Here is a 57,671-nt window from a genome sequence, read left to right as displayed (position 1 = left end):
CCCAGCGCGTCACGCAGGCCATGGTCCAGCTCGCGGCCAACGCCGTCGGACACACCGAGGACGGGAGCCGCATCCGGCTCGGATCGACCTTCCACGACGACGGGGACGCTCGACGGTTGTCGCTGTGGATCGCCGACGACGGGCCCGGCGTCCGCCCCGAGGACGCGCCCGTCATCTTCGACCGTTTCCAACGCGGATCGCCCGCCGACCGGACGTCACCGGCAGCGCGGTCGGGAGCCGGCCTCGGACTCGCCATCGTCCGTGCCATCGCCGACGCCCACGGCGGCTCCGCCTGGGTGCGCAGTGTGCACGGCGAGGGGGCGACGTTCGGCCTCGACCTCCCGGCTCCGGGCCACAGCCCGCGGTCCGAGACCGGCCCGGCGCCCACGACAGACGATGCACTCACGAAGGAGATCCGATGAGCCGAATCCTGATCGCGGAGGACGACATCCACATCGCCTCCTTCGTCGGCAAGGGTCTGCGGGCCGCCGGGTACACCACCGAGCACGTCGCCGACGGCGAGACCGCGCTCATGATGGCGCGTGGCGGTGGCTTCGACATGGTGGTGCTCGACATCGGCCTGCCGGCGATGGACGGGTTCACGGTGCTCCGACAGTTGCGCGGCGAGGGTGTGTCGACACCCGTGGTGGTCCTGACCGCTCGGGACAGCGTGCGCGACACCGTTGCCGGGCTCGAGGGCGGCGCCAACGACTACATGACCAAGCCCTTCCAGTTCGCCGAGCTCCTCGCACGGGTACGCCTGCGGTTGCAGGACGACACCGCAGGTTCGGCGGACAACTCGCTGACCTCGGGGGACCTTCGTCTCGATCTGCGGTCACGCCGTGTGCACGTGGGGGAGTCGGTCGTCGATCTGACGGCGCGCGAGTTCGCTCTGCTCGAGACGTTCCTGCGCCACCCCGACCAGGTGCTGTCCCGTGAGCAGATCCTCGGGCAGGTGTGGGGATACGACTTCGATCCGGCCTCGAACGTGGTCGACGTCTACGTGCGTGCGTTGCGCGCGAAGATCGGCGCCGAGCGTGTGGAGACCGTGCGCGGGATGGGATACCGCGTCCGATGACCGTCACCGAGTTCGCGACGACGCCGCCCGGGCGGCGTACTCCCACCAGTCCTGTCCCGACCCGGACGCCGCGGCGAGTTCCGACGCCGTCGCCGCGGACCCTCGTCAGTGCCGTCATTCTCGCGGTGCTCGCCGTCGGTGTCGTCCTGGCAGGAGTGGCCGGCGATCTGACCGCACACGGGACCATCACGGTGCTGGTCTTCCTCGTCGCGGTGTGGATGTGGATCTTCTCGCCCCTCGACGACACCCACGTCGCTCTGGGCGCCGCTCTGACGTTGGTGATCCTGGGTCCCGTGTCCACCGAGACCTTCACGCGCACACTGGGTGACACCGTGATCTGGCTGTTGGTCGGGTCGTTCGTCATCGCCGCGGCGGTGACGGCCAGCGGCCTGTCCGCTCGGGTTGCGGCACGCGTGCTGTCGGTCGCCCGGTCGCCGCGGCAGCTCGTCCATCTGGTCACCCTCGTGCTGCTCCTGACGACCTTCGCGATCCCGTCGACGTCGGGCCGGGCTGCGCTCGCGCTGCCGGTGTTCCTCGCTCTGGCGACCGTTCTGCGTGAACGGCCCCGAGTGGTGCTGACGCTGTCCCTGGTCTTCCCCGCGGTGATCCTCTGCTCCGCGGTCGGGTCGCTGCTGGGGGCCGGCGCGCACCTCATCACCAGCGAGATCGTGCGCACGACGACCGGATCGGGCATCGGGTTCCTGCAGTGGGCGATCCTCGGACTGCCGCTCGCGATCGTGTGGTCGCATCTCGCGGCGGAGATCGCGCTGTCCCTGTTCACCGATCGAGCGGAGCGACGCCGACCGCTCTCGGTGACACGCGACGCGTTCGGCGGGTCCGCCGGACCACTCACCGTCCCGCAGAAGCGTGTCCTGCTCGTCCTGGTCGCCGTCGTGACCCTGTGGTGCACCGAGCCGGTGCACGGTGTCGAACCGGCCATCGTCGCGATGATCGGCGCACTACTCGCGTCGGCACCGTTCGTCGGGGCCACCACGCTGCCTGCTGCCGTCCGCACCATCCCGTGGAGCCTGCTGCTCTTCATGGCCGGAACACTGTGTCTCGGAGTGGCGCTGACCACGACGGGTGCCGCCGAGTGGTTCGCCGACCTGGTCTTCGGGCCCATCAGCGCGCTCGGGTCGTCCGCCGCGACCGTGTTCGTGGTCGTACTGGTGCTGGTGTCGCTGCTGTCCCACCTCGTGGTCCAGTCACGGTCCGCCCGCTCCGCGGTGCTCGTCCCCGTCGTCGTCGCCACTGCGCCGGTGCTCGGCATCGATCCCGCCGCGGCGGCGTTCGCTTCCACCGCTGCCGCCGGCTTCTGCCTCACCCTCACCAGTTCGGCCAAACCGGTGGCGATGTTCGCCGCGAGCGACTCCGTCCCGGGGTTCTCGGCAGGCCACCTTCTCCGCCTGTCCGCCGCGGTCGCCCCGGTGTCCGTCGCTCTCGTTCTCGTCTGCTCGGTATGGGTGTGGCCTGCCCTCGGTCTTCCGCTGTACCTGCCCTGACTGCTCCCACCCCTATCTCAGGAGAACCATGTCCACACGAGTTCCCCAGCGCATCCTCGTCGCCCCCAGCGGTTTCAAGGAGAGCCTCTGCGCCGAGTCCGTCGCGTCCGCCATCGCATCGGGGGTGCGGCGCGCACTACCCGGAGTTCGGGTCGACACCGCGCCCATCGCCGACGGCGGTGAGGGAACGGCACGCACACTGGCGGCCGCGACGCGCGGCACCCTCCACGAGACGACGGTCGTCGGACCGGTGGGGGAGCCGGTGCCCTCGCACTGGGCCCGACTCGGTGGCTCCGAGCGCTCCGTCGCCGTGGTGGAGATGGCGGCTGCGGCGGGGCTCTCCCTCGTACCGCACGATCGGCGCGATCCCGGCGCGACCACCACCTACGGTGTCGGCCAGCTCATGGCCGCGGCGCTCGACGCGGGCGCGGACACGATCCTGGTGGGTTGCGGCGATTCCGGCACCTGCGACGGGGGAGCCGGGGCACTGCAGGCGCTCGGCGCCAGGATCCTCGACGTGCAGGGCCGTGAGATCGGCCGCGGCGGTCGAGAACTGATCCGGGCGCACCACCTCGATCTGACGGCGCTGCATCCCCGTCTCGCCGAGGTCGACGTCGTGCTCGCGTGCAATCCGCACAACGTACTGTGCGGACCCAGCGGTGTCGCCCGCGTGTTCGGACCGCAGAAGGGGGCGTCCCCGGATCAGGTGGACGAACTCGCCGCCGCCCTGGACAACTGGGCGCGCGTCCTCGAGCGGGACGGTGTGGCCACCGGCGATGTGGCGACCGGAGCGGGCACGGGAGCGTCGGGCGGACTGGGTGCAGGACTCGCGGCCGGGGTCGGGGCGCAGTTGCGGTCCCGCTTCGATGCGTTGCTGGACTCGGGCCTGTCGGGAATCGACCTCGACCGCCGAATCCGCAAGGCGGACCTCGTCATCACTGCCGAAGGGTCCATCGACTTCCAGACCCCGCGTGGCAAGGTCCCGGCGGAGGTGGCGCGGCGCTGCCAGCAGTTCGGCGTGCCGGTGATCGCGTTGGCGGGATCACTCGGTCGCGGAGCGCCGGCGGTGCACGACGTGGGCATCGCCGCCATCGCGTCCATCATCACGGTGCCGATGCCGTTGTCCGAGGCGGTCGCGAACGGCGAGCGGTTGCTCACCGACGCCGCCGAACGGACCATGCGCATGATCCTGCTCGGGGGTGCGGTCTCCGCTCGATCCGGTAATCGGAGTCGCAAGAAGTCGGCGTGAGGCCGGTCGATGTCGGCGTCAGCGAATGCCGAGGATGGCGTCCAGCAGCGACGGAACACTCGGCGCGGTCACGATCGTCGGGGTCGCCAGATCGAACGCCCCGAGCGCGGTGAGTACGTCGTCGCTCTGGGTCGCCGGGCCGCCGTAGGTGTTGGCAGCGACCGTGAAGTCGTCGCCGATGGAGGCCGAGGCGACGACGCTGGACCCGTCGTCCGCCCAGCCCCACTTCGTTCCGGTGGCGGCGGCGAGTCGACCGGTGCCCCAGTCCTGGACCGTGCCGTCGGCCGCGACCGGTAGCGCCGTGGTCATCCACGTGAGGACGGGGCTGCCGGGATCGGTGCGCTTCTTGGTGTCGAGGAAGCGCACGGTGTCGGCCGTGCTGGTGTAGGAGTCGCCCCAGAAGCTGCCTCGCGAGGTCGCGGTCAGTCCGTACTCGCGCGCCGCGGCGTCGATGGCGCCGGGGTACTTGCTGTCGAGCAGCGAGGCGGCCCAGTCGTCGCTCACCTGGATCATGCGAGCGGCGAGGTCGCGGTCCTCCGCGGACGAATCACCGTGTCGGAGCACGTGATCCGCCAGGTAGAGCTTGACCGTGGAGAGTCCCGGCCGTGCCTCGTTCTCGTTGGCAGTGCCGACGTGGACGCCCGTGGAGAGCGAGGTGTACGACAGGGAGGTCCGCTCCGGGACGCCGGAGAAGTCGCCCGGTGCGGGCGCGGCGCTCGCGGGGGCCGCGAGGGCGGTGACCAGTGCGACGCCCACTGCGGCGGTCGCGAACCAGGTGGCCGGTCGTCTGTGTCGAACGTTCATCGTGCTGCCCCTCCGGCGGTCGTGCCGCCGACGAACGACGAACACCGTCGAATCTATTGCCTCCGCTACCGGAACGGTGGACGACGCCGCGGTGGCGTGGTGGGGATCACATACCCGCGCGGCCCGGTGATCACGCTGTCCCGGAGTGAACAGCCGCTGAGAAATTGCTGTGACTCGTCGGCATGTTCACCGATCCGTCACCGCAGTGTCGGATCGATGGGCAATACTCGCGTCGTGACACGCACACCCTTCCCCGCAGCCTCCCGGTCGACGACGCCCGGCGCAGCACCCCTGTCCAACGATCCGACGGATCCGTCGGAGACCGACCTCGCGATGGTCGCCTTCCTGCGGCGGTGGTACGTCTACGGCGGCGGCCGCGCCGAGGACATCCTGGTGGAGTTCGGACTCACGCCCCACGAGTTCTTCGGTCGTGTGAAGGTGTTGCTGGAGAACGGCGTTCGGGTCACCGACCGCGCGCTGGTCGAGCCCATGCTCGCCGTCTGCCGGAAGCGGCTCTGGCTCGGTCAGTGACGACCGGCCTCACACCGACCGTGAAGTGACGTTCTCTCGCTCCGACGACCGCCGTGTGCGTGTCGAGGGACACGCACACGGCGCACGCGTCTGTCAGCGCAGGTGATGGACCTCCTGCAGCCCGTACACGGGGGTGTCCAGGCCTTCGTACCGAGCCTTCAGCTGTAGGCCGAGGTAGAGCGAGTAGTGCCGCGACTGGTGCAGGTTGCCGCCATGGAACCACAGGTTGTCCTGCTGCGTCGGCTTCCACATGTTGCGCTGTTCGCCCTCCCACGGGCCGGGGTCCTTGGTGGTGTCGGAACCGAGACCCCAGCACTTGCCCACCTTGTCGGCCGTCTCCTGGTCCACCAGGTCGGCCACCCAGCCGTTCATCGATCCGTAGCCCGTCGCGTACACGACGAGATCGGCCTCGAGTTCCGTCCCGTCGGACAGCACCACCGCGTTCTCCGTCAGGTGGTCGACCTGGCCGCCGACGAGGTGGATGCTGCCGTCCGCCACCAGCTCCGAGGCGCCGACATCGATGTAGTAGCCGGAGCCGCGCCGCAGGTACTTCATGAAGAGTCCGGAGCCGTCGTCTCCGAAGTCGTGCTGGAAGCCGGCCTTCTTAAGGCGGTCGTAGAAGTCCCTGTCCTTCTCGGCGATCTGCTGGTACACCGGGATCTGGAACTCGTGCATGATGCGGTACGGCAGTGAGGCGAAGGTGAGATCCGCTTTCTGCGTGGTCATTCCGGATTCGACGGCGCGCTCGGAGTACAGGTCGCCCAGCGCGATCTCGCACAGCGAGTCGGACTTGACGATGTGAGTGGACGATCGCTGGAGCATCGTGACGTCGGCGCCCGTCTCGAACAGCGCCTTGCAGATGTCGTGCGCCGAGTTGTTCGAGCCCACCACCACGACCTTCTTGCCGACGTAGGCGTCCGGACCGGGATGCTGACTCGAGTGATGCTGCTCGCCTCGGAAGACGTCCATTCCCGGGAAGTCGGGGATGGAGGCCTTGCCGGACATGCCCGTCGCCATCACCAGCTGCTTCGGTCGCAGCGTCACCTCCTCGCCGTCACGATCGACCACCACGGTCCATTCCCCGGCCGCCTCGTCGAAGGTCGCCGACAGGGCGGTCGTCTTCGTCCAGTACGGCACCTCCATGACCTTCGTGTACATCTCGAGCCAGTCGCCGATCTTGTCCTTCGGGGCGAACACCGGCCAGTTGTCCGGGAACGGCAGGTAGGGGAGGTGGTCGTACCAGACCGGATCGTGGAGGCACAGCGACTTGTAGCGTCCTCGCCACTGATCACCGGGGCGCTCGCCGCGATCGACGACGATGGCCGGGACGCCCATCTGACGCAGGCGAGCGCCCAGAGCGATGCCACCCTGACCGCCGCCGACGACGAGGGCGTAGGGCTGGATGCCGTATCCCAGTTCCTTCTCCTCCGCCTCGCGTCGCTCGGCCCAGGTCTTCGTCTCCTTGTTCGAGCCGTGCACAGCCCCCATCGGTCGCGCGTGCCCGCGCGGTTCCTCGTACCCCTTCAGTTCCTGCATCGTCGTCAGCAAGGTCCAGGCGAGCGACTCACCGGACTCCGCGTCGGTGCGTAGCCGCAGATGTCCCTTGCCGCGTGCCGTCGCGGTCTCGAACTCGATCCATGCGGAAGTGACACCGTCGGCCTCGTCGGGTGTCTCGGTCGTGCGAAAACCCTGCGGAGCGACGTCGGCGAGCCGTGCCGTCAGCATGTCGGCGATACCGTCGCGTCCCTCCACCGTCTTGAGGTTCCAGGTGAACGTCACCAGGTCGCGCCAGAAGCTGTCGACGGCGAACATCGCGACGACTCGATCGATGTCCCGCGCAGCGATCCCCGCTTCGAAATCGGCCAACCATGCGTCGACCCGCTGCTGCGGCGAGATGCTCTGCGTGGGTGGCTCGAGGGTCTGGGTCATGACAACTCCGTCTTCGTCGTTCCGTGGTCGTGCTCGTGTGATGCACAGCACACGCCGTGGACGCGGTCCGAGGAAGAGTTGCAGCGGGTTGCAGTCGCAGGTGCAACCGACTGCAACCCTGTCGTGCTGTGCCGCGTGTCACATAGAACGGTGATCACGGCCGTCGCTGGGACGGCCGGTGAGGAGTCGAACGATGCGCGCAGCGGTGTACCACGGGCCCGGCAAGGTCGAGATCGCCGATGTCCCGGAGCCCGACCCGGGACCGGATCAGGTGAAGATCGCCGTCGGTGCCAACGGCATCTGCGGTACCGACCTGCACGAGTACTACGCCGGTCCCATCTTCGTTCCCACCGAGCCGCACGCCCTGACCGGTCAGCAGATGCCGCTGATTCTCGGACACGAGTTCTCCGGCACCATCACCGAGCTCGGCGCGGGAGTGACGGGATGGTCGATCGGCGACCGTGTCGCCATCGAACCGCTGTACCGCTGCGGGCACTGTGGTCCGTGTCGAGCCGGCAACTACAACGTGTGCCAGTCGATCGGCTTCCACGGACTGATGTCCGACGGCGGTATGGCCGAGTACACGGTGGTGCCGACCGACATGCTGCACGCGCTGCCGGACTCGGTGTCCCTCGATCTGGGTGCGCTGGTGGAGCCGATGTCGGTGGCCTACCACGCGGCGACTCTGGGTGAGGTGCGCGAAGGCGACACCGCGATGGTGTTCGGGGCGGGACCGATCGGCATCGGACTCTGGTTCGCGCTGCGCGGCACGGGGCTCGACGACATCCTCGTGGTGGAGCCGTCCGCGACCCGGCGGGCAGCGATCGAGGCGCTCGGTGCACGCACTCTCGACCCCACGTCCGTCGACGTCCCCGCGCTGGTGGCCGACGAGACGGACGGGCGCGGCGCCGACGCCGTGTACGACGCGGCCGGTGTCGCGCCGGCGGTGGCGACCGCGCTGGCGTGCGTCGGGTCCCGCAAGCCGATGGTCAGCGTGGCGATCTACGAGAAGCCGCTCACCACGCCGCTTCTCGAACTGGTGATGAAGGAGGCCCGCATCCAGGGGTCGCTCTGCTACACCTCCGCCGACTACGACGCCGTCATCGCTCTGATGGCCGACGGCGTGTACGACCCCACCGGGTGGGTGTCGCGCATCGGGATGGACGCGGTGATCGACGACGGTTTCGAGGCACTGCATGCCGGCACGAAGATGAAGGTTCTCGTCGATCCGTCGCTCTGACCTCCGTCCCGGACATCCACCATCACATGAAGGAGACACGCATGAGCATCGACGGACAGGTCGCACTCGTCACCGGCGCAGGACAGGGAATCGGGAGGGGAATCGCCCTCCGACTCGCGCGGGACGGCGCGGACATCGCGCTCGTCGACGTGCACCCCGACGGCATCGGCCAGGTCGCCGACGAGGTGCGGGAGCTCGGTCGCGCAGCCACGACGATCGTCGCCGACGTCAGCGATCGCCGCCAGGTGTTCGACGCCGTGAACCGGGCCGCCGCCGAGCTGGGAGGTCTCGACATCATGGTCAACAATGCCGGGATCGCACTCGTCGGCCCGCTGTCCGAGGCCACGCCGGAGGAGGTCGGCCGCATCCTGTCGATCAACGTCGAAGGTGTGCTGTGGGGTATCCAGGCGGCCGCCGCGACGTTCATCGAACTCGGTCGGCCCGGCCGCATCATCAACGCGTCGTCCATCGCAGGGCACGACGGGTTCGAGATGCTCGGTGTGTACAGCGCCACCAAGTTCGCCGTGCGCGGTCTCACGCAGGCCGCCGCCAAGGAGTACGCCTCCGCCGGTATCACCGTGAACGCCTACTGCCCGGGTGTGGTCGGCACGGACATGTGGGTCACCATCGACAAGCGGTTCGCCGAACTGACCGGCGCGGAGGAGGGCGCGACCTACGAGAAGTTCGTGGGCGGTATCGCGTTGGGCCGAGCCGAGACTCCCGACGACGTCGCGGGATACGTGTCCTACCTCGCCGGGCCCGACGCGGCGTACATGACCGGTCAGGCCGGTCTCATCGACGGCGGACTCGTCTACCGATGACCGATCGGGACAGACCCGGGCATGACGCGCACTGTGATGTGGAGCACAATCGGTGTCGATGACTCGAACCTCCGAACCCGAGCCCGCCGTCGCGGCAGGTGAGGACCCACGTCGGTACGCACAGCTGCTGTCCGCCGTGTACGACGCGACCATGTCGGGTGCCCGCGCGCCCGCTCGCCCTCGCGACGTCATCGGTGACTCGTGGCAGCGCGTGATGAACCTGGGTGTCGATCCGGAGAACCGCGGACCCGCAGATGCTGTCGACGCCGCGGCACTCGAGCAGATGCGTCGAGACTCGGGGCTCGTGGAGATCCTGCCGGAGTTGACCGGGAGCCTGCGTTCGGTTCTGCAGGACTCCGACAACCTACTGGTGGTCGCGGACCGGCTCGGGCGGGTGCTGTGGCGCAGCGGGGCGCCCTCGGTGCTCGACCGCGCCGATCGGCTCGGCTTCGTCGAGGGGGCCGACTGGGCCGAGGACAGTGTGGGAACCAACGCCATCGGCACGGCACTGGTCTCGCGCTCGGCGGTGCAGATCTTCTCCGCCGAGCACTTCGTGCGCACTCACCACGCGTGGACCTGCGCGAGCAGTCCCATCAAGGATCCGCGTACCGGCCGGGTGCTGGGCCTCGTCGACGTCAGCGGACCCGCGAGTTCGGTGCACCCGACCACGCTGGCGCTGATCGATGCCGTGTCTCGACTCGCCGAAGCTCAACTGCGTGAACAGCATCGACGCACGCTCGACAACCTGCGCTCGGTGGCGGCGCCGATGCTGGCTCGGTCGGAGACGCCCGCGCTGGCCGTCGACGGGCACGGGTGGGTCGCGGCGGTGGCGTCGGTCCCGGTGCGCAATCGGGTGCTGCTCCCCGACGAGGTGGCGCCGGGCCGACTGTGGGTACCGACGCTCGGCGTGTGCGATCTGGAGCCGCTGCCCGGTGGCTGGATGGTGCGACCGGCGTCCTCGCAACGCGACGGAGTGGTCGACGGGGAGTCGACGCCGACGAATATCCGCATCGACGTGTCCGACCCCTCGCGCACCCTGGTCGAGGTGTCGAGTCCCTTCGGAACCTGGTCCCACGAGCCGACACCTCGGCACGCGGAGATCCTCTTCCTGCTCGCCGCGAGGAGGGACGGGCGCACCGCGGCAGAACTCGCGACGGAACTGTTCGGCGACAACGGCCGTGCCATCACGGTCCGGGCCGAGATGTCACGGCTGCGCAAGGCCTTCGCCGGCGTGGTGCTCGCGCAGCCGTACCGGATCGACGAGTCCGCTGTCGTGGAGCTGGCCCTTCCGGCGGATCGCTCGCGCATCCTGCCGTACTCGGCGGCGCCGGCCGTGCGCGCGCTGCGCGCACCGGCCCGGTGAGCCTGGCTACTGTCGCCTGATGGACACGCGCCTCGAACGTGCAGAGATCATGCGGACGCTGGACGGTTTCGAGAGTCGGCTCATCGAGGGCGGTGACGAACGACGCGCCTCGGTCGTGGTGGCCGTCGGCGGGGAGCCCGGCGATCGGCACGTGCTGCTGACGAAGCGGCCCTCCCGGATGCGCGCGCATCCGGGCCAGTTCGCGTTGCCTGGCGGGCGTGTCGACGACGGCGAGACACCGGTCGATGCCGCCCTGCGCGAACTCGACGAGGAGGTCGGCATCCGAGTCGGCCCGGACTCCGTGCTCGGGACGCTCGACGACTATCGGACCCGCTCCGGCTACGTCATCCGTCCGTTCGTGGTGTGGATCGCGGACTGGACCGGGGACGCGGTGCCCAATCCTGACGAGGTGGAGTTCCTCTACCGCGTCACCGCGGACGAGCTCGACGTCGACGCCCGGTTCGTGTCGATCGCCGAGTCGCCGCGACCGGTGGTGCAGTGGCCTTTCCGCTCGAGCCTGGTGCACGCGCCCACGGGCGCGGTGGTGCACCAGTTCCGCGAGGTGGTGCTCGGTGGGCGGCACACCCGCGTGCACGACTACGAGCAGCCGGTCTTCGCCTGGCGGTAGCGGCTCGTCGGGTCCGGACGGCGCGCCCGTGTGAAAAGCTCGGGGGATGACCGATCCGGCGTCCGACAGCCCTCGCGACGTGGTCGCCGGTGTCGTCGGCGATCGCATCCTGACGGTGCCCAATGCTCTGAGTGTCGTTCGTCTGCTCGGGGTGCCGGTGTTCCTGTGGTTGTTGCTGGGGGAGCAGGCGTACGGCTGGGCGCTACTGCTGCTCCTGCTCAGCGGGGCCACGGACTGGTTGGACGGCAAGCTCGCCCGGCTGCTCGACCAGTCGTCGGCCCTGGGTGCTCTGCTCGACCCGTTCGTCGATCGCCTGTACGTCGTCACCACACTGGTGGGGTTCGCCCTCGCGGGCATCCTCCCGTGGTGGGTGGCCGTGGTCCTGATCGCGCGGGACGGCATCCTCGCACTCACCCTGCTGCTCTACCGGCGGCGGGGACTCGCTCCGCCCGAGGTGATCTACCTCGGCAAGGCCGCGACGTTCGTTCTGATGAGCGCCCTGCCGTTCCTCCTCGCCGCGCGGGTGGACTGGGTCGGCGCCGACGTGATCGCGGTTCCCGCGCAGGCCCTGCTGGTGTGGGGGACCGCGCTGTACCTCTACACGGGTGCGCTGTACCTCGGCCTGGCGCTCGGTCCGGTCCGACGCCTCCCGCTCGCCGCACGATGAGCCGGGGAGCGCCCGCCTTGCGGAGGCGGAAAGCTCGCCAATACGCTCAGCGCGAGTGCGGTTCTCCTCGTCCGCACCGCGACAACGCCTGCGAAAGGACCCGGTTCACGTGAGCCAGACCGATATCCCCACCGAGTTGCGGTACACGGCCGAGCACGAATGGGTCCAGCGGACCGGCCCCACCACCGTCCGCGTGGGCGTCACCGACTACGCACAGTCGCAGCTCGGCGACGTCGTCTTCGTTCAGCTGCCCACCGAGGACGATGCGGTGTCGGCCGGTGAGTCGCTCGGCGAGGTGGAGTCCACCAAGAGCGTCTCCGACATCTACGCCCCGCTGTCGGCCAAAGTGGTTGCGGTGAACGGTGAACTGGACGGCGACCCCGAACTGGTGAACAGCGATCCGTACGGCGCCGGCTGGCTCGTGGACCTGTCCGTCGACTCCGAGAGCGATCTCGACGACGCCCTCGAGGCGATGATGGACGCCGAGGGGTACGCGTCGATCACGACCACGTAACAGCCGTGCCCGGCGGGCGGGCAAGCACGCCCGGGCGACGGTGTGTGCAAGGTACGGTCGGTAAGGTCCTCACGTGGTTCGGCGGCACCCCGGTCGGGGAACCGCGGAACCGTCAGACAAGCGTGACAAGAGAATGTGCTGAATCGCCTCGTGGGTGAGGGGCGATCAGATCGAGGAGGAGAAACGTGAGCGATAACGGCAACGACGGCGTCTACGGAGAGTCCCCCGCGGAGACCACCTCGGTCTTCCGAGCGGACTTCCTGAACGAGATCGATTCCGCAGCGGCGCCCCAGGGCTCCTCCGACGCACCGGTCTCCGGGGTCGAGGGTCTGCCCGTCGGTTCCGCCCTGCTCGTCGTCAAGCGGGGCCCCAACGCGGGCTCGCGCTTCCTGCTGGACCAGCCCACGACGTCCGCGGGACGCCACCCGGACAGCGACATCTTCCTCGACGACGTCACCGTGAGCCGTCGCCACGCGGAGTTCCGTCAGGACGACGAGGACTTCCAGGTCGTCGACGTCGGCAGCCTCAACGGCACCTACGTCAACCGTGAGCCCGTCGACTCCGCCGTTCTGGCGAACGGCGACGAGGTGCAGATCGGCAAGTTCCGCCTCGTGTTCCTGACCGGTCCGAAGGGTCAGTCCGCAGGCGGCCAGCTCGGCGAGACGTCTGCCGGCGCAGGTAGCTGATGACGGCAGTCGGGCAGCAGTCCGGTGGCGGCATGTCGATCGGGTCCGTACTCGATCGACTGCGCCCGGACTTCCCCGACGTCACCATTTCGAAGATCCGTTTTCTCGAGGCCGAGGGACTGATCTCCCCGGAACGAACGGCGTCGGGTTACCGGAGATTCTCCGTCGAGGACTGCGAGCGCCTGCGCTACGTCCTCACGGCGCAGCGTGATCACTACCTCCCGCTGAAGGTCATCAAGGAGCAGTTGGACGCGCTGGACAACGGCATCCGTTCCGTGGGTCCCGACGGTGTCGCCGCGGCGCCGAAGGGGCCACGTGTGCTGGCTCTGGCGCCCGGAAGTGTCTCGCCCACCGAGTTTCTCGGGGAGCGGCGCGTCCGGATGAGTCGTGCCGACCTGCTCGAGCGTGCGGGCGTGGACGAGCCGTTCCTGCTCGAACTGCAGAAGAGCGGCCTCGTCTCGGCGGGTCCGGCCGGCTTCTACGACGAGGAAGCCGTGGTGCTCGTGCGCACCGCGTGGGCGATGGCGCAGTACGGACTCGAGGTGCGGCATCTGCGCGCGTTCAAGCTCGCCGCGGACCGCGAGGCGAACCTGCTGGCTCAGGTCGCCGGGCCGGTGGCGCTGGGCCGTGACGCGGGCGCGCGAGACCGCGCCGAGGAGCTCGTCCGGGAGCTGGCCGCGTTGTCGCTGTCGCTCCACACGTCGTTGGTCAAGTCCGCGGTGCACGGGATACTGGACAAGTAGTCCCGAGGGCGTGCGTCGGCCGCTCGCACGGCCGGTCGTCGGCGCCGCGGGTCAATACACTGGAGAGCACGTCCGCCCCGTCGAGTGCGCGGGCGACGAGTCACAGCAGCTGGGAGGCGGCGCGATGGGCGAGATGCGCGTGATCGGTATCCGGGTGGAGCAGCCACAGAATCAACCTGTTCTGCTGTTGCGGGAGTCGGACGGCGAACGGTACCTGCCGATCTGGATCGGCCAGACGGAAGCCACGGCGATCGCACTGGAGCAGCAGGGCGTGCAACCGCCGCGTCCGCTGACCCACGATCTCATCGGTGACATCGTCACGGCCCTCGGGCGATCCCTGAAGGAAGTCCGCATCGTCGATCTCCAGGAGGGCACCTTCTACGCCGACCTGGTCTTCGACCAGGACGTGCGTGTCTCGGCACGCCCGTCGGACTCGGTCGCCATCGCCCTGCGAGCCGGCGTGCCGATCTTCGCGGAGGAGCCCGTTCTGGCCGAAGCCGGTCTGGTCATGCCCGACGAGCGCGAGGACGAGGTGGAGAAGTTCAAGGAATTCCTGGACACCATCTCGCCGGACGACTTCAAGGCGACCGACGGTTAGATAACGATCGAGTCTCACCCTTGAGTTGAGGTTGAGGCTTACCGCGTGGCGCGTTGCCTCACGGCTCCGCGGTCCATAGCGTTCGGGTCGATGAAGGACGTGCCGCTCACCGCGGTGAGGGCGTATTCTCGACCTCGCCGAGCGTCACGGATGTCATCGTCGTTCTCACCGCGCGTACCGCACAGGTCCGCGGACGAGGACTCCAGGCGGACCATCCGAGAGGGAGAGAAACACGTGGCAGATCAGCCGCAGGAGCCGGAGCAGATGAGCCTGCTGGCATCGAACGACGTGGACGAGGTGCAACCCGGTCTCTTCCCCGACGATTCGGTTCCGGACGAGTTGGTCGGCTACCGCGTCCCCAGTGCGTGCCAGATCGCCGGCATCACCTATCGGCAGCTGGACTACTGGGCCCGCACCGGCCTCGTGGTGCCGTCCATCCGCGGCGCGGCAGGATCCGGCAGCCAGCGGCTGTACTCCTTCAAGGACATCCTGGTCCTCAAGATCGTCAAGCGACTGCTCGACACCGGCATCTCGCTCCAGAACATCCGCGTCGCCGTCGACCACCTCCGTCGTCGTGGCGTGGCGGATCTGGCCCGCATCACGCTGTTCTCGGACGGCACCACCGTCTACGAGTGCACGTCCGCCGAAGAGGTCGTCGACCTGCTGCAGGGCGGACAGGGCGTCTTCGGGATCGCGGTCAGCGGAGCCATGCGTGAACTGACCGGCGCCATCGCCGACTTCCCCGCCGAGCGTGCCGACGGCGGCGAGAGCCAGCCGACGCCCGAGGACGAGCTCGCCTCCCGCCGCAAGAATCGCGCGAGCCGCAAGACCGGCTGACCCGCCGGCGCGCACTCCCATATACTGAGGAAGCGTCGACGCCGCACGGGAGAGCTTCGCCGGGACGCGGTCCGTCACAGGACCGAGCCCGACGAGCGCCGAAGGAGCAGCACCTCTCCGTCAATCTCTCAGGCACCCGGGACCGTGCGGGCTCCGACGCCTCTGGAAAGTGGTGGAATCGTCCACCCGCCCACGGGGAAAGGCGCCGCACGCGGCGGCCGAATCTCTCAGGCGCCCGGTGTCTCGGGCATCACGACAGAGGGAGAGGGGCGTCCCTCCCTGCGTGTGGGGCGTGCACCTCGTCACCACCACGGGAGATCACGTGACCGCCGAACCCCGCTCGACCTCCGGACTCCGTACCTTCGTCGACCGCCACATCGGGCCCGACGCGGAGCAGACCGCGCGACTCCTCGACGTCATCGGTGTGGCGAGCCTGGACGATCTCGCTGCCGCCGCGGTTCCCGCCGACATCCTCGACGCGGCCGTCGACGGCATCGCGGACGGTCTGGACGCGCTGCCCGCGCCGGTCTCCGAGCACGAGGCACTCGCCGAACTGGCCGCGCTGGCCGCGAGCAACACCGTCGCGACGTCCATGATCGGCCAGGGTTACAGCGCCACGCTCACCCCGCCCGTCCTGGTGCGCAACATCCTCGAGAACCCGGCCTGGTACACCGCGTACACGCCGTACCAGCCCGAGATCAGCCAGGGCCGACTCGAGGCACTGCTCAACTTCCAGACCATGATGTCCGACCTGACGGGTATGGACATCGCCAACTCCTCGATGCTCGACGAGGGCACCGCCGCGGCGGAGGCCATGACGCTGCTGCGCCGAGCCGGCAAGTCGAAGTCGGCCCGCCTGGTCCTCGACACCGACCTGTTCCCGCAGACCCGCGCCGTCATCGCGACGCGCGCGGAGCCGCTCGGCATCGAGCTCGTCGACGCCGACCTCGCGGCGGGCCTGCCCGAGGGCGAGTTCTTCGGTGTCGTGTCGCAGACGCCGGGAGCATCGGGCCGCATCGTCGACCTCACGTCGGTGATCGCCGAGGCGCACGATCGGGGCGCCCTCGTGGCCGTCGGCGCGGACCTCCTCGCCGCCACTCTCGTCACCTCGCCCGGCGAGCAGGGGGCCGACGCGTGCTTCGGCACGTCGCAGCGGTTCGGCGTCCCGATGGGCTTCGGTGGACCCCACGCGGGATACCTGGCCGTGCGCACCTCCCACGCTCGTCAGTTGCCGGGCCGACTCGTCGGCGTCTCCGTCGACGCCGACGGATCGCCCGCCTACCGCCTGGCTCTGCAGACACGTGAGCAGCACATCCGCCGCGAGAAGGCGACGTCCAACATCTGCACCGCGCAGGTGCTCCTCGCCGTCGTCGCCGCGATGTACGCGAGCTACCACGGTGCCGACGGGCTCACCGCCATCGCGCGGCGCGTCGCCGGCCACGCGGCCTCGCTGGGTGCCGCGCTGCGCGCCGGTGGCGTCACCGTGGTGCACGAGAATTACTTCGACACCGTCCTCGCCCGCGTACCCGGCCGCGCGGCCGAGGTGGTCGCCGCCGCGAAGACGACCGCCGCGATCAACCTCCGCTTCGTCGACGACGACCACGTCGGCATCTCCTGCGACGAGGCCACGATCGACGCTCATGTGGAGGCCGTGCTGCAGGCCTTCGGTGTCGAGCCGGCCTCCGGCTCCGCGCCGATCGCCGTTCCCGACGCCCTCTCCCGTACGTCGGAGTTCCTGACGCACCCGGCGTTCACGCGGTACCGCACCGAGACCGCCATGCTCCGGTACCTCCGCGCGCTGTCCGACAAGGACATCGCCCTCGACCGCAGCATGATCCCGTTGGGCTCGTGCACCATGAAGCTCAACGCCACCGCGGAGATGGAGCCCATCACGTGGCCGGGCTTCAACGCCCTGCACCCCTTCGCGCCCGCGGACGATGCTCCCGGCATGGCGCGCATCATCAGCGACCTCGAGGAGTGGCTCGTCGCGGTCACCGGCTACGACGCGGTGTCCCTGCAGCCGAACGCGGGCAGCCAGGGCGAGTACGCAGGCCTGCTGGCGATCCGCAACTATCACCGCAGCCGCGGGGACGACGCACGCACCATCTGCCTCATCCCGTCCAGTGCCCACGGCACCAACGCGGCGTCCGCCGTGATGGCCGGGATGAAGGTCGTGGTGGTGGCGTGCCGCACCAACGGTGACGTGGACGTCGACGACCTGCGCGCCAAGGTGGCCGAGCACGCCGAGTCGCTGGCCGCCATCATGATCACCTACCCCTCGACCCACGGCGTCTACGAACACGAGATCGGCGACATCTGCGCCGCGGTGCACGACGCGGGTGGCCAGGTGTACGTCGACGGCGCGAACCTCAACGCTCTGGTCGGCGTGGCGCGCCCCGGTCGCTTCGGCGGCGACGTCAGCCACCTGAACCTGCACAAGACGTTCTGCATCCCGCACGGCGGCGGCGGCCCCGGCGTCGGTCCGATCGGCGTCCGCTCCCACCTCGCGCAGTTCCTGCCCGGACACCCGTTCGTGGAGGGTCTCGGTGAGACCGGTGCGATCTCGGCCGCACCGTACGGTTCGGCGTCCATCCTGCCGATCACGTGGGCCTACATCCGCATGATGGGTGCCGCCGGTCTACGGCGCGCGACCCTCACCGCGATCGCGTCGGCGAACTACATCGCCCGCCGACTCGACGAGTACTTCCCGGTGCTCTACACCGGCGATCGCTCGATGGTCGCGCACGAGTGCATCCTCGATCTGCGGCCCATCACCAAGCGCACCGGGGTGACGGTCGACGATGTCGCGAAGCGGTTGGCGGACTACGGTTTCCACGCACCGACGATGAGCTTCCCGGTGTCGGGCACCCTCATGATCGAGCCGACCGAGAGCGAGAATCTCGACGAGATCGACGCCTTCGTCGACGCCATGATCGCCATCCGCGCGGAGATCGAACGTGTGGCGTCGGGGGAGTGGACCGTGGACGACAACCCGCTCCGGGGCGCGCCGCACACGGCGCACTGCCTCGTCACGGACTGGACGCACCCGTACTCGCGCGAGGAGGCCGTCTACCCGGCCGGCACCTCGCGCGCCAAGGTGTGGCCGTCGGTGCGGCGGATCGACGGCGCACACGGCGATCGCAACCTCGTGTGCTCGTGCCCGCCGATCGAGGCCTTCGCCTGACCTACTGACACTGGCGCGATGTGATCAGCGCGCCGTCCGGAGCTCCAGCAGAGAGATCTCGGGCGGCGCGCCGATGCGTACAGGGGGACCCCAGGCGCCGGCGCCGCGGGTGGTGTACAGCGTGGTGTCGCCGATGGTGTCGAGGCCCTGGACCGAGGGCTGTTGCAGCGGTACGAGATACATGATCGGCCAGATCTGTCCGCCGTGAGTGTGGCCGGAGACCTGCATGTCCACACCGAGATCGGACGCCTGCGTCGCCTGCTTGGGCTGGTGCGCCGAGAGCAGCTGGAAACGGGCCGGGTCGGTGCCCTCGAGGGCTGCCGCCAGATCCGGCTCGTACGGTTCCGGCGCCGTGAGGTCCTCGATGCCGACCAGGTCGATCGTGTCGACGCCGCGGGTGAGCGGGACCGTCTCGTTGCGCAGGACCCGCAGTCCCAGCGAGTCGTACAGGTCGAGCCACGCGCCGCCGTCGCCCGCGTAGAACTCGTGGTTGCCGCTGGTGACCACGACACCCAGCGGCGCCGACAGTTCGCTCAGCGGAGCCAGCGCCGGGCCCACGAGGTCCACGGTTCCGTCGACGAGGTCCCCGGCGATGATGACGAGATCCGGCTTCTCCGCCATGAGGGTGTCGACGACCCCCTGCACGAACGCCTCGCCGCGCGCCGGGCCGACGTGCAGGTCGGACACCAGTCCCACCCGCACACCGTCGAACGACGCGGGCAGTGCTGCGAGTTCGACTGTCGTCCGGGTCACCTTCGGGGTGGCGGCCGCGACGACTCCGTACGCGACGGCCACCACGGTGCCGAGGACGAGAACGGCGGTGGCGGGACGCACGAAGGTGCGCCGTGCGGACACCCCGTCGCGGTGGGCGAGACGCGCTCCGATCCGCACCACCAGGGCGCCCACGGCGACCAGCAGGGAACCGAGGCAGAGGTACAGGAGTGCGGCGAGCCAGGTCAGACCCGGGTACGCGACGTAGCGGGCCCACGAGGGATCCAGTACCTCACCGCTGCCGATCCCGACCACCGCGGCGGCCCAGAACACCACGAGAACGGCATCTGCCGCGAGGCGCGCGGCGCCGGTGAGTCCGGTGGCCACCACCAGACGGCGGTGCAGGACGAACGTCACGATCGCCAGGAGCACGGCGAACGTCAGCATGCGAATCACGGGGAAGCCCTTCGGCATTCGGTGGAGATCGTCACCGGTCGGAGGACAATCGGTCGAGCGTGGCGGTGAGTGTGGGGTCGGAGGAGGACACCTCGACGAGGTCGCCTCCGGTCTGGCCCGTGAGGCTGCGCAGCGTCGCGATGTCCGAGTTCTGGGTCAGAGACACCACGTCGATGCGGACCGGACGCGCAGGGTCCGACGCGGCCGCGATCGACTGGAGGAAGGACGCGGCGGAGATCGAGGTGTCATCGTTCGGGCCGTCGGTGACGAGAAGAACCGAGTTGGTCCCGTCGCCCGACCAGTTCTGCACCGCCGATTCGTAGGCCGCCTGCACGGAGGCGTAGGTCGAGGTGGCGGTGGCGGGAGACAGACCGGCGAGAGAGCTGTCCAGTGCGGCGCGGGACTCGGAGTTCGCCTCCGTGAGCGGTACCTCCACCCGGTACGGCCGTGATCCGTCCAGTGCCCGGCTGTACGTCCACAGGCCGATCCGGCTGGTGTCGGGAACCGCGCCGATCACCTGACGCAGGGCGGACGTCACGTTGGTCAGGCGCGTGGCGGACCCGTCGATCGACTCCATCGATCCCGACACGTCGAGCAGGACGGTGGTGCTCGACGGGCGGGTGGGTGACGCGAGGGTGTCGAGCACCGCCGTGCGCGCCGCCGGCTCGGGCGACGCGGCGGGCTGACCGATCGCCGGGAACGTCAGTCCCGCCACCGACGGAGGTGTCGCCTCGGTGGTTCCGTCGGCGGTGGGAACGCGGAATCCCTGTCGCAGGAACGCCTGCTGCTGATCGGCTCCGCGGGCGAACTCCGCGAACGCGGCCGCAGCCGCGCGTCCGGTCGCATCACCGTCCGAGAGCACCACTGCAGGATGGTCGGCACTCGGCGTCGAACCGGCCGGGCGGAAGGCGGCCAGCTGCTGGCCCTCCGTGATCCGGCCGTACAACTGCTGTTCGGTGACCGGGACGGCGTGGACCGGGGCGGCCGCGGGGTCGTCGCCCTGCACCATCGCATCGAGAGCGGCCGCAGCATCGGCGGGCGGTGTGGGAGTCGCGTCCGTCGCCGCGCGGGAGAGCGCGGAGACCGCCGACACGACGGGCGCGGACGCAGCCTGATCGGCGGTCAGCGACGCGGTGGAGGCGGTGGGATCGACGACCGCCGCAGCCACCGACACCAGAGCCGCGGTGGTGGTCGACCCCGCCGGCAGTGCCGGTCGCAGGGATCCCCAGCCCGCGGCGCCGATGGCGTCGAGCGACTCGGGGGTGGCGGCGAGACGAGGCAGGTCGGCCCACCCCACGGCCGCCGCTCCCAGGGTGTCGGCGAGCGTCGGCGCGACGCCGAGGACGACGGGACTGGTGGCGAGAGACCGGGGGGTGCTGTCGACCCGCCGCGCGTCGATCAGCGGCGCCGCATCCGCCGAAGTCGCCGGAATCCACAGCGACGGACGAGGACCGGCCGCCGCGTCGGACGGATCGGCCGCGAGGGCCGCTGCCGCGACGTCCGACGCCGTCTCGGTCACCGTCGTGGTGACGCAGTGATCGCGCACCACCGGCGCCGTGGCGTCCCACGCCGCGGCGACCGTACGCACGGCGTCGGCGATGTCGGGATCGGCCGTGACGGCCAGCACGGCGTCACCCTCCACACAGGCCTTCGCGGCCTGCTCACCCTCGTCGGTGATGCGATCGCGCAGGGCGAACCAGCCCAGGACGGCCGCGACGAGCAGCACGAGAACGACGACGACCACGACGGGTCCGCGGCTCACACCGCGACGACCACCCGACGTGGACGCGGTGCGACGATGCTCTCCCACCCTCGGGACCCGTCCTCTCTCGTGCTGCTCCCGGCCTCCCCGTCAGGATGCCTGGTTCGCTGCCTTGTACTCGCGACGGCGCGCGTGGAGGATCGGCTCCGTGTACCCGTTCGGCTGCCGGGTTCCCTCGAGGATGAGGTCCTTGGCGGCGTTGAAGGCGATGTTGGAATCCGAGTTCTCGGCGAGCGGTCGGTAGGTCGGGTCGCCGGCGTTCTGCCGATCGACCACCGGCGCCATGCGCGTCAGCGAGGCGACGACGTCCTGCTCGGTCACGATGCCGTGACGGACCCAGTTGGCCAACAGCTGGCTCGAGATGCGCAGCGTCGCACGGTCCTCCATGAGCGCGACGTCCTCGATGTCCGGAACCTTGGAGCAGCCGACGCCGTGGTCGATCCACCGGACGACGTATCCCAGGATCGACTGGCAGTTGTTGTCGAGCTCACGCTGCTTGTCCTCGTCGCTCCAGGAGGTGTCGGCAGCCAGTGGGATCTCGAGGATGTCGTCGACCGTGGCGCGGCGAGCCTTCGCGATCTCCTCCTGGCGGGCGAAGACGTCGACCTGGTGGTAGTGGGTGGCATGCAGCGTGGCCGCGGTGGGCGACGGGACCCAGGCGGTGTTCGCACCCGCGCGCGGGTGACCGATCTTCTGCTCGAGCATGTCGTGCATGAGATCGGGCATCGCCCACATTCCCTTGCCGATCTGCGCCTTGCCCTCGAGGCCCGCCGCGAGACCGGTGTCGACGTTCCAGTCCTCGTAGGCGGCGATCCACTTCTGCTTCTTCATCTCGGCCTTGCGCACGACGGCTCCGGCCTCCATGGAGGTGTGGATCTCGTCGCCGGTCCGGTCGAGGAAGCCGGTGTTGATGAACACGACGCGTTCCTTCGCCGCGAGGATGCAGGCCGCGAGGTTGACCGTCGTGCGACGCTCCTCGTCCATGATGCCGACCTTGAGGGTGTTGCGGGGGAGGCCCACGACGTCCTCGACCCGCGCGAACAGCTCGTTCGTGAAGGCGACCTCGTCGGGACCGTGCATCTTGGGCTTCACGATGTAGAGCGAGCCGGTGCGGCTGTTGCTCAGCGCGACGTCGTCTCGCAGGCTGTGCTTGCCCGTCAGGGATGTCATGACGGCATCGAGAATGCCCTCGGGGATCTCGTTGCCGTCCTTGTCGAGGATCGCATCGGTGGTCATCAGGTGCCCGACGTTGCGAACGAACAGAAGCGACCGGCCGTGCAGCACGAGTTCGGAGCCGTCCAGAGCGGTGTAGACGCGATCCGGATTCATGGTGCGGGTGAAGGTCTTCCCGTTCTTCGACACCTCCTCGGCGAGATCGCCGCGCATCAGACCGAGCCAGTTGTGGTAGCCGAGCACCTTGTCGTCGGCGTCCACGGCGGCGACGGAGTCCTCGAAGTCCATGATCGCGGTGACCGCGGACTCGAGCAGCACGTCCTTCACGCCCGCGGCGTCGGTGCTGCCGATGGGACTCTCGGCGTCGATCTGCAGTTCGAAGTGCAAGCCGTTGTGGACGAACAGGATTCCGGTCGGTGCGGACGGCTCACCCGTGTAGCCGAGCAGCGAGTCCGGTGACGCGAGACCGACGGTGTCGCCGGAGGACAGGGTGACCGCCAGGGCGGACCCGTCGACGACGTACGACGTGGCGTCCGCGTGCGAGCCGGACGTCAGCGGCACCGCGTCGTCGAGGAACGTGCGAGCCCACGCGATGACCTTGTCGCCGCGCACCTTGTTGTAGCTGGTGCCCTTCTCCGCGCCGCCGTCCTCGGAGATGGCGTCGGTGCCGTAGAGCGCGTCGTACAGCGAGCCCCACCGGGCGTTGGAGGCGTTGATGGCGAAGCGTGCGTTGAGGACGGGGACGACCAGCTGCGGGCCGGCCGTCGTGGTGATCTCGGTGTCGACGCCCTCGGTCGTGATCGCGAACGCGGCAGGCTCGTCCTGCAGGTACCCGATCTCCTTCAGGAACGCCTTGTACTGCGCGCGGTCGTAGCCGGCTCCGGGGTGCTCGGAGTGCCAGGCGTCGAGCTTGCCCTGGATCTCGTCGCGGGCCTCGAGGAGCGCCCGGTTACGGGGCGCGAGATCCTCGAGGAGGGACTGCACACCCGCCCAGAACGCATCCTGATCCACACCCGTGCCGGGCAGAGCCTGCTTCTCCACGAACTCGTGCAGCACTGCCGCCACCTGCAGATTGCCGACCTGGACGCGTTCCGTCATCACAGCCCCTCACTTGACTCTCGCCTGTCGCGGCGTCGTGCCGCGCTGGATCGCCCCGATGTTACCCAGTGGTAGTGCGGAGCCCACCGGTGGTGGCGCGCGGGACGATCACGAGCAGGAATACCTGCGACCCCCACGGCGTCGTACTCGCCATGACGACATCGACGACTTCCCGCCCCGCCGACGCGAGCGGCACCTTCCTGCTCGGTGGAGACCTCGAGATCACCCGGCTCGGTTACGGCACCATACAGCTGCCCGGAGAAGGCGTCTGGGGGCCGCCGCGTGACCGCGACGAGGCGATCCGCGTGCTGCGGCGATCGGTGGAGCTGGGCGTGACCTTCTTCGACACCGCAGACAGCTACGGCCCGGAGGTGGCCGAGGACCTGCTCGCCGAGGCGCTGCGTCCCTACGCCGACGACATCGTGATCGCGACCAAGGCCGGGCTCACCCGGCAAGGCCCCGGGCAGTGGACCCCGGTCGGTCGTCCCGCATACCTCCGCCAGCAGGCCGAGTTGTCGCTGCGCCGTCTCGGTGTGGACCGCATCGACCTGTTCCAGCTGCACCGCATCGACCCGGACGTCGCGCTCGAAGATCAGGTCGGCGAACTGAAGGCGCTGCAGGACGAGGGCAAGATCCGGCACATCGGCCTCAGCCAGGTGTCCGTCGAGGAGGTGACACAAGCACAGAGGATCGCTCCGATCGTGTCCGTCCAGAACCTCTTCAACCTCACGGACCGCTCCTCCGAGGAGCTCCTCGACTGGTCGACCGAGCAGAACATCGGCTTCATTCCGTGGTTCCCGCTCGCCACCGGAAAGCTCACCGGCGAGGGCAGCCCGCTGACGGAGCTGGCCCAGCGGCACGGCGTCTCCGCGTCACAGCTCGCCCTCGCGTGGCTGTTGCGTCGATCCCCGGTGATGCTGCCGATTCCCGGAACGTCGTCGGTGTCCCACCTCGAGGACAACGTCGCCGCCGCGAGCATCGAGCTCAGCGACGAGGAGTTCGCCGAACTCTCGGCCGTGGGCGTCTGACCCGAACCGTCAGCGCAGATCGGCGAGCAGGCCGCCGATCGCGACTCGCAGAGCGGCGCCTCGTTCCGCGATCGCCGACTGGGCGCGCACGTACTCGGCGCGCCCGGTCGGGGTCTCGACACGCACGGGAGAGTAGCCGTACGCCGTGAGGTCGTACGGGCTCGCCCGCATGTCCAGTTCACGCGCCGTCATCGACAGCGCGAAGCAGTCGAGCAGCAGTTCGGACGGCAGCAGCGGTCCGAGCTTCGCCACCCACTTGTACAGATCCATCGAGGCGTGCAGGCAGCCCGGCTGTTCCGTCAGGAGCCGGTGCTCCGGCGTCAGCTCGAGCGCGTTCCGCGGGACCGCGTCCGGGGTGAAGAAACGGAACGCGTCGTAGTGGGTGCAGCGCAACGGCATCGACTCCACCACCGCGTCGGTGCCGTCGTGACCGAGGCGCAGCGGCACGTCGTGACGCAGAGCCTCGTCCCCGCCGCGGTAGACCATCGCCCACTCGTGCAGACCGAAGCAGCCCAGCTGCGCCGGGCGGGTGGCCGTCCGGCCGATCAGGATGCTCACGAACTCGATCGCGGACGACCGCCGGTCGAGGAACTCGGACGACACCGTGACGCCGGGTCGCCCGCCCACGGCGACGTCCACGTACCCGGAGCGTCCGCGGTAGTCCTCGATGCCCGCCCCGGTCAGTACCGAGCCGTGACCGGGGTGCCACCGGCGCAGATGGCCCGGCTTGAGGCTGTAGTAGGTGAAGAGGAAGTCGAGCACCGGATGCGGCTCGCCGACCGCGCGCCGCTCCAGGTAGGCACCGATCATCTCGTCCACCCGCTCGCCGTGAGCGTTCCGCCGAGGATGCCACGCGTCCGGTCCGAGAACGACGAGATCGGTGTCCGACACGACGGACGTCACGGCGCGTCGGGCCCGGGGACGACGTCCTCCACGAGGTGGGTGCCGTCACGCACCGTGCCGACGAACTCCTCGACGAGGTCCTCGAGAGCGACGATGCCGATGGTGCCCTTGCCCGTCTCCACCACGGCGCCGAGGTGACTCCGGCGGCGGCGGAGACCGGCCAACGCCTCGTCGAGAGGGGTGCGCGCGTCGATGATCGGCAGAAGGCGGACGTCCGAGCGCGGGATGATGGTCTCCGAGTCGGCCAGCGGGTCCGCCATCAGATCGAGGACGTCCTTGATGTGGAGATACCCGATCATGCCGTCGGTCTCGTCGCGGACCGGGTACCGCGAGAAACCGGTCTCGCGGACGGCCTCCTCGATCGCACCCAGCGTGGGCCCCTTGGGTCCGCAGACCACCGTGCGGGCCTTGTCCAGCGGGATGAGGACTTCCCGCACGGTGCGCCCCGACGTCTCGAGAGCCTGCGTCAGCCGGCGGTGCTCCTCCTCGTCGATGAGTCCCTCCGAACGGGACTCGCCGATCATGTCGGAGAGCTGATCCGCCGACACCGACGAGTCCAGCTCGTCCTTCGGCTCGACGCGCAACAACCGCAGTGTGCCGTTGGCGCACAGGTTGTAGAACGAGATCAGCGGCTTCGCGACGCGCAACCACCACAGATGCACGGGCACCAGCAACATCGCCGTCGCTTCCGGTCCGGCGATCGCGATGTTCTTCGGCACCATCTCGCCGATGAGGATGTGCAGGATCACCACGATGCCCAGGGCGAGGGCGAACCCGATGGGGTGCAGCAGGGAGTCGGGTACGCCGAGCAGCTCGAACGGACGCTCGATCAGGTGGGCCACGGCGGGTTCCGCCACGCGCCCGAGCAGGATCGAACAGATGGTGATGCCGAGCTGCGCGGCCGCGAGCATCATCGACAGGTTCTGACCGGCCTCGATGACCGTCTGAGCCCGTTTCTTGCCCTGCACCACCAGACTCTCGAGGCGGTCGCGGCGTGCCGAGATCAGAGAGAACTCCGCACCGACGAAGAAGGCGTTGAGGAGCAGGAGGACGACCGCGAGGCCGACGGCGAGAAGGTCACCCATCGAGGGCCTCCCGGTCGTGCTCGCGGACGGTCTCGGCGCGCAGCCGGGTGATCTCGTCCTCCGCGGCCGGGCGAACGAGGATCCGGTCGATCCGGCGCCCGTCCATCGCGTCCACGCGCGCGACCCAGCCGCCCTCGTCGGACTCGAGGTCTCCGCTCGGGGGCGGCAGGATGACCTGGTCGCCGGCGTCGGGGATGCGTTCGAACTGCGTCAACACCAGGCCACCGAGGGTGTCGTACTCGCCCTCGGGTGCCGCGTACCCGGTGAACTCGGTGACCTCGTCGATGCGCAGGAGTCCGGAGCAGAGCCACCCGTCGGCGACGCGTTGGACGTCGACCTCGCGGGTGTCGTGCTCGTCGCGGACGTCGCCGACGATCTCCTCGATGAGGTCCTCCATGGTGACGATGCCCGCGGTGCCGCCGTACTCGTCCACCACGATGGCGACCTGCATGCCGTCGGCGCGCACCCGTTCCATGACGGTGTCGCCGTCCAGGCTCGAGGGGACGTTGGGAACACGCTGCGCGAGGGAGCTGACCGTCGTTCCGGCGCGGCGCTCGGCGGGCACGGTGAACGCGTGCTTGATGTGCACGACGCCCACGGTGTCGTCGAGGTCGCCGTTGACGACGGGGAACCGGGAGAACCCGGTGCGGGCCGCGGTGTCGATGAGGTCGGCGACCGTGTCGTCCGCGGCGAGGGTCTCGATCTTCACGCGGGGGGTCATCAACTCCTCCGCCGTGCGCTCGCCGAACTGCAGCGAGCGGTCGACGAGGAGAGCGGTGCGCTGGTCGATGGAGCCGTGTTCCGCGGAGGAGCGCACCAGCGACCCGAGTTCCTGGGGCGAGCGCGCCGAACGCAGTTCCTCCGCGGGCTCGACGCCGAGGCGGCGGACCACCCAGTTCGCGGAACCGTTGAGACCGTTGATGGCCCAGCGGAAGACGAGGGAGAATCCTGCCTGCAGGCCGGCCGTCGCCCGCGCCACCTTCATCGGATTGGAGATGGCCATGTTCTTGGGCACCAGCTCGCCGAACACCATCGACGCCGACGTGGCGATGACGAGTGCCAGCACCAGTGACACGGCGCCGGCGAGCGAGTCGGACGCGCCGAGTGCCGTGGCGGCGGGGGTGATGAACCGCGCCAGCACCGGTTCGGCGATGTAGCCGGTGATCAGCGTGGTGATGGTGATGCCGAGCTGCGCACCGGAGAGCTGGAACGACAGCGTCCTGTGCGCGTGCTGGACCTGGCGGGAGCGCATGTCACCGTCGCGGGCCGCCGAGTCGACGGTGCTGCGTTCGAGTGCGGTGAGGGAGAACTCCGCGGCGACGAAGATCGCCGTTCCCGCCGTCAGCGCGACGAAGCCCACGAGGGACAGGATCGGAACGAGAACGGTCACGAGGGACACACCTCGCTGCGACTCGAGGTGGTCGTCGGGGAAGCGCCGGGTGAGCCCGGCGACCTAGAGGAGCCCTCCGGAGAGAGACCGCCGGACGACTCCCCGTCGGGGGAGGGGCGGTCTCGGGACGGTCGTTCCGGGGACGGAGTGCCGGACCCGGGGGTCGGCGTCGTCGTGGGTGCCTCGGGCACCGGTGTCCTTCCTGTCGTGTGGCGTTCGCGTGGAGGCGACGCCTGCGCCGCAGAATCGGCGCGTGTCACAGCGGTACCCGCTCGGGGGCGCCGCTATCGCACACATCGTATCGTCGCCGACCCGGAATCACCGAGTCGGCGGCGTGAGCACGAGTGCGGCCGAGATCACCAGCCGGACGGGAGCGGCCGCCCCTCGGCGAAGCCCGCCGCAGACTGGATGCCGAGCACGGCATCCCGATGCAGCTCCTCGAGCGAGCGCGCACCGGCGTACGTGCAGGTGCTGCGCACACCCGCGCAGATGTGATCGATGAGGTCCTCGACACCGGGCCGCTCCGGATCGAGGCGCATCCGCGAGCTGGAGATGCCTTCCTCGAACAGGCCCTTGCGCGCCTGGTCGAACGCGCTGTCCGCCGCGGTGCGTGCGGCCACGGCTCGCTTCGACGCCATGCCGAAGCTCTCCTTGTAGGCCACCCCGGCGGCGTCGACGCGGAGATCTCCGGGCGACTCGTGGGTGCCGGCGAACCAGGACCCGATCATGACGTTGGAGGCACCCGCAGCGACGGCGAGCGCGACGTCGCGGGGATGTCGGACCCCGCCGTCGGCCCACACGTGCTTGCCCAGCTCGCGCGCCGCGGCGGCGCACTCCTCGACGGCCGAGAACTGCGGGCGGCCCACGCCGGTCATCATGCGGGTGGTGCACATGGCGCCGGGGCCCACACCGACCTTGACGATGTCCGCGCCGGCCTCGATCAGGTCACGGGTACCCGCTGCGGACACGACGTTGCCGGCGACCAGGGGCACGCCCAGATCGAGCGCTGCGACGACGGCCAGCGCATCGAGCATCTTCTGCTGGTGGCCGTGGGCGGTGTCGAGCACCAGGACGTCGGCCCCGGCCTCGACCAGGGCGGCGGCCTTCGCGCCCACGTCACCATTGATGCCGACGGCGGCGGCGATGCGCAGGCGTCCGTCGGCATCGGTGGCGGGCCGGTAGATGCCGGCGCGGAGCGCACCGGTGCGGGTGAGCACTCCCGCGAGTGCGCCGTCCGGTCCGGTCAGCACGGCGAGGTTCTCGTGCCGGGCCTCGAGCTGCTCGAAGATCTCGCGGGGACTCGTGTCCACGGAGGCCGTCACGAAGTCCTTGTCCATCACCGTCGAGAGGCGCGCGAAGCGATCGACGTCCGTGCACGCCGCCTCGGAGACGATGCCCACGGCCGTGTCACCGTCCACGACCACGACGACGCCGTGGGCACGCTTGGGCATGAGGGCGAGAGCGTCAGAGACCGAGTCCTCCGCCGTCAACACGACCGGGGTGTCCGCCACCAGGTTCCGGCTCTTGACGAAGGAGACCGTCTCGGCGACGGCCGCGGTCGGCAGGTCCTGCGGGATGACGACGATGCCGCCGCGTCGCGCGACCGTCTCCGCCATCCGGCGGCCGGCCACGGCGGTCATGTTGGCGACGACGATGGGAATGGTGGTCCCTGAGCCGTCGACACTCGCCAGATCGACGTCGAAACGGGACGTGACCGTCGTGTGGTTCGGGACGAGGAACACGTCGTCGTACGTCAGGTCGTAGGGCGGGCGCTGGTCGCGAAGGAAATGCACGGGACGCCAGCGTACGCGACCGACGGATATATCTTGCGGCGGCGACGTCGAGGGTGGGTCAGACAACCGGGACGGCGTCGTCCGCACGCCCCTGCTCCCGCGAGAGAACCACGGTGGTCACGATCATGACGATCACGGCGGAGGCGACGACCACGCCGCGCAGTCCGTCGAGGCGGAGCCGTTCGTCGAGCACCACGATGCCGAGGAACACCGCCGCCAGCGGCTCGCACACGGTCACCGCCGGCAGCGACGCCGCGAGCGGACCGGCCTGGAACGCTCGCTGCTGCAGGTAGAAGCCCGAGACTCCCGCGGCGATCGACGCGTACGTCTGCCACGCGGTGAGGGCGCCGAGCAGATCGGACTCCACCAGGTCGGTGACGTACTTGGTGAACGCGACGGCGACGCCGAACAGCAGCCCACCGCCGACTCCGAGCAGCAGCGCCGCACGACCGGGCTCGCGCGTGAGCACACCGGCGACGGCGCCGACCAATGCCACCGCCACCACGGCGGCCAACGGCAGTGCCCACACCGACAGCGGCGCGTCGGCGGTGCCCTCGGTGGGGTCGCCGACCGCGACGAACGCCACCAACGCGACCGTGAGACCCACGGCCGAGATCCAGGTGGCGCGCCGCATCCGCAGACCGGAGTACTTCGCGGCGAGGGGAAGCGCGAACAGGAGCATGCTGACGAGCAACGGCTGCACCACGGACACCGACCCGACGGCCAGGGCCGCCACCTGCACCAGGTATCCGCCCAGGTCGCCGACCACCCCGGCCCACCACCGCGGGCTGCGCACGAGACCCGAGATCAACGAGTCGCCGTCCGCGACCGCCGACGCCGCCGTCTGCTGAGCGACGGCGGCGCAGGCGAAGAGAAATGCCGCGACGAGCGAGAGCCCGACCGCGAGCACGGACGAACTCACGGCGGAGGTCAGGCCTCGATCTCGGACCGGTCCTCGCTCCACAGGGTGTGGAACTTGCCGTCGGCGTCGATGCGCTCGTAGGTGTGCGCTCCGAAGAAGTCGCGCAGACCCTGCGTCAGCGCGGCGGGCAGACGTTCGGCGCGCAGTCCGTCGTAGTACGACAGGGCGGAGGCGAAGCCGGGCACCGGGATTCCGAGGAGTGTCGCGGTGGACACGACGCGACGCCAGCTGTCGACGGCGTTCTCGACGGCGTCACGGAAGTACGGCGCCAGCAACAGCGCGGGCAGTTCCGGGTTCTCGTCGTAGGCGTCCTTGATGCGGTTCAGGAACCGGGCCCGGATGATGCATCCTCCGCGCCAGATGGTGGCGAGATCGCCGGGGTGCAGATTCCAGTCGTACTCGGCCGAACCGGCGGCGATCTGATCGAAGCCCTGCGAGTAGGCGACGACCTTGGAGGCGTACAGCGCGGAACGGATGTCCTCGGTGAAGGTCTCGATGTCCTCGGGCTTCGCCGAGAGCGTTCCCGACGCCAGACCCTTGGACGCCTCGCGCTGGCCGCGCGCGCCCGAGAGTGCTCGAGCGAACACCGCCTCGGCGATGCCGGTGACGGGGACTCCGAGATCCAGCGCGGACTTGACGGTCCAGCGACCGGTGCCCTTCTGCTCGGCGGCGTCGACGATGACGTCGACCAGCGGCTTCCCGGTCTTCGCGTCCTTGTGGGCGAGCACCTGCGCGGTGATCTCGACGAGGTAGCTCTCGAGGTCGCCCTCGTTCCACTGGCGGAAGACGTCTGCGACCGCGTCCGGATCCATGCCCAGCGCGTCGCGTAGCAGGTTGTAGGCCTCACCGATGAGCTGCATGTCGGCGTACTCGATGCCGTTGTGCACCATCTTCACGAAGTGCCCGGACCCGTCGGGGCCGATGTGGGTGCAGCACGGGGTGCCGTCCACGTGTGCCGAGATCGACTCGAGCAGGGGCCCGACCGACTCGTACGACTTCGCGGGGCCGCCGGGCATGATCGAGGGGCCGTTGAGTGCACCCTCCTCGCCGCCGGAGATGCCGGCGCCGACGAAGAGAAGGCCGCGGTCCTTCAACGAGGACTCGCGGCGGATGGTGTCCGTGTAGAGGGCGTTGCCGCCGTCGATGATGATGTCGCCCTCGTCCATGACGCCGGCGAGTTCCTCGATGACCGCGTCCGTGGGATCGCCGGCCTTGACCATGATGACGACCTTGCGTGGCTTCTCGAGGCTGGCCACGAAGTCCTCGATGCTCTCGGACGCGACGAAGGTGCCGTCACTGCCGTGCGCGTCGAGCAGAGTCTGTGTCTTGGAGTAACTCCGGTTGTGCACCGCGACCACGTGTCCGTGGCGGGCGAAGTTCCGCGCCAGGTTGGACCCCATGACAGCGAGGCCGGTGACACCGATCTGGGCGAGAGGTGAAGAATCCGAGGAAGTCATTCCCCCAGCTTTCCCTGCCCGGCCCCGACGCGAAAGTCGGGGCCGGACAAGGACGGGAGAGCTGTCAGTCGCGCGCGGTGCCCGCAGCACGGCTGCGGAACCCGCCGGTGCGCGAAGCCGTTGCGCCCGTGCGGTTCTCGTCGCGGCCCTTGTAGCCACCGGTGGACTCGCCGCCGCGGTAGCCGCCGGTGCGGTTCTCGTCGCGGCCCTTGTAGCCACCGCTCGACTCACCGCCGCGGTACCCACCGGTGCGGTTCTCGTCGCGACCCCGGTATCCGCCGGAGTCGCCGCCGCGGTAGCCACCGGTGCGCGGGGATCCCGAGGCGCCGAAGCGCGAGGGGCCACTGGGACGCTCGCGACGCGGTGCCTCACGCACCGGCTCGCCGGACGGAGCCTTGGCTCCGGTGATGGAACCGAGCTCCACCGAACCGGGGGAGACGTCCACCGAGGTGACCTTCACCCCGGCCTGGCCGGTCAGCCGGCTGATGATGCGGCGCTGGTTGGGCAGCGCGATGGCGACGACGGTGCCCGCCGCACCGGCACGTGCCGTACGGCCGGCGCGGTGCATGTAGTCCTTGTGATCCGCGGGCGGATCGACGTGCACAACCAGGTCGATGCCGTCGACGTGGATGCCGCGTGCGGCGACGTCGGTGGCGACGAGCACGGGGGTGCGGCCGCTCTTGAAGCGGTCGAGCACGCGGGTGCGCTGGTTCTGAGCCTTGCCGCCGTGCAGCGACTCGGCGTGGATGCCCACGGCGCGCAGGCGATCGGTGATGCCGTCGCAGCCGAGCTTGGTGCGGGCGAACATGATGGTCCGGCCACCCTCGCGAGCGGCGATCTCGGACAGGACGATGTCCTTCTGTCCGCGGCCGACGTTGAGGATGTAGTGATCCATCGACTCGACGGCGGCCTTGCTGTCACCGGTCGAGTGCTGGACGTGGTCGGCCAGGAACTGGCGGACCAACGACTGGACCTCGCGATCCAACGTGGCGGAGAACAGCATGCGCTGGCCACCGTTCGCGGTCTGTCCGAGGATGTCGCGCACCTCGGGCAGGAAGCCCATGTCGGCCATCTGGTCGGCCTCGTCGAGTGCGGTGATCTCCACTGCCTCGAGGACGCAGGTGCCCTGACGCAGGTGATCGCCGAGGCGTCCGGGGGTGGCGACGAGAACGTCGACACCGCGACGGAGCTGATCGGCCTGACGACCGAACGGGGTGCCGCCGACGGCCGGACGCACGCTCAGTCCGAGGACGGTGGCGTAGGACTGCAGCGAGTCGACGACCTGGAAGGCGAGCTCGCGGGTGGGGACCAGCACCAGTGCGCGGGGACGCTTCGCGGCGGGCTTGGTACCGGTCGACGCCAGGCGGGCGAGCATCGGCAGACCGAACGCGAGCGTCTTGCCCGATCCGGTCTGTGCGCGGCCGAGAACGTTACGGCCGGCGAGGGCGTCGGTGATGGCCATCTTCTGGATGGGCGAGGGAACGGTGATGCCGTTCTTGGCGAGCGCCGCGACGATGGCCGCGGGAAGTCCGAGGTCGGAGAACGTGGTCTCGGACGCCTCGGGAGTGCTGGTGGCAGCAACAGAAACGGGGGTGGCGCTGGTCAACGCGGTGGTACCTCTCGGGGTTGCAGGCGCGTCGGTGCACAGCAACGATGAATCACCGCGCAGCGTGACGAGCCAGGGCACACATCACCTGGTCATCGATGCGCAAGCGGAGCTCGGGCGCAATGTGAGGTGTCTTGTCACCGGTACGACTCCGTGGCGTCCACGAGGGGACGGATCGGAGCGACGGCGAAATTTGTGCCATATCGACTAACGGATGGTTCTGATGAACCACCGGTAACACTACGCGACGAGTGGTGCCGATGCCGACTCGTGTGAGCCAGTAGTCACGAACCGTGTCGTGCGAGGCGCGTCAGCTCGGTCAACCACGGCACGGCGACGTAGATGGTCGGCACCACGAGGATGGCCGCCGACGCGAGATAGGCGAGAGTGGCGACACCCGGGGTGGAACCGGGAGTGGCCAACCGGCGCACCCGCACCAGCGTGCTCGGCCCACCCGCGGCCAGAGCTCCCCGCGGCGCCGACGATCCCGAGCAGGCCACGAGAGCGCGGGCGAGGGGACGAGGGCCCGTGACGCGCACCGCGGAATCGTCCGCGAGCAGCTCGACCAGCAGCTGCACCGACCCCAGCGCGGACCGGCTGCGCACGACGTGCGGGAACGCCTGATTGACGGCCATGAACGCCTCGAGAACGAGATCGTGCCGCGCGCGCAGGTGGGAGCGTTCGTGGGTCAGGATGGCGGCCAGCTCGTCGTCGTCCAGGTTGGACAACGTGCCCTCGCTGACCACGACGCGTTGCCGCAGTCCGGGCAGGCAGTAGGCGATGGGGTCGAGGCTCTCGAGGACCCGCACGTCGGTTCCGTGGGCACTGGTCTCGCCCGCACTGCGATCGAGGATGTCGACCAGCGTGCGGTGTCGCGCACGCCGTCGTCGGGTCTTGATCGCCACCAGGGACGTGGCCCAGACGAGCCGCGCACCGATGACGAGGGTGATCGCGAGCACCGTCACGTAGAGGATCCACAGCGGGAGGCCGAGGGCGTCGATCTCGGCCGTCGGCGCCGTGGTGGGCCGGCCGTCCGGTCCGGGGACGAGCAGCTGGCTCGCGATCGCGAGACCGGAACTGAAGGCCGAGAGCACCGCGGCGAGTGCGATCGCCTGCCACAGCACCAGGGCGGCGCGCGGTGTCCGGTGCGGCCATGTCGCACGGGACAGCATCGCGGGAACCGGTCCCGTCAGGATCAACGCGAGTACCGCGAAGACCAGTGCTGTCGGTGCGTTCATGTCCTCACCGTCGTGTGGGAGGGAGCGTCGAGGGTCGAGAGGTCAGGCGTTGGAGGAACCGTCGTCCTGCGTCTCCAGTGCCGCGAGGGCCTCCCGGAGTGCGGCGGCCTCGTCGGCGCCGACCCGACCCACGAAGTGGACCAGGGCAGCAGCGCGTCCGCCGGAGCGGTCGGCCTGCTGGAGGGCGTCGACCATGAGGCTGGCGACAAGCTCTTCGCGCCCATGTACCGGAGCGTACCGATGCGCGCGGTCGTCCCGCTGCTGGGTGACGAGCTTCTTCTTCGCCAGACGCTGCAGGACCGTCATGACCGTCGTGTATGCGAGCTCACGCTTCGACGCCAGTGCCTCGTGGACCTGACGGACGGTCTGCGGCTCCGAACTCGACCACAAATGTTCCATCACTGCTCGTTCGAGATCGCCCAGGCCTGCCATTCGTCAGATGATACGGCCACTCCGACGCAAATGCGTACTACACGGTGTAGCAGCGGGTCGTCGCACGTCGGCGCGCGTCCACCGGCGCGGAAACACGCGTCGAGAACTACTGCGCGGCTACTGTTGCGCCGTGGCATTCGTCGACACGTCGTTGGTCAGTGGACCGGTCCCGATCGTCGTCACGGTCGTCGGAGTGCTCGGGCTCGTCTGGCTCGTGCTCGCGCGGCGTCGGCGGCACCTCACCCGCGCCGTCCCGGTGGCCGTCGCGGTGGCGGCCGTCCTCACGGTGGCGGCGTGGTTCGGCATCGAGAAGATCTGGCGGGTCTTCCCCGATCCCGTCGAGACGTCGGTCTACGTCTGGGTCGGTCTCGGAGTCCTGGGTCTGTTCCTCCTCGTGCCGCGGATGCTGGCCGCGACACGGTGGTGGACCCGCGTGGTGACCGTGGTCGCGACGGTGGCCGTGGTCGCGACGTCCGCGCTGCAGGTCAACCTGGTCTTCGACGCCTACCCCACCGTCGGTACCGCCCTGGGGATCTCGTCCGTGCAGGAGGTGGACGTCGACGACGTCACCGGCCGCACCGCCGACCCGATCACCGGTACACCTCTCGCGAGCGTGTGGACCGCCCCCGCCGACATGCCGACCGGTGGTCGCATCCTGGACACGCCGATCCCGGGCACGGAGTCGGGTTTCTCGGCTCGGAACGCGAAGGTCTACCTGCCGCCCGCGTACTTCACCGCACGCCGGCCGCTGCTGCCCGTCCTCGTGCTGCTCGCCGGCCAACCCGGAGCGCCCGACGACTGGCTCACCGGCGGCCGGGTGGTCCAGACGATGGACGCCTACGCCGCCGATCACGCAGGTCTCGCACCCGTCGTGGTGGTGGCGGACGCGACCGGGTCCACCATCGCCAATCCGCTCTGCGTCGACTCTCCGCTCGGCAACGTGGCGTCCTATCTGGCGAAGGACGTGCCGGCGTGGGTGAACGCGACCCTGCAGGTGGACACCGATCCGGCGCACTGGGCGATCGGCGGGCTCTCCTACGGCGGTACCTGCGCCATGCAGATGACCACCAACTACCCGCAGCTGTACCCGACCTTCCTCGTTCTCTCGGGGCAGCTCGAACCGACGTTGGGGGACAAGCAGCGCACGCTGGACGCGGCGTTCGGCGGAAGCGAGGCCGCATTCGAGGCCGTGAACCCGATGAACCTCATGGCCACACGCCAGTACCCCACCAGCGCCGGCGCCTTCGTCGTCGGCGCCAGTGATCCCGATTACCAGAACTCGGCGAAGCAGCTGCTCGCCGCCGCACAGAAAGCCGGAATGGACGTGCGTTATGCCGAGGTCCCGGGTGGACACAGTTACGAGACGTGGTCTGCGGGCCTGAAGCTGGAGCTGGACTGGCTCTGCACCCGGCTGGGGTTGACGTCGTGACCGATCCGTCCGCCGCAGGATCTCCCGCGCAGGGTCCGGTCGCCCGTGCGCGGACCGACATCGCCGCGTGGTGGGGACGAACCCGTCGCCAGGGCGCACGGTTGTGGTCCACGATCGCCTACGGCGCCAAGGGGGCTCCGGTCAGCCTGGCACTGCTGGCCGTCATGTGGGTGGGGCTGGTCGTGCTCTCCCTCACCACGCGCAGCTATCGCAACTTCCTCGACCACCACACCGCGCTGGGCATCGTTCCGATCGAGAACCTGCGGCTCTGGACCCCCGTCACGTCGGGGCTGTTCGCCGTGGGGGTGGCCGCCTTCGTCGTCGCCACCGCGTTGTTCCTCGTCGTGGCCGCGCCGATCGAGCACCGGATGGGTACCCGGCGCTTCGCGGTCGCCGTCCTGGTGACCCAGGTGGGCGGCTCGCTGCTGGGTCTCGCGCTGGCCGCTCTCGGGCAGTTGCTCGACGAGGGGTGGGGCTTCCAGCTTCATCTCGGCGTCACCTCGGGCCCCACGGCCTGGATCCTCGGCACGCTGATGGTGGCCAGCGCGAACATGGGAACGCTCTGGCGTCGGCGGGTGCGGGTGGGCCTCGTGGCGCTGACCGTCGTGATGGCCCTGTTCGGTGGCCATCTCGCCGACATCACCGCGCTCGGCTCGGTCGTGGTCGGCGCAGTGGCGGGTCCGTTGATCGTCGGACGATCCTCTCGCGCCACCCATCTCGCCGGTACCCGCCGCGAGGGTCGGGTGCTGGTGGCCCTCATCGTCGCGGCGTCCGCGATCGGCCCGATGATCGCTGCCTTCTCGCCCAATGCGGTGGGCCCGTTCGCCGTCCTGCGCGAACTGTTCCGCAGCCAGGAGTGGACGCTCGACGAGGTGAACCTCGTCTGTGGTGCAGATCCGGGGTCCACCGACTGCCGACGCGGGCTGCTCGATCTCCGACTCGGCGGAGTGGGACCGGTGCTGGCCAGCGTCATGCCCTCGGTCTATCTGCTGGTCCTCAGCGACGGACTGCGCCGCGGGCGTCGGTTCGCCTGGATCGGTGCGATGGTCTCGCAGGTAGTGCTCCTGGCCCTGGCGCTCGCCAACTACCTGATCCGCTTCGCCGATCTGGACAACGGCGACACGCTGTTCTACGGCGTCGCAGATCCGACGCTCTACCGCACCGCCGTCCCGTTCGTCGTCCCCCTGGCGGTCATGGCACTGCTGGTGGTCACGCGCACGAACTTCGACGTGTCCGCGCCTGCCGGTACGTACACGCGACTGTGGGCCACCGTGGTCGGGGCCGGCGCGTTTCTCGCCGTTCTCTACGTCGCCGTCGGCGCGCTGATCCGGTCCGGCTTCGACGGCAGCCCGGGAGTGCTGACGCTGCTCGGCGACTTCCCGCAGCGGCTCGTGCCCCCGGTTCTGCTGCAGTGGTTCGACCCGCCCTTCCTGCCGACGAGCTGGCTCGCCACCGTGCTCTACGAATGGACCGGCATCGTGTTCTGGGCGGTGCTGGTCGTCGCGACCGCGGGGTCGTTCGTGAGACCGGCGTACGGCGTGGAGACCGACGCCACCGAGCGCGCCCGGGCGGTGCTGACGAGCAGCAGCGGCAGCGCCCTGTCCTGGATGACGACGTGGCGCGGCAACCGGTACTGGTTCTCGCCCGACGGTCACAGTTACGTCGCGTTCCGGGTGATCTCGGGTATCGCTCTCACCACCGGCGATCCGGTGGGTCCGCCCGCGGACCGGGAGGCGGCCATCGTCGGCTTCTCCGAGTACGCCGCCGCGAACGGATGGTCGCCCTGCTTCTACTCGGTGACGCCGGACGTCGCGGCGATCACCGGCGCTCTGGGCTGGGAGAGCATCCAGGTGGGGGAGGAGACCGTGCTCCCGCTCGCGGATCTCGCCTTCACGGGCAAGAAGTTCCAGGACGTCCGCACCGCGGTGAACCGGGCGAAGAAGGCCGGTGTCGAGGCCGAGTGGATCTCGTTCCCGACGGCGCCGCTGGCGACCACGGACCAGATCACCGCGATCTCCGAGGAATGGGTCGCCGACAAGGGCATGCCCGAGATGGGCTTCACGCTCGGCGGCCTGGACGAGGTCGACGATCCGCAGGTCCGGTGCCTCATCGCCGTGGACGAGCAGCGCACCGTGCACGGCATCACCTCGTGGATGCCGGTGTACCGCGACGGCGTCGTCGTGGGCTGGACCCTGGACTTCATGCGCCGTCGGTCCGAGGGCTTCCGGCCCGCGATGGAATTTCTCATCGCGTCCGCCGCACTGTCCCTGCAGGAGGAGGGCGCGCAGTTCCTCAGTCTGTCGGGAGCGCCGCTGGCCAAGGTGGGCGATCCGACCGAGGACACGGCGCAGACGTCGACACTCTCGGGGATGCTCGAGCGTCTGCTCGACGTCGTGGGCCGCACGCTCGAACCGGTCTACGGCTTCCGGTCGTTGCTGGCGTTCAAGTCGAAGTTCCAGCCGGTGTACGAGCCGATGTACATGACGTTCCCCGATCCGGCTGCGCTACCGAGCATCGGTAACGCCATCGGACGGGCCTACCTGCCGGACGTGTCCTTCGGTCAGAGTGTCCGGCTCGTGAAGACGATGATCGACCGCTGACCGTCAGGCCGGTCGGATGCCGGCGCCCGCCCGGACGTGGCGGGTGCCGATGGGCACGATCAGCGGACGATCGGAGACCGGGTCGTCGATGACGGCCGCGGACAGGCCGAAGACGTCGAAGAGCATCTTCTCGGAGATGACCTCGGACGGCGTACCGCTGGCGACGATCGCTCCCTCGTGCATGACCACGAGACGGTCGCTGTAGCGGACGGCCAGGTTGAGGTCGTGCAGCACCATCACCACGGTCCGGCCCATCTCGTCGTGCATCCGGTCCACTAGGTCGAGGACCTCGATGGAGTGCGCGAGATCGAGGTAGGTGGTCGGCTCGTCGAGGAGCAGGACGTCGGTGCCCTGCGCCAGTGCCATGGAGATCCAGGCACGCTGGCGCTGTCCTCCCGAGAGCTGGTCGACGGGACGTTCGGCGAGATCCTCGATACCGGTGAGCTTCAGCGCACGCGCCACCTCGGACTCGTCGTCGCGGGACCACTGCCGGATCCAGGACTGGTGGGGATGGCGGCCTCGTGCCACCAGGTCCGCCACCGTCAGCCCCTCCGGGGCGATCGGCGACTGCGGGAGCACCCCGAGAGTGCGCGCGACGTCGCGGGTCTTCATGTGGCCGATCGCCTTGCCGTCCAGCGTCACCTGGCCCTGGCGCGGGGACAGCAGGCGGCCGAGGGCGCGCAGCAGAGTCGACTTGCCGCAGCCGTTGGGTCCGATGACCGTCGTGACGACGCCGGTGTGGATCTCGAGGTCGAGCCCCTCGATGATGATGCGGTCGCCGTAGCCGACCGAGATGTTCTCCGCGGCGAGACGGTGCGGAGGTGTGGCTCCGGTGATCTCCGGATGCGCGTGCACGCTCATACTGTCGCCTTTCGGTTGACTCGGACCAGCAGATAGAGGAGGAAGGGTCCGCCGAGGACGGACGTGACGATGCCGACGGGGAGCTCGACCGGCAGAATCGTGCGCGCCACCAGGTCGGAGCCCACCACGGTGACGGCGCCGGTGAGGGCCGAGGCGATCAGCGGAGGCTCGGCGCACCGGGTCAGCCGCAGAGCGATCTGCGGCGCGGCGAGGGCCACGAAGCCGATCGGGCCGGCGACGCTCGTGGCGATGGCGGCCATCGCGACCGAGATGACGAGCAGGACGGCCTGGGACCGCTGCACGTCCACGCCCAGCGAGCGGGCGGTGTCCGGCCCGAGCCGCATGGCGGACAGTCGGAACGACATGATCACCGAGCCCGCTCCCAGAACGACCACGGCGGCGGTGACGGGCCACACCTGCGACCACGTGGCGCCGGACAGCGTCCCGGTGAGCCACAGCTGGGCGCGGGTGACGTCGGTGATGTCGGCATTGACCAACATCCAGCCGATCAGCGCGACCATCATGGCGTTGATCGCGATGCCCACGAGCACCAGCCGCATGCCCTGCACTCCGCCCCGCCACGACAACAGGTACACCAGCGCTGCGGTGAGCAGCCCGCCGACGAGAGCGGCGAGGGTCACGCCGAGCGTGGCGAACAGGCCCACGGCCGTACTGGTGCCGCTCAGGACGATCAGCGAGATGGCGGCGACGCTCGCGCCGGACGTGATGCCGAGAATGTCGGGGCTCGCGAGTGAGTTGCGGGTGATCGACTGCATCAACGCGCCGGAGACGGCGAGCGCGGCGCCGACGAGCGCGCCCGTGAGGGCACGCGGCAGGCGGAGGTCCATGACGACGAAACGCTCGATCCGCGAGCCGCCGCCCACCAACACGTTCACGACGTCCGGGATCGACAGCGGGTAGTCGCCGCGCCCGACGTTCAGACAGAACACGAGGAACAGCACGATCGCGAGGGCGAGGGTGACGAGCACCCTGGCGGGGCGACGCACCGTCGACAGCGGTCCCATGCGGAAGGCCGGGCGACCCGCCACCGACGGCGCGGTCGCCGCGGAACGGACGGTCGGGTGGGCGGTCACAGCGACACCAACGTCCGACGGCGTACCAGGGCGATGAAGAACGGCGCGCCGATCAGCGCGAGCACGATGCCGACCTGCAGTTCACCGGGCCGCACGACGACGCGACCGATGACGTCGGCGAGCACGAGCAGGACACCGCCCAGCGCGCCGGCGAACGGGAGCAGCCAGCGATAGTCCGGGCCGGTGATGGCACGCGCGATGTGGGGCACCACCAGTCCGACGAAGGCCACGGGCCCACACGCAGCGGTCGCCGCGCCGGTCAGAAGTGTGATGGCCACGATGCCGACGACGCGCGTGAGGGTGATGTTGGTGCCCAGTGAGCGGGCGACGTCGTCACCGAGGCTGATCGTGTTGAGGGCGGGCGTGCCCGCGACGGCGATGATCAGCCCGATGACGATGAACGGGAGCACGGTCCAGAAGATGTCCGGCCCGCGTCCCGAGACGGAGCCGACGACCCAGAACCGGTAGCTGTCGAGGGTGGTCTGATCGAGCAGCACCACCGCGTTGGTCATGGCCTGCAGGAAGAACGCGATCGCGGCTCCCGCGAGGGCCAACGACAGCGGGTTGGCCCTCGCCCCGCCCAGAGACGCGGTACCGAACACGACGATGCTGGCCGCGGCAGCGCCGGCGAAGGCGAACCAGAGGTAGCCACCGGGGGACGTGATGCCGAAGAGGTAGATCGCCATGACGACGAAGAAGGCGGCACCGGCGTTGAGGCCGAGCAACCCGGCATCGGCGAGCGGATTGCGGGTGTGGCCCTGGATCAGGGCGCCGGCGACGCCGAGTGCGATGCCCACGACGAGTCCGAGGATCGTGCGGGGGAGGCGTAGCGACCGGACGATCACGTCGGTGTCGGTCCCGGTGGCGGAGAACAGCGCATGGAAGATCTCGGCGAAGGTGAGCGGCCGCGCACCGACGGCCACGCTCATGAGCGCGACGAGCACGATGGCGGCGACGAGGATGATCAGTCCGGAGGTTCGGCGTCGACGGGTCGCTGCCGAGGAGGTGTCCGGAGCGACCGGTTCGAAGTCCTCCGCGACCGCGACGGTGAGCCGGACCGTCTCGACACCGGGCTTCCGACGCAGCGTCAGAGCAGGTCGGACGCCCACCGCGTCACCGGTCTCGGCGTCCCGCAGCACGAGGGCGAACAGGGACTTTCCGACGCTCTGTCCGGCGCGACCGTCCCGGAACCCCCGGTTCCACACCAGCACACCCGCGGCCGCGAGCACCGCGATGACGCCGAAGACCGCGCGGTCGACCTGGCCGCCGCCGTTGTCGTCGGCGAGCGATCGGACGACGACGAGGCCGAGCACGAGGGGGAGCAGGACGACACCGACGTCGACCGCCGAGGCTGCCGCGACGGTCACCCGGCCGGGCGCCCGCCGATCCGCGTCGGCGATCGAGTAGTCGCGATCGGGACGAACCGTGGTGCCGGGCTCGGGGAGGTCGTTGGGGCCGGGGTGAGATGCGAGAGGTCCGGACGCGGTGTCGGTCACGCGGTCCTCCTCGATCGGTGTGGTGGTGTCTCTCATGGAAGGTTACGCAAGCCTAAGCAGTCGTGTGGCGGCGCGGTCTCGCGGTGATGCGAACCACACCCGGTTGTCTTTGATGTATTGGTTAGGCTTACCTTATGACTCGACCGGTCGCCTCGACCGGTCGGTGCGTGTCACCGTCCGGGCACCTGCAGACGAGGAGTTCCATCCGATGACAGTCACGATCGACACCGTCGTCTCACCGCACGATCGTCGAGCCGCGGTGTCCACCGCCTTCCGGCACACCATGACCGCTCTGCGACACCTCGATCCGGAGGCCCCCCGCGTGTACGCCGTCGCGGACATGGCCGAGCAGAGCAAGCGTCGCTGGTGGTCGTTCGCCACCGGGCTCGAGTCGGGCCGCTTCGAGGCCCTGCTGCGCCGGTCGTCGCTCGACCATCCGGACCCGCGTCGTGCGGTGGACCAGGTGGCGGCCGCACTCGTGCACGCGGTCGTGGGACGGTCGGCCGCGGCGTTCGTCGGATGTGGACGGGTGTGGGACCCCGGCCCCGAGAATCTCTGGATCCATCTCGACAGCGACGTGGGCATCGACTGGGCGGGCGTGCGGGACACGGCGCTGCGCTCGGTGTCCGGCTCGGGCGCGACCGCGGGAACGGTGGTCATGCCGTGCGACGAGGCGCTCGCGGCCTGGACCGCGCATCGCGCTGCTCGCTCGCTCGAGGTCGCCGCGGCAGGGTTGTCCGCGCTCGGTCCTCTGGACGCCACGCAGATGAGCCGCATCGTGGGCGAGTCGGTCCTCGGCGCCTCGGCACGAGTTCCGTTGCTGGGTGGCGTGTCTCGTGACGGCGGCTGGCACAGGGGGCAGATGCTCCTCGATGCGTTCGTCGACGCGGGGTGGCGCGTTCGGTTACGGCGACTTGCGTGACTTAGGCAAGGCTATCCTGTATAGTCCGAGCCACACGAACTTCGGATCGTGCCGACGTCCTGAGGGCTGCAGCGACGTCGGCGTCCGTGCCCCGGCGGGCCTCGCGACACACTGCGAGGCCCGCCGCTTCGTGTCCGTCCACGTGATTCACTGAACGCCATGAACGATGTGTCACCGTCGGTGTCGGACGAACTTCGAGAGCAGCTGGACAGCGGTTTCGGGAAGGTGCTGGGTCTGCAGTTCCGCGAACTGGGGCCCGATCGGGTCACCGCGGAGTGGACCGTGCGCCCGGAGCTCTTGCAGCCGTTCGGGATCGTGCACGGCGGCGTGCACTGCGCCGTCGTCGAGTCGCTGGCGAGCACGGCGGGCGCCCTGTGGTTGGGGGATCGCGGCCACGTCGTCGGAGTCAACAACACCACCGATTTCATCCGCGCCGCCCGCGAGGGCGTGCTCTCCGCCGAGGCACTGCCCGTGCACCGCGGGCGGACCCAGCAGATCTGGACCGTCACCATCACCGATGCCGCGGACCGTCTCATCGCCCGCGGCCAGGTCCGACTGCAGAACATCGAGGACACGGGGCGGATCGGCGCGTCCTGACGCGCGTCCGGCGAGCGCGACGGCCGAGGTCGTGCCAGCATTGCCTGTCGCCGTCGTTCGCCGCGAAGGGAAGTGTCCCCCATGAGATTGTCTCCGCACGAGCAGGAGAGGTTGCTGCTCAGCTACGCCGCGGAACTGGCGCGTCGCCGGCAGCAGCGCGGACTCCGGTTGAACCATCCGGAGGCGATCGCGCTGATCACCGACCACCTGCTCGAGGGCGCACGCGACGGGCGGTCCGTGGCGGAACTGATGTCGTCGGGCCGTGAGGTGCTGACCCGCGCCGACGTGATGGACGGCATCCCGGAGATGCTGCACGAGGTGCAGGTGGAGGCCACGTTCCCGGACGGCACCAAGCTCATCACCGTTCATGACCCGATCTCGTGAAGGAGTGCGCGTGATTCCCGGAGAGATCATCACCGAGGACGGGTCGATCGAGCTCAACGCCGGTCGTGCGTCGCTCACTCTCGACGTCGTGAACGACGGCGATCGGCCGGTGCAGGTGGGAAGTCACGTCCATCTCCCGCAGGCCAACGCCGCGCTGACGTTCGATCGCGTCGCCGCGCACGGGAAGCGCCTCGACATCCCGGCGGGCACCGCGGTGCGGTTCGAACCGGGTATCGCGCAGGAGGTCGTGCTCGTCGACATCGGCGGTCTCCGCGAGGTTCACGGCATCTCGCTCACCCCGCCCGGCGCACTGGACGACACGACACCCCGGGACGGTCACTGATGGCGTACCTCGATCGTTCGCGCTACGCGGAGCTGTACGGACCCACCACGGGTGACCGGATCCGCCTGGCAGACACCGATCTGCTGATCGAGATCACCGAGGACCGCAGCGGTGGGCCGGGTCTCGCCGGCGACGAGGCCGTGTTCGGCGGCGGCAAGGTGATCCGCGAGTCGATGGGACAGTCGCGGGCCACGCGGGCCGACGGTGCGCCCGACACCGTCATCACCGGTGTCGTGGTCCTCGACCACTGGGGCGTGATCAAGGCCGACGTCGGACTGCGTGACGGACGGATCGTGGCGCTGGGCAAGGCCGGGAACCCGGACACCATGCCGGGAGTGCATCCCGGTCTCGTCATCGGGCCGTCCACCGAGATCATCGCCGGCAACGGCAAGATCCTGACCGCCGGCGCCATCGACTGCCACGTGCACCTCATCGCCCCCCAGCTCATGGAGGAGGCGCTCGGCGGTGGCATCACCACCATCATCGCCGGTGGCACCGGCCCCGCCGAGGGCACGAAGGCCACGACCGTGACCCCGGGTGCCTGGCATCTGGCGCGGATGCTGGAGGCCATGGACGGGTGGCCGCTGAACGTAGCGCTGCTGGGCAAGGGCAACACCGTCTCACCCGACGCGATGTGGGAGCAGTTACGTTCCGGCGCATCGGGATTCAAGCTGCACGAGGACTGGGGCTCGACGCCGGCCGCCATCGACGCGTGCCTGCGGGTCTGCGACGAGGCCGGTGTGCAGGCGGCGCTCCACTCGGACACGCTGAACGAGGCGGGCTTCGTCGAGGACACCCTCGGCGCGATCGCCGGTCGCGGCATCCACTCGTACCACACGGAGGGTGCGGGCGGCGGGCACGCGCCGGACATCATCACGGTCGCCTCGCAGCCCCACGTGCTCCCCAGTTCGACCAACCCGACTCGGCCGCACACGGTCAACACTCTCGACGAGCATCTCGACATGCTGATGGTCTGTCATCACCTCAGCCCGTCCATTCCCGAGGACCTCGCGTTCGCCGAGAGCCGCATCCGCCCCTCGACCATCGCGGCCGAGGATCTGTTGCACGACATGGGTGCCATCTCGATGATCGGCAGCGACTCGCAGGCCATGGGACGCATCGGTGAGGTGGTCATGCGGACGTGGCAGACGGCCCACGTGATGAAGAAGCGTCGTGGCTTCCTCGCCGGTGACTACCGTGCGGACAACAACCGCGCGATGCGGTACGTCGCGAAGTACACGATCTGCCCGGCCGTGGCACACGGACTCGACGGCGAGGTCGGATCCGTCGAGCCCGGCAAGTTGGCCGACCTCGTGCTGTGGGAGCCGGCGTTCTTCGGTGTCCGGCCGCATCTGGTGATCAAGGGCGGCATGATCGCGTGGGCCACCATGGGCGACGCCAACGCCTCGATTCCGACACCGCAGCCGGAACTGCCGCGACCGATGTTCGGAGCGGCACCCAAGGCGGCGGCCGCCACGTCCGTGCACTTCGTCGCGCCCCAGGCGCTCGACGACGGGCTGGCCGATCGCCTCGACGTCGCGCGTCGACTCGTTCCGGTCGGGAACGTCCGCGGCATCGGGAAGGCACAGATGGTGAACAACGACGCGGTTCCCCGCATCGAGGTCGATCCGGACACCTTCACCGTCCGCATCGACGGCGACGTCTGGACCGAGCAGCCGGCGACGGAGCTGCCGATGGCGCAGCGGTACTTCCTGTTCTGATGACGATTCCGCATTCCGGTGTCGGCCTCGCCACGTTGCTCACCCTCGCCGACTCACGGCTCCCGATCGGTGGGCACGTGCACTCGGGGGGAGTCGAGGAGGCGATCGCCGAGGGACTCGTCCGGGACCTGCCGACGCTCGAGGCGTATCTGCTGCGGCGTATGCGCATCAGCGGCGCCGTGGCGGCGTCCATCGCTGCCGCTGTGGCCGCCGGTGTCCTGCCCGCGGACGCCGCCGATCGCGAGACCGACTCCCGCACGCCGTCTCCTGCGGCTCGCGCCGCGTCCCGCGCCCAGGGGAGGGGGTTGCGTCGCCTCGCCGAGACGGTGTGGCCGGACCACGACTGGACGGCGGTCGGACGGCGCCCGCACCTGCCCGTCGTGGCGGGAGTCGTCGGTGCCGTCACCGGCGCGGGACCGTACGAGACGGCGTCCGTGCAGATCTACACGGCCATGACGGGCGCCGCCATCGCCGCCCAGCGACTTCTCGCGTTGGACCCGGGCGCCGTGGCGGGGTGCACCGTGGCGCTCGCGGCCGAGTGCGACCGGATCGCGGCCTCGGTCGCACGCGCGCTCCCGGCTCTGTCCGACGAATCGGATCCGCTGCTGGACCACCTCGGCGAACGTCACGTCCGGCGCGAACGCCCCCTCTTCGTCTCCTGATCACCCCACAGAAAGAGAGAACACCCATGCCTCCGCATCTCATCGACGGCGAGCCCCACTCCCACGCCCTGGACCGGCCCAAGCGCGTCCGCACACCCGGGGAAGCGCTGCGAGTGGGTATCGGCGGTCCCGTCGGATCCGGCAAGACCGCACTGGTGGCGGCGCTGTGCCGCCAGCTGCGCGAAGAACTGTCGCTGGCCGTGCTGACCAACGACATCTACACGACGGAGGATGCCGACTTCCTGCGCCGTCACGCAGTTCTGCCGGACGAGCGCATCACGGCCGTGCAGACCGGCGGCTGCCCGCACACGGCGATCCGTGACGACATCACGGCGAACCTGGACGCCATCGACGACCTGGTCGACGCCAATCCGCCACTCGATCTGATCCTCGTCGAGTCGGGCGGCGACAACCTCACCGCGACCTTCTCGTCCGGGCTGATCGACGTGCAGATCTTCGTCGTGGACGTCGCCGGCGGTGACAAGGTGCCGCGCAAGGGCGGTCCCGGCGTGACGTTCTCGGATCTGCTCGTGATCAACAAGACCGATCTCGCCCCCATGGTGGGTGCCGACCTCACGGTCATGGAGAACGACGCGGTGCGGGTGCGTGAGGGTCGTCCCACCGCTCTGATCTCGCTCACGGAGGATCCTGCCGCGACGGTGGTGCTCACCTGGGTGCGCGAGCAGCTCGCTGCCGTCGCCGCCTGACGTGACGACGCACGGCGCGCTGCGCTCGACGGTGCTCGTCGTCGCGTCGCGGAGCAGGTCACCGCGCATCGAGGCGGTGGGTGGGCTCGCCGTGCGCCGGACCGGTGTCGACCGCGTCCACCTCGTCGGCTCGGCCGCGACCCCGCTGGGTGGGGACACCATCGACGTCCGGATCGTGGTCGAGGCGGGGGCGCGGCTGCACGTGTGCAGTGTCGCCGCCTCGGTGGCGTTGCCCGGGCGCTCGACCGACGTGTCACACGCGTCGTGGACCGTGGACGTCGAGGACGGCGCCGAGGTGATCGTGGACCCGGAACCCACCATTGTCGCCGGATCGGCGGACCACCGATCGTCGGTGTCGCTGCATCTCGGCGACCGGGTACGCGCCGCCGTGCGCGAACGGATCCAGATCGGCCGCACCGGGGAAGTGGACGGCCGGTGGTCGGGTCTCTTTCGAGTCGACGGCGTGGCCGGTCCGGTGCTCCGCCACCGACTCGACCTGGGCAGGGGCGCCGCAGGGCACGACGCTCTGTTCGCGCCGACCGCGTCGATCAGTACGTTGACCTGGCCGGAGTGCCTGGCGGACAGTCCCTCCGGCGACACCGTGGCCGGTCTGGAGACGACGATGCCGATGGCCGGAGGCGGAACACTGTCCACCTGGCTCGGCCATCGGCTCCCGGTGACCCGGTCGGTCGCTGCGCTCTCGGCGCGGGGAGATCAGCCTGCGCGCTTCGCCTCCGCGGTCTCCGCCGCTCCGTCGTTCGCGGAGGGCTCCTCGCCCTGACGCTCCGCCGGTGTGGGTGAGGCACCGGAGGCGGCCCGCTTCTCCGTGCTGTCGAGCTGCTTGCTCTGTTCCGCTGCGTCGGCCGTGGCACCGGACTCGCGGTCCGCCGCCTTCGAGGTCGCCTCGACCGTGCGGGTGGGGATCGCCACGCCGTCGACGCGGTTCTCCTGCTCGAGCGTGTGGAGTTGCTCGATCGCGAGGCGCGCGAACACCTGCTGTTCGGTGGACGCCATCTGCGCCCGACCCTTGCCCAGGAAGGTGACGAACCAGGAGATCACCGTCGTCAGACGGTTCCGGTATCCCACCTGGTAGAAGAGGTGGAGTCCGAGCCATGCGACCCAGGCGATGAACCCGCCGAACTCCAGCTTGCCGACCTTGCACACCGCGCTGAATCGCGACACGGTGGCCATCGACCCCTTGTCGAAGTACGAGAACGGCTTGCGCTCGGACGGGTTCTGTCCGTCGAGTGACGCCTTGATCTGCTTCACCGCGTACTTGGCGCCCTGGATCGCGCCCTGCGCCATACCCGGGACGTCCTTGACCGACATCATGTCGCCGACCACGAACACGTTGGGGTGTCCCTTGACGGTCAGATCCGGCTCCACCACGACACGGCCCGCGCGGTCGACCTCGGTGCCGTCGGACTGGTCGGCGAGCTGCTTGCCCAGCGGGCTGGCCTGCACGCCGGCGGACCAGACCTTGCACTGCGCCTCGATGCGGCGTTCGGTGCCGTCCTTGTCCTTGACGGTGAGACCGTCGTTGTCGACGCCGGTGACCATCGCGTTGAGCTGGATGTCGACACCGAGCTTGGTGAGGCGCTTCGCGGCCTTCTCGCCCAGCTTCTTTCCCATCGGGGGGAGCACGGCGGGCGCCGCGTCGAGCAGCACCACCTTCGCGTCCTTGGCGTCGATGTTGCGGAAGGCTCCGTCGAGCGTGCGCGTCGCGAGCTCGGAGATCTGGCCCGCGAGCTCGACGCCGGTGGGGCCTGCGCCGACCACGACGAACGTCATCAGGCGCTCGCGCTCGGCCGGATCGGTGGACAACTCGGCCTGCTCGAACGCGCCGAGGATGCGTCCGCGCAGTTCCAGGGCGTCGTCGATCGTCTTCATGCCGGGTGCGAACTCGGCGAAGTGGTCGTTGCCGAAGTAGGACTGCTGTGCGCCCGCAGCCACGATGAGACTGTCGAACGGCGTCACGGTCTCGCGCTCGAGCAGCCGCGAGGTGACGGTCTTGTTCGTCAGGTCGATGGTCTCGACGTCACCCATCAGAACCTCGGCGTTCTTCTGCTTGCGCAGGATGACGCGGGTCGCGGGGGCGATCTCGCCGACCGAGAGGATGCCCGTGGCCACCTGGTAGAGCAGTGGCTGGAACAGGTGGTGGGTGGTCCGCGCGATGAGCGTGACGTCCACATCGGCTCGCTTGAGGGCCTGTGTGCCGAAGAGGCCACCAAAGCCGGAACCGATGACGACGACGCGGTGGCGCTTCTTCTCGTTCGTCTCGACGCTCATGTATCCGCTCCTAGATGTCTATGCGTTCTGAGCTCAACGGTAGTCTCCCCACCCCCGCGCGTCTCCGCGAGGCCGTCGTCAGGGGACGAGGACGTACTTGCCGCGCGGGTGGTGCGTCTGCAGTTCGCGGTGGGCGGTGGCCGCCTCCGCGAGGGGAAACGTCCCGGCCACCGTCACGGTGATCACCGATCCGGCCAACTCGAGCAGAGGCAGACGCGCCTCCTTGCGCCGTGCGGCGCTCTCGTGGTTCCCGCCGCCCGCGGACCGGAAACCCTCGTCGGCTGCCCGACCGAAGGCAGTGATGGTCACGATGCGCGTCCGGTCCTGCACCACCACCAGGGACACGTCGATCGCCTCGTCGGTGCCGGCCGTGTCCAGCGCGGCATCCACGCCGTCGGGCGCCGCGGTGCGTACCCGGTCGAGCAGACCGTCGCCGTACGCGACTGCGACGGCGCCGAGGGCGCGCACCGCGTCGAGGTTGCGGGGATTCGCGGTGCCGATCACCTGTGCTCCGCGGTGCAGGGCGAGCTGGACCGCCTGCGAGCCGACGGCGCCGGATGCTCCGTGGATCAGGACGCAGTCGCCCTCCTCGACGCTCGCGAGCTCCGCCATGTCGTAGGCGGTGGCCGCAGTGAGGGAGTACCCGGCCGCTTCCTCCCAGCCGAGCGCCTGCGGTTTCGGCAGCACCGCGTCGACATCGACGAGAAGGCGATCGGCGTAGGCACCGTCTGCCAGAACGATGACCTCGTCGCCGACACGGACGGGACCCGCCGGTCCGACGGCGTCGCGCCCCACCGCGGACACCACGCCCGACGCCTCGCTGCCGAGGTGCAGCGGGAGTGTGCTCTCGTCCGTCCCGAATGCGCCGCTGTAGAGCTTGTGATCGAACGGATTGACGCCGGCGGCGCGAATGTCCACGACGACCTGTCCGGGACCCGGTTCGTCGACCACCTCGTCGCGGATCGCCAGGACGTCGGGTCCACCGAAGGCCGTGGCGACCACGGTGCGTGTCGTTCTCGAACCAGTCATACGAGGACCAACGGTGCCCGGTGCTCCGAATGTTCCCCGGGAGTGCACCGCGTCGGCGGAGTGCTGATCCGACCATCGAGGAGAACCATCGTGCAGTTGGCAGTCCACTATCCCTACTTCACCCTTCCGGGTGGCTCCGCGGCCACGGCGGGACTGCTCTCCGACTCCGCGCGCGCTGCGGAGGACGGCGGGTGCACGCTGTTCACGCTCATGGACCACTGGTTCCAGATGGAGAATCTGGCGACCGCGCAGGACCCCATGCTCGAGGGCTACACCTCGCTGGGCTTCCTCGCGGGCCGGACCGAGAGCATCCGCCTGGGCCTGCTCGTCACGGGCGTGACCTATCGGCATCCGGGGCTCCTGGCGAAGACGGTCACGACCCTGGACGTGCTCTCCGGCGGTCGAGCGATGCTCGGCATCGGTGCGGCCTGGTACGAGCGCGAGCACCGCGGCCTCGGTGTGCCGTTCCCGTCGACGGCCGAGCGGTTCGAGCGTCTCGAGGAGACGTTACGCATCTGCAGACAGATGTGGAGCGACGACGACGGACCCTTCGAGGGCACGCACTACTCGCTGGCCGAGACGCTCTGCGAGCCGAGGCCGCTGCAGAGTCCGGGTCCGCCCATCATGGTCGGCGGGTCGGGGGAGAAGAAGACACTCGCGTTCGTCGCGCGGTACGCCTCGCTGTGCAACCTCTTCGCCCCCGACCAGGAGACCGTGGCACACAAGCTCGACGTGCTGCGCGGTCACTGCGAGCGCGAGAACCGCGACTACGCGGAGATCGAGAAGACCATCATCACCTCGCTCGACCCGGTGGCCGACGAGGCCGGATTCCTCCGGGAGATGGAAGGGTTCGCCGCGCTCGGAGTCGACACCGTGTGCGTGAGCCCGCAGGGACAGGACCCGGTGACCTGGACCCGGTCCGCCACCGCAGCCGTGGTCGACACACTCGCCGGATTGGAGAACTGACATGGACCTCCCGGGCAAGCACTTCCTGGTGACCGGCGCTTCCGGCGCTCTCGGATCGCGCATCACTCGCCGCCTGCTCGACGCCGGCGCCACCGTCACCGCGTCCGGCCGCTCGGAGCAGACGCTGGCCGGTGTCGACCTGGGCAGCGCGCACCTCGTGGCGTCGGACCTGACCCACCCCGCGGCCCCGGCCGACCTGATCGCGGCGGCCAAGAGCCACACCGGAACGCTCGACGGCGTCGTGATCGCCTCGGGCGTGGTGGCGTTCGGACCCGCGGCCGAGGTGGACGACGACACCGTCGACGATCTCCTGCTGGTGGATCTGCTGGCGCCACTGCGGCTGGTGCGATCGGCACTCACCGAGGTGGAGTCCGGGGGCGTCGTCGTCAGCATCAGTGGGGTGATCGCGGAGAAGCCCGTCGGCGGGATGGCTGCGTACTGCGCGGCGAAGGCCGGCATCAGCGCGTTCGTCGAGGCGGCTCGACCGGAAGCGCGTCGGCGCAAGCTGCGGGTCGTGGACGTACGTCCGCCGCACACCGAGACCGGTCTGGCAGGGCGCGCGATCGCGGGTACGGCGCCCACCATGCCGGACGGTCTCGATCCGGACGCTGTCGCCGACCGGATCGTCAAGGCCATCGTGGACGACGAGAAGGATCTGGCGTCGACCGACTTCAGTTGAGTCGGGTCAGAGAGCGCCGCGGCGGACGGTGGTGGGCGTCGCGTTCCACCACCGTCGGCACGCACGAGTGAAGGCGGACTGCTCGGACAGTCCCACAGCGGCCGCGATCTGACTCATCGGCAGCGACGTCGTCGTGAGGTACCGATGGGCCTCCGTGCGGCGCACCTCGTCGACGATCGCCGCGAACGACGTTCCCTCCCCGGCCAATCGGCGTTGCAACGTCCGCGGGTGCAGGTTCAGCAGATGTGCGGCACCGTCGATGTGCGGTGGGGTGGTGCCGAGGGACTGCTGCAGGATGGTGCGCACTCGCGGTGCCACGTCGGTGGTGGGTCCGGCGCCCTGCCGAGCGAGGAAGGCCAGGGCCAGCCGTTTGAGGTTCGAGTCTCCGCCGTGGAGCGGTCGGTTCTGGAGTGTGGCCGGGACCCGGAGGACGGCGGCGGGACGGCCGACGCTGACCGCGACGCCGAAGAAGTTCTCGTAGACCGACACCGGAGCCGCCGGCACGTAGGGGAGCTCGACAGAGCGGAGTCCGTACGACCCGCCGACCAGTGCGATGGTGGCGCGGTGGAGGAACCCAAGCCCCATGTCGGTGCCCTGGACGGGCGCGACGACCCCGGGCTTCGTTCCGTACCGCAGCGCGACGATCCCCGGCGTCCCGTACGGGTCGGGTTCGGCACGCAGGCTGAGCGACTGGGCATGGATGAACAGGTAGTGCTCGGTGCACTCGAGTGCCTCGCCCACGGTCGAGGAGTTCTGGATCGCGAGTGCGAGCGGCCCGAGCATGCCGAGATCCTGGCGCCGTGCGATCCGCAACCCCAGATCGGGGCACGCCAGCTCCGCCGCGGCGATCTCGAGAACCGCGGCCATGGCGACGTCCTCGACGAGGAGGTCGTCGGCGTCGAGCGCGTCCACGGGCAGCCCCGCCGCGACGGCGTACGCCTCGGCGTCCCCGCCCAGTTCGGCCACGGTCGCGCGGAAGCCGCGGAGACCGGCGGAGCGGATGGCGGGCACAGCGCTCACCTTGGGCCAGTTGTCGTCTGAAGTCAACTAGTTGTCGTGAGGTGTCAAGCCCTCGGGTGGTGGCACGAGGACACTGGAGTCATGACGTCCACCACCGATCGACTCGACTCGTCCCCGACCGACACCACCCTCGAGCATCTCGACGTGATCGTCGTCGGCGCCGGGCTCTCCGGCGTCGGTGCGGGCTACCGCCTGTCGACGGAGCATCCCGGCAAGTCGTGGGCCATCCTCGAGGCGCGGTCCTCGATGGGCGGCACCTGGGATCTGTTCCGCTACCCCGGTGTGCGCTCGGATTCCGACATGTACACGCTCGGCTACCAGTTCAAGCCGTGGCGCGAAGCAAAGTCCATCGCCGACGGGCACTCGATTCTGAAGTACATCGAGGAGACCGCTGCGGAGTTCGGGATCGACGAGCACATCCGGTACGGGACCCGCGTCGTCGGCGCGGATTTCTCCACCGCGGAGGCTCGCTGGACCCTGACTCTCGACGTGACCGACGAGTCGGGAACCTCGCAGCAGCAGATGACGTGTGGCTTCCTGTACTGCTGCTCGGGCTACTACGACTACGCCAAGGGCTACGACCCCGACATCCCGGGACTCGACACGTTCGAGGGCACCGTGGTGCATCCCCAGTTCTGGCCCGACGATCTGGACTACGCCGGCAAGAACGTGGTCGTGATCGGCAGTGGCGCCACCGCGGTGACCCTCGTGCCGTCGATGGCGCGCGACGCCGGTCACGTCACGATGCTGCAGCGTTCACCCACCTGGATCAGCGCGGTCCCCGGACGTGACAAGCAGGCGGACAAGATTCGTGATCTTCTCCCGGCTGGTCTGGCGCACAGCGTGATCCGGGTCAAGAACATTCTGTTCAGCACCGGCTTCTATCAGTTCTGCCGGCGTCGTCCGCAGGCGGCACGGCGACTCCTCACCAACCTCTCGACCAAGATCCTGGGCGACGAGAAGCTGGTGGCCGAGCACTTCACGCCCGAGTACAACCCGTGGGATCAGCGACTGTGCGCCGTCCCCGACGCCGATCTGTTCAAGGCGATGAAGAAGGGGAAGGCGTCGGTGGTCACCGACCGCATCGCCTCCGTGCGCCCCGACGGCATCGACCTGCAGTCGGGCGCCTCGTTGCCCGCCGACGTGATCGTCACGGCGACGGGGCTGCAACTGCTCGCCTTCGGCGGCATCGAGCCCAAGGTGGACGGCGTGACCGTCGATCTGTCGAAGCAGTTCGTGTGGCAGGGCGCCATGATGACAGGTGTCCCGAACTTCGCCATCTGCATCGGATACACCAACGCGTCGTGGACTCTGCGCGCCGATCTGACGTCGCGTCTCGTGTGCCGCGTGCTCGGCTACATGGACGACAAGGACTTCGCGTCCATCGTCCCGCAGCCCGACGGCCCGCTCGAGGAGCGTCCGCTGCTGGACCTGCAGTCCGGCTACGTCCAGCGCTCGATCGACGCCTTTCCCCGGCAGGGCGATCACGGCCCGTGGCTGGTGCGTCAGAACTACATCCTCGACTCCATCACCACGCTGCGGGGCGACCTCGGCAAGACCCTCTCGGGAACGCCGCGTCGGTCGGTGCGACGCGCCGCCGGAGTCGCCTGACCCGCAACGCACAGGACCACCCATCGTCAACTCAGAGTTGACGATGGGTGGTCGTCGTTCTACGGTCGACGCATGACCGACACCGATCCCGCGCCCGGTGTGCGCCTCGACGATCTGATCGTCGCTGTCTCCCGCACCGACACCGACCCTCTGATCCAGCTCTCGCGAGCCGTCGTCGCCGCCGAGCGCCTCGGCGACGTGGCCGACCACCTCGTCGGACACTTCGTCGACCAGGCACGTCGGTCCGGGGCGTCCTGGACCGACATCGGCCGCAGTATGGGAGTGAGCAAACAGGCCGTGCAGAAGAAGTTCGTGGCCAGGCCGCACGCCGACGAGGCGTTGAACGCGAGCCAGGGTTTCGCTCGTTTCACAGAGCGCGCGAAGAACATCGTGGTGGCGGCGCAGACCGAGGCCCGAGCGCAACGGGTGTCGTCGATCACTCCCGACCATCTCGTGATCGGACTGGTGCAGGACCCCGACTCGTTCGGCACCCGTCTGCTCGCGACACAATCGGTGACGCCCGACGACGTACGCGCCGCCGTCTCGGCACGAGGTTCGTCCGCGGGGGAGCACGGTGAGCCGCCGGCACTCGTTCCGTTCGATGCTGCGACGGCGAAAATTCTGGAACTGACGTTCCGCGAGGCGCTGCGCCTCGGCCACGACTACGTCGGCACCGAACACGTGCTGCTCGCGATGCTGGAGTTCGAGAACGGGACGGGGCTGCTCAGTGGTCTCGGCGTGACGAGGGACCAGGTGGAGACCGACCTCGCTGCCGCTCTCGATCTGTCCTGAGAGCGGCAGCGCGTCCGTCACATGCCGCGGCGCATCACGGCGTAGTAGGCGGACGGGAACACGCGGGCGAGGATGTCGACGGTGTGGGCACTCGCGGCGATGAGGACCCGTCCCTTGCGCTTCTCGACCCCATCGAGGATGCGGAGTGCAGCCTTGTCCGCGGGATAGGTGAGCAGTTTGGCGAAGGTGGCCTTGCCGTCCGCGATCTCCTTGTCCGTCGCTCCGGCGGCCGAACCGGCCGTCTCGGCGATGCGGGTCTTGATGCCGCCGGGGTGCACCGACGTCACGCCGATCGTCGGCGCCAGTTCGTGGCGCAGGCACTCGGTGAACCCGCGGATGGCGAACTTCGACGACGAGTAGGCCGACTGCCCCGGAGGCGCCACGATGCCGAACAAGCTCGACACGTTGACGATGTGCGCGCCCGTGGATCGGCGCATCGTCGGCAGCATACGACGGGTGATGTCCACCGGCGCATGGAAGTTGATGGTCATCACCGAGTCGAAGTCCTTGGCGGTGAGTTGCTCGAACGAGCCGCCGAACGCGATACCGGCGTTGTTGATCAGCAGGTCGATGCGCTCGTGCCGCTCGATCACACCGTCGATGACCACGCCGAGCGCGTCGAGGTCGGAGAGGTCCGCGACGACGACGTCGACGCTGCGTGCCGGTGAGGCGGACTCGATGGCGCGTGCGACGTCGGCGAGCCGATCGGCGTCCCGGTCGAGCAGGATCAGATCCGTGCCGCGTCGCGCGAGCTCGTGGGCCATCTGCTCACCCATGCCACTGGCGGCGCCGGTGACGAGCGCGGTGGCGCCAGGAAAGCGGAAGGGGGGCAAGGACGACATGACAACTCCTGAGCTCGGCGGTACCAACGTCTCGATCATCGCCGAGATCCTGCTGCCGTTCTTGACTCCAGGCGACACCGTAGTCGATCGCCCGTATCGAGGCGGTCGGGTCGCTACGGTGCATCGATGACGCCCGACTCGACCGCTCCGCTCGCGTCTGGATCCGTGACGGTCCGCGCCGACGCCGCCGATGTGTACG

52 protein-coding genes, 1 pseudogene and 1 riboswitch (2 of these 54 running past the window's edge) are annotated in these 57,671 nt (G+C 69.5%); of the genes and pseudogenes, 32 read left to right on the top strand and 21 right to left on the bottom strand.

Annotated elements, in window-relative coordinates:
* The 4 genes in view from QE397_RS10005 to QE397_RS09990 are tightly spaced (at most 28 nt apart) and all read left to right on the top strand, a layout consistent with a single transcriptional unit that may run on beyond the window.
* On the top strand, positions 1–422 hold the end of the coding sequence (locus tag QE397_RS10005; RefSeq protein ID WP_307097470.1) for an ATP-binding protein. 1,090 nt of this gene lie to the left of the window's left edge; 422 of the gene's 1,512 nt are visible here — the last part of the coding sequence; its start codon lies beyond the left edge, outside the window; its stop codon occupies positions 420–422.
* The gene (locus QE397_RS10000; RefSeq protein WP_056444417.1) at positions 419–1,078 is read left to right on the top strand and encodes a response regulator transcription factor; all 660 of its coding nucleotides are present in this window, start codon (positions 419–421) and stop codon (positions 1,076–1,078) included. Before QE397_RS10005 ends, QE397_RS10000 begins: the two co-directional genes overlap by 4 nt.
* Positions 1,075–2,580 (top strand): SLC13 family permease, encoded by a 1,506-nt coding sequence (locus tag QE397_RS09995; RefSeq protein ID WP_307093136.1) that lies wholly within the window; start codon positions 1,075–1,077, stop codon positions 2,578–2,580. The genes QE397_RS10000 and QE397_RS09995 overlap by 4 nt, the downstream gene beginning before the upstream one ends.
* Before the next feature lie 28 nt (positions 2,581–2,608).
* The gene (locus QE397_RS09990; protein WP_307093134.1) at positions 2,609–3,829 is read left to right on the top strand and encodes a glycerate kinase; all 1,221 of its coding nucleotides are present in this window, start codon (positions 2,609–2,611) and stop codon (positions 3,827–3,829) included.
* Positions 3,830–3,847: 18 nt separating this feature from the next.
* On the opposite strand, the gene QE397_RS09985 is transcribed toward QE397_RS09990, so the two are convergent.
* The gene (locus tag QE397_RS09985; protein WP_307093133.1) at positions 3,848–4,633 is read right to left on the bottom strand and encodes a hypothetical protein; all 786 of its coding nucleotides are present in this window, start codon (positions 4,631–4,633) and stop codon (positions 3,848–3,850) included.
* 234 nt (positions 4,634–4,867) lie between these two features.
* On the opposite strand from QE397_RS09985, the gene QE397_RS09980 reads away from it, so the two are divergent.
* Complete coding sequence (locus QE397_RS09980; protein WP_307093131.1) at positions 4,868–5,164, top strand: hypothetical protein; 297 nt, start codon at positions 4,868–4,870, stop codon at positions 5,162–5,164.
* 93 nt (positions 5,165–5,257) lie between these two features.
* On the opposite strand, the gene QE397_RS09975 is transcribed toward QE397_RS09980, so the two are convergent.
* Entirely contained in the window at positions 5,258–7,093 is a 1,836-nt protein-coding gene (locus tag QE397_RS09975) for an NAD(P)/FAD-dependent oxidoreductase (protein ID WP_307093129.1), read from the bottom strand.
* A gap of 193 nt (positions 7,094–7,286) precedes the next feature.
* Here QE397_RS09975 and QE397_RS09970 point away from each other — a divergent pair, with 193 nt between their 5' ends.
* From QE397_RS09970 to gcvP, 11 genes are all read left to right on the top strand, one after another.
* Complete coding sequence (locus QE397_RS09970) at positions 7,287–8,333, top strand: 2,3-butanediol dehydrogenase (RefSeq protein WP_307093126.1); 1,047 nt, start codon at positions 7,287–7,289, stop codon at positions 8,331–8,333.
* A gap of 41 nt (positions 8,334–8,374) precedes the next feature.
* Positions 8,375–9,154, top strand: coding sequence for an acetoin reductase (locus QE397_RS09965; protein ID WP_222631303.1), 780 nt, complete (start codon positions 8,375–8,377; stop codon positions 9,152–9,154).
* Positions 9,155–9,212: 58 nt separating this feature from the next.
* On the top strand, positions 9,213–10,517 hold the full coding sequence (locus QE397_RS09960; RefSeq protein WP_222632449.1) for a GAF domain-containing protein: 1,305 nt from the start codon (positions 9,213–9,215) through the stop codon (positions 10,515–10,517).
* A 19-nt stretch (positions 10,518–10,536) separates the two neighbouring features.
* On the top strand, positions 10,537–11,145 hold the full coding sequence (locus QE397_RS09955; protein ID WP_373425222.1) for a CoA pyrophosphatase: 609 nt from the start codon (positions 10,537–10,539) through the stop codon (positions 11,143–11,145).
* 46 nt (positions 11,146–11,191) lie between these two features.
* A complete protein-coding gene (locus QE397_RS09950; protein ID WP_051613241.1) occupies positions 11,192–11,812 on the top strand; it encodes a CDP-alcohol phosphatidyltransferase family protein in 621 nt (206 codons plus the stop codon).
* 109 nt (positions 11,813–11,921) lie between these two features.
* Positions 11,922–12,326: a glycine cleavage system protein GcvH gene (gene gcvH, locus QE397_RS09945; protein WP_027505442.1), complete on the top strand. Its 405-nt coding sequence runs from the start codon at positions 11,922–11,924 to the stop codon at positions 12,324–12,326.
* A 185-nt stretch (positions 12,327–12,511) separates the two neighbouring features.
* Positions 12,512–13,012, top strand: coding sequence for a glycogen accumulation regulator GarA (gene garA / locus QE397_RS09940; RefSeq protein WP_027505441.1), 501 nt, complete (start codon positions 12,512–12,514; stop codon positions 13,010–13,012).
* Positions 13,012–13,755 carry a MerR family transcriptional regulator gene (locus QE397_RS09935; RefSeq protein WP_027505440.1) on the top strand — a complete coding sequence of 248 codons (744 nt, stop codon included), beginning with the start codon at positions 13,012–13,014 and terminating at the stop codon, positions 13,753–13,755. Before garA ends, QE397_RS09935 begins: the two co-directional genes overlap by 1 nt.
* A gap of 124 nt (positions 13,756–13,879) precedes the next feature.
* Positions 13,880–14,353 (top strand): bifunctional nuclease family protein, encoded by a 474-nt coding sequence (locus QE397_RS09930; protein WP_027505439.1) that lies wholly within the window; start codon positions 13,880–13,882, stop codon positions 14,351–14,353.
* A 234-nt stretch (positions 14,354–14,587) separates the two neighbouring features.
* Positions 14,588–15,190 (top strand): MerR family transcriptional regulator, encoded by a 603-nt coding sequence (locus tag QE397_RS09925; RefSeq protein ID WP_027505438.1) that lies wholly within the window; start codon positions 14,588–14,590, stop codon positions 15,188–15,190.
* Between the two features lie 36 nt (positions 15,191–15,226).
* Positions 15,227–15,345: riboswitch (glycine riboswitch) on the top strand.
* Positions 15,346–15,512: 167 nt separating this feature from the next.
* Positions 15,513–18,374, top strand: coding sequence for an aminomethyl-transferring glycine dehydrogenase (gcvP, locus tag QE397_RS09920; RefSeq protein ID WP_307093119.1), 2,862 nt, complete (start codon positions 15,513–15,515; stop codon positions 18,372–18,374).
* Between the two features lie 24 nt (positions 18,375–18,398).
* On the opposite strand, the gene QE397_RS09915 is transcribed toward gcvP, so the two are convergent.
* From QE397_RS09915 to QE397_RS09905, 3 genes are read right to left on the bottom strand one after another with little or no spacing between them, the layout of a single operon-like run.
* Positions 18,399–19,541, bottom strand: coding sequence for a metallophosphoesterase (locus tag QE397_RS09915; RefSeq protein ID WP_307093117.1), 1,143 nt, complete (start codon positions 19,539–19,541; stop codon positions 18,399–18,401).
* Positions 19,542–19,572: 31 nt separating this feature from the next.
* A complete protein-coding gene (locus QE397_RS09910; RefSeq protein WP_307093115.1) occupies positions 19,573–21,351 on the bottom strand; it encodes a VWA domain-containing protein in 1,779 nt (592 codons plus the stop codon).
* A 42-nt stretch (positions 21,352–21,393) separates the two neighbouring features.
* Positions 21,394–23,574, bottom strand: a complete 2,181-nt coding sequence (locus tag QE397_RS09905) for a malate synthase G (protein ID WP_307093113.1) — start codon at positions 23,572–23,574, stop codon at positions 21,394–21,396.
* 152 nt (positions 23,575–23,726) lie between these two features.
* Here QE397_RS09905 and QE397_RS09900 point away from each other — a divergent pair, with 152 nt between their 5' ends.
* Positions 23,727–24,602, top strand: a complete 876-nt coding sequence (locus QE397_RS09900; RefSeq protein ID WP_307093112.1) for an aldo/keto reductase — start codon at positions 23,727–23,729, stop codon at positions 24,600–24,602.
* A gap of 9 nt (positions 24,603–24,611) precedes the next feature.
* Here QE397_RS09900 and QE397_RS09895 read toward each other — a convergent pair whose 3' ends face one another.
* The 9 genes from QE397_RS09895 to QE397_RS09855 all read right to left on the bottom strand — a co-directional run bounded on the left by QE397_RS09895 (position 24,612) and on the right by QE397_RS09855 (position 35,428).
* Entirely contained in the window at positions 24,612–25,505 is an 894-nt protein-coding gene (locus QE397_RS09895; RefSeq protein WP_373425221.1) for a 3-methyladenine DNA glycosylase, read from the bottom strand.
* Positions 25,502–26,590: a hemolysin family protein gene (locus QE397_RS09890; protein WP_204867319.1), complete on the bottom strand. Its 1,089-nt coding sequence runs from the start codon at positions 26,588–26,590 to the stop codon at positions 25,502–25,504. Before QE397_RS09890 ends, QE397_RS09895 begins: the two co-directional genes overlap by 4 nt.
* Positions 26,583–27,980 (bottom strand): hemolysin family protein, encoded by a 1,398-nt coding sequence (locus QE397_RS09885; RefSeq protein ID WP_307093109.1) that lies wholly within the window; start codon positions 27,978–27,980, stop codon positions 26,583–26,585. Before QE397_RS09885 ends, QE397_RS09890 begins: the two co-directional genes overlap by 8 nt.
* Before the next feature lie 356 nt (positions 27,981–28,336).
* The gene (locus QE397_RS09880; RefSeq protein WP_222631279.1) at positions 28,337–29,773 is read right to left on the bottom strand and encodes a GuaB1 family IMP dehydrogenase-related protein; all 1,437 of its coding nucleotides are present in this window, start codon (positions 29,771–29,773) and stop codon (positions 28,337–28,339) included.
* A 58-nt stretch (positions 29,774–29,831) separates the two neighbouring features.
* On the bottom strand, positions 29,832–30,695 hold the full coding sequence (locus QE397_RS09875; RefSeq protein ID WP_307093107.1) for a DMT family transporter: 864 nt from the start codon (positions 30,693–30,695) through the stop codon (positions 29,832–29,834).
* Between the two features lie 8 nt (positions 30,696–30,703).
* Entirely contained in the window at positions 30,704–32,152 is a 1,449-nt protein-coding gene (gene gndA / locus QE397_RS09870) for an NADP-dependent phosphogluconate dehydrogenase (RefSeq protein ID WP_027505429.1), read from the bottom strand.
* A gap of 64 nt (positions 32,153–32,216) precedes the next feature.
* Positions 32,217–33,758 (bottom strand): DEAD/DEAH box helicase, encoded by a 1,542-nt coding sequence (locus QE397_RS09865; protein WP_307093105.1) that lies wholly within the window; start codon positions 33,756–33,758, stop codon positions 32,217–32,219.
* Between the two features lie 284 nt (positions 33,759–34,042).
* Positions 34,043–34,996, bottom strand: coding sequence for a M56 family metallopeptidase (locus QE397_RS09860; RefSeq protein WP_027505428.1), 954 nt, complete (start codon positions 34,994–34,996; stop codon positions 34,043–34,045).
* Positions 34,997–35,038: 42 nt separating this feature from the next.
* Positions 35,039–35,428 (bottom strand): BlaI/MecI/CopY family transcriptional regulator, encoded by a 390-nt coding sequence (locus QE397_RS09855; RefSeq protein WP_027505427.1) that lies wholly within the window; start codon positions 35,426–35,428, stop codon positions 35,039–35,041.
* Between the two features lie 130 nt (positions 35,429–35,558).
* On the opposite strand from QE397_RS09855, the gene QE397_RS09850 reads away from it, so the two are divergent.
* Together QE397_RS09850 and QE397_RS09845 are read left to right on the top strand one after the other, a co-directional pair.
* Positions 35,559–36,857, top strand: coding sequence for an esterase family protein (locus tag QE397_RS09850; RefSeq protein ID WP_307093102.1), 1,299 nt, complete (start codon positions 35,559–35,561; stop codon positions 36,855–36,857).
* Between the two features lie 59 nt (positions 36,858–36,916).
* Positions 36,917–39,457 carry a bifunctional lysylphosphatidylglycerol flippase/synthetase MprF gene (locus tag QE397_RS09845; protein ID WP_373425287.1) on the top strand — a complete coding sequence of 847 codons (2,541 nt, stop codon included), beginning with the start codon at positions 36,917–36,919 and terminating at the stop codon, positions 39,455–39,457.
* 3 nt (positions 39,458–39,460) lie between these two features.
* Here QE397_RS09845 and QE397_RS09840 read toward each other — a convergent pair whose 3' ends face one another.
* The 3 genes from QE397_RS09840 to QE397_RS09830 form a co-directional block, all read right to left on the bottom strand.
* The gene (locus QE397_RS09840) at positions 39,461–40,318 is read right to left on the bottom strand and encodes an ABC transporter ATP-binding protein (protein WP_056444458.1); all 858 of its coding nucleotides are present in this window, start codon (positions 40,316–40,318) and stop codon (positions 39,461–39,463) included.
* Positions 40,315–41,343 (bottom strand): iron chelate uptake ABC transporter family permease subunit, encoded by a 1,029-nt coding sequence (locus tag QE397_RS09835; RefSeq protein WP_081821226.1) that lies wholly within the window; start codon positions 41,341–41,343, stop codon positions 40,315–40,317. Before QE397_RS09835 ends, QE397_RS09840 begins: the two co-directional genes overlap by 4 nt.
* A 65-nt stretch (positions 41,344–41,408) precedes the next feature.
* On the bottom strand, positions 41,409–42,944 hold the full coding sequence (locus tag QE397_RS09830; RefSeq protein WP_222637501.1) for an iron ABC transporter permease: 1,536 nt from the start codon (positions 42,942–42,944) through the stop codon (positions 41,409–41,411).
* 172 nt (positions 42,945–43,116) lie between these two features.
* Between QE397_RS09830 and QE397_RS09825 the strand changes: the two genes are divergently transcribed.
* The 8 genes from QE397_RS09825 (at position 43,117) to QE397_RS09790 (ending at position 49,025) form a co-directional block, all read left to right on the top strand.
* Positions 43,117–43,830, top strand: a complete 714-nt coding sequence (locus tag QE397_RS09825) for a hypothetical protein (protein ID WP_307093098.1) — start codon at positions 43,117–43,119, stop codon at positions 43,828–43,830.
* A gap of 159 nt (positions 43,831–43,989) precedes the next feature.
* Positions 43,990–44,427 carry a PaaI family thioesterase gene (locus QE397_RS09820; protein WP_027505420.1) on the top strand — a complete coding sequence of 146 codons (438 nt, stop codon included), beginning with the start codon at positions 43,990–43,992 and terminating at the stop codon, positions 44,425–44,427.
* Positions 44,428–44,508: 81 nt separating this feature from the next.
* Complete coding sequence (locus QE397_RS09815) at positions 44,509–44,811, top strand: urease subunit gamma (RefSeq protein WP_027505419.1); 303 nt, start codon at positions 44,509–44,511, stop codon at positions 44,809–44,811.
* A 10-nt stretch (positions 44,812–44,821) separates the two neighbouring features.
* Positions 44,822–45,154, top strand: a complete 333-nt coding sequence (locus tag QE397_RS09810; RefSeq protein WP_027505418.1) for an urease subunit beta — start codon at positions 44,822–44,824, stop codon at positions 45,152–45,154.
* Complete coding sequence (locus QE397_RS09805) at positions 45,154–46,875, top strand: urease subunit alpha (protein ID WP_027505417.1); 1,722 nt, start codon at positions 45,154–45,156, stop codon at positions 46,873–46,875. The genes QE397_RS09810 and QE397_RS09805 overlap by 1 nt, the downstream gene beginning before the upstream one ends.
* Positions 46,875–47,537: an urease accessory protein UreF gene (locus tag QE397_RS09800; RefSeq protein WP_307093093.1), complete on the top strand. Its 663-nt coding sequence runs from the start codon at positions 46,875–46,877 to the stop codon at positions 47,535–47,537. The genes QE397_RS09805 and QE397_RS09800 overlap by 1 nt, the downstream gene beginning before the upstream one ends.
* 26 nt (positions 47,538–47,563) lie before the next feature.
* Positions 47,564–48,244, top strand: coding sequence for an urease accessory protein UreG (ureG, locus tag QE397_RS09795; RefSeq protein WP_027505415.1), 681 nt, complete (start codon positions 47,564–47,566; stop codon positions 48,242–48,244).
* Between the two features lies 1 nt (position 48,245).
* Positions 48,246–49,025, top strand: coding sequence for an urease accessory protein UreD (locus QE397_RS09790; protein ID WP_307093090.1), 780 nt, complete (start codon positions 48,246–48,248; stop codon positions 49,023–49,025).
* A gap of 169 nt (positions 49,026–49,194) precedes the next feature.
* Here the strand turns inward: QE397_RS09790 and QE397_RS09785 are convergent.
* Positions 49,195–50,533: pseudogene (locus tag QE397_RS09785) on the bottom strand (NAD(P)/FAD-dependent oxidoreductase); the annotation flags it as partial.
* 78 nt (positions 50,534–50,611) lie between these two features.
* A complete protein-coding gene (locus tag QE397_RS09780; RefSeq protein ID WP_307093088.1) occupies positions 50,612–51,562 on the bottom strand; it encodes an NADP-dependent oxidoreductase in 951 nt (316 codons plus the stop codon).
* A gap of 90 nt (positions 51,563–51,652) precedes the next feature.
* Between QE397_RS09780 and QE397_RS09775 the strand changes: the two genes are divergently transcribed.
* Positions 51,653–52,528, top strand: coding sequence for an LLM class F420-dependent oxidoreductase (locus tag QE397_RS09775; protein ID WP_056445133.1), 876 nt, complete (start codon positions 51,653–51,655; stop codon positions 52,526–52,528).
* Position 52,529: 1 nt separating this feature from the next.
* Entirely contained in the window at positions 52,530–53,207 is a 678-nt protein-coding gene (locus QE397_RS09770; RefSeq protein ID WP_222631246.1) for an SDR family oxidoreductase, read from the top strand.
* A gap of 6 nt (positions 53,208–53,213) precedes the next feature.
* Here the strand turns inward: QE397_RS09770 and QE397_RS09765 are convergent, their stop codons facing one another.
* Complete coding sequence (locus tag QE397_RS09765; protein WP_307093084.1) at positions 53,214–54,254, bottom strand: AraC family transcriptional regulator; 1,041 nt, start codon at positions 54,252–54,254, stop codon at positions 53,214–53,216.
* 54 nt (positions 54,255–54,308) lie between these two features.
* Between QE397_RS09765 and QE397_RS09760 the strand changes: the two genes are divergently transcribed.
* Both QE397_RS09760 and QE397_RS09755 read left to right on the top strand, forming a co-directional pair.
* Positions 54,309–55,838: an NAD(P)/FAD-dependent oxidoreductase gene (locus QE397_RS09760; protein WP_307093083.1), complete on the top strand. Its 1,530-nt coding sequence runs from the start codon at positions 54,309–54,311 to the stop codon at positions 55,836–55,838.
* Positions 55,839–55,910: 72 nt separating this feature from the next.
* Positions 55,911–56,630 carry a Clp protease N-terminal domain-containing protein gene (locus QE397_RS09755; protein WP_056444475.1) on the top strand — a complete coding sequence of 240 codons (720 nt, stop codon included), beginning with the start codon at positions 55,911–55,913 and terminating at the stop codon, positions 56,628–56,630.
* 17 nt (positions 56,631–56,647) lie between these two features.
* Here the strand turns inward: QE397_RS09755 and QE397_RS09750 are convergent, their stop codons facing one another.
* Complete coding sequence (locus QE397_RS09750; RefSeq protein WP_307093080.1) at positions 56,648–57,472, bottom strand: SDR family oxidoreductase; 825 nt, start codon at positions 57,470–57,472, stop codon at positions 56,648–56,650.
* A gap of 126 nt (positions 57,473–57,598) precedes the next feature.
* On the opposite strand from QE397_RS09750, the gene QE397_RS09745 reads away from it, so the two are divergent.
* Positions 57,599–57,671 carry the 5' portion of an SRPBCC family protein gene (locus QE397_RS09745; RefSeq protein WP_307093078.1) on the top strand. Its footprint extends 416 nt past the window's final position, so 73 of the gene's 489 nt are visible here — the first part of the coding sequence; the start codon lies at positions 57,599–57,601; the stop codon falls past the right edge of the window.

The organism is Rhodococcus sp. SORGH_AS_0301 (assembly GCF_030818285.1).
GTDB lineage: Bacteria > Actinomycetota > Actinomycetes > Mycobacteriales > Mycobacteriaceae > Rhodococcoides.
Note: the sequence above shows the minus strand (reverse complement) of the source record. Positions and strands in the feature narration are given on the sequence as shown.

Bases quoted from the DNA above. Each gene is read 5' to 3' on its own strand.
- QE397_RS09985 (WP_307093133.1), bottom strand. From the start codon at position 4,633: ATGAACGTTCGACACAGACGACCGGCCACCTGGTTCGCGACCGCCGCA.
- QE397_RS09815 (WP_027505419.1), top strand. From the start codon at position 44,509: ATGAGATTGTCTCCGCACGAGCAGGAGAGGTTGCTGCTCAGCTACGCC.
- QE397_RS09965 (WP_222631303.1), top strand. From the start codon at position 8,375: ATGAGCATCGACGGACAGGTCGCACTCGTCACCGGCGCAGGACAGGGA.
- QE397_RS09995 (WP_307093136.1), top strand. From the start codon at position 1,075: ATGACCGTCACCGAGTTCGCGACGACGCCGCCCGGGCGGCGTACTCCC.
- QE397_RS09840 (WP_056444458.1), bottom strand. From the start codon at position 40,318: ATGAGCGTGCACGCGCATCCGGAGATCACCGGAGCCACACCTCCGCAC.
- QE397_RS09755 (WP_056444475.1), top strand. From the start codon at position 55,911: ATGACCGACACCGATCCCGCGCCCGGTGTGCGCCTCGACGATCTGATC.
- QE397_RS09805 (WP_027505417.1), top strand. From the start codon at position 45,154: ATGGCGTACCTCGATCGTTCGCGCTACGCGGAGCTGTACGGACCCACC.
- QE397_RS09975 (WP_307093129.1), bottom strand. From the start codon at position 7,093: ATGACCCAGACCCTCGAGCCACCCACGCAGAGCATCTCGCCGCAGCAG.
- QE397_RS10000 (WP_056444417.1), top strand. From the start codon at position 419: ATGAGCCGAATCCTGATCGCGGAGGACGACATCCACATCGCCTCCTTC.
- QE397_RS09950 (WP_051613241.1), top strand. From the start codon at position 11,192: ATGACCGATCCGGCGTCCGACAGCCCTCGCGACGTGGTCGCCGGTGTC.
- QE397_RS09800 (WP_307093093.1), top strand. From the start codon at position 46,875: ATGACGATTCCGCATTCCGGTGTCGGCCTCGCCACGTTGCTCACCCTC.
- QE397_RS09960 (WP_222632449.1), top strand. From the start codon at position 9,213: ATGACTCGAACCTCCGAACCCGAGCCCGCCGTCGCGGCAGGTGAGGAC.
- gndA (WP_027505429.1), bottom strand. From the start codon at position 32,152: ATGACTTCCTCGGATTCTTCACCTCTCGCCCAGATCGGTGTCACCGGC.
- QE397_RS09825 (WP_307093098.1), top strand. From the start codon at position 43,117: ATGACAGTCACGATCGACACCGTCGTCTCACCGCACGATCGTCGAGCC.
- QE397_RS09770 (WP_222631246.1), top strand. From the start codon at position 52,530: ATGGACCTCCCGGGCAAGCACTTCCTGGTGACCGGCGCTTCCGGCGCT.
- ureG (WP_027505415.1), top strand. From the start codon at position 47,564: ATGCCTCCGCATCTCATCGACGGCGAGCCCCACTCCCACGCCCTGGAC.
- QE397_RS09900 (WP_307093112.1), top strand. From the start codon at position 23,727: ATGACGACATCGACGACTTCCCGCCCCGCCGACGCGAGCGGCACCTTC.
- QE397_RS09820 (WP_027505420.1), top strand. From the start codon at position 43,990: ATGAACGATGTGTCACCGTCGGTGTCGGACGAACTTCGAGAGCAGCTG.
- QE397_RS09970 (WP_307093126.1), top strand. From the start codon at position 7,287: ATGCGCGCAGCGGTGTACCACGGGCCCGGCAAGGTCGAGATCGCCGAT.
- QE397_RS09930 (WP_027505439.1), top strand. From the start codon at position 13,880: ATGGGCGAGATGCGCGTGATCGGTATCCGGGTGGAGCAGCCACAGAAT.
- QE397_RS09905 (WP_307093113.1), bottom strand. From the start codon at position 23,574: ATGACGGAACGCGTCCAGGTCGGCAATCTGCAGGTGGCGGCAGTGCTG.
- QE397_RS09780 (WP_307093088.1), bottom strand. From the start codon at position 51,562: ATGACTGGTTCGAGAACGACACGCACCGTGGTCGCCACGGCCTTCGGT.
- QE397_RS09835 (WP_081821226.1), bottom strand. From the start codon at position 41,343: ATGGGACCGCTGTCGACGGTGCGTCGCCCCGCCAGGGTGCTCGTCACC.
- QE397_RS09750 (WP_307093080.1), bottom strand. From the start codon at position 57,472: ATGTCGTCCTTGCCCCCCTTCCGCTTTCCTGGCGCCACCGCGCTCGTC.
- QE397_RS09760 (WP_307093083.1), top strand. From the start codon at position 54,309: ATGACGTCCACCACCGATCGACTCGACTCGTCCCCGACCGACACCACC.
- QE397_RS09855 (WP_027505427.1), bottom strand. From the start codon at position 35,428: ATGGCAGGCCTGGGCGATCTCGAACGAGCAGTGATGGAACATTTGTGG.
- QE397_RS09990 (WP_307093134.1), top strand. From the start codon at position 2,609: ATGTCCACACGAGTTCCCCAGCGCATCCTCGTCGCCCCCAGCGGTTTC.
- QE397_RS09955 (WP_373425222.1), top strand. From the start codon at position 10,537: ATGGACACGCGCCTCGAACGTGCAGAGATCATGCGGACGCTGGACGGT.
- QE397_RS09860 (WP_027505428.1), bottom strand. From the start codon at position 34,996: ATGAACGCACCGACAGCACTGGTCTTCGCGGTACTCGCGTTGATCCTG.
- QE397_RS09890 (WP_204867319.1), bottom strand. From the start codon at position 26,590: ATGGGTGACCTTCTCGCCGTCGGCCTCGCGGTCGTCCTCCTGCTCCTC.
- QE397_RS09935 (WP_027505440.1), top strand. From the start codon at position 13,012: ATGACGGCAGTCGGGCAGCAGTCCGGTGGCGGCATGTCGATCGGGTCC.
- QE397_RS09830 (WP_222637501.1), bottom strand. From the start codon at position 42,944: ATGAGAGACACCACCACACCGATCGAGGAGGACCGCGTGACCGACACC.